Annotated in this window: 57 protein-coding genes and 1 tRNA gene (2 of these 58 running past the window's edge); 36 read left to right on the top strand and 22 right to left on the bottom strand. The window is 59.0% G+C overall.

Annotated elements, in window-relative coordinates; genetic code table 11:
• A protein-coding gene (locus Q1A75_RS15140; protein WP_299549037.1) for an HAD-IC family P-type ATPase crosses the window boundary here: on the top strand, positions 1–303 show its final stretch. The gene continues 2,415 nt to the left of window position 1, outside the view; 303 of the gene's 2,718 nt are visible here — the last part of the coding sequence; the start codon falls outside the window, past its left edge; the stop codon is at positions 301–303.
• A 44-nt stretch (positions 304–347) separates the two neighbouring features.
• Here Q1A75_RS15140 and Q1A75_RS15135 read toward each other — a convergent pair whose 3' ends face one another.
• Positions 348–635 carry a hypothetical protein gene (locus Q1A75_RS15135; RefSeq protein WP_299549035.1) on the bottom strand — a complete coding sequence of 96 codons (288 nt, stop codon included), beginning with the start codon at positions 633–635 and terminating at the stop codon, positions 348–350.
• Between the two features lie 946 nt (positions 636–1,581).
• Between Q1A75_RS15135 and Q1A75_RS15130 the strand changes: the two genes are divergently transcribed.
• The 9 genes from Q1A75_RS15130 (at position 1,582) to Q1A75_RS15090 (ending at position 9,935) form a co-directional block, all read left to right on the top strand.
• The gene (locus Q1A75_RS15130) at positions 1,582–2,325 is read left to right on the top strand and encodes a GntR family transcriptional regulator (protein ID WP_299549031.1); all 744 of its coding nucleotides are present in this window, start codon (positions 1,582–1,584) and stop codon (positions 2,323–2,325) included.
• Between the two features lie 57 nt (positions 2,326–2,382).
• Positions 2,383–3,363: a TAXI family TRAP transporter solute-binding subunit gene (locus Q1A75_RS15125; protein WP_299549042.1), complete on the top strand. Its 981-nt coding sequence runs from the start codon at positions 2,383–2,385 to the stop codon at positions 3,361–3,363.
• Between the two features lie 70 nt (positions 3,364–3,433).
• Positions 3,434–5,470 (top strand): TRAP transporter permease, encoded by a 2,037-nt coding sequence (locus Q1A75_RS15120; RefSeq protein ID WP_299549029.1) that lies wholly within the window; start codon positions 3,434–3,436, stop codon positions 5,468–5,470.
• A 29-nt stretch (positions 5,471–5,499) separates the two neighbouring features.
• Positions 5,500–6,348 (top strand): aminotransferase class IV, encoded by an 849-nt coding sequence (locus tag Q1A75_RS15115; RefSeq protein ID WP_299549027.1) that lies wholly within the window; start codon positions 5,500–5,502, stop codon positions 6,346–6,348.
• 531 nt (positions 6,349–6,879) lie between these two features.
• A complete protein-coding gene (locus tag Q1A75_RS15110; protein WP_299549024.1) occupies positions 6,880–7,668 on the top strand; it encodes an exodeoxyribonuclease III in 789 nt (262 codons plus the stop codon).
• Positions 7,669–7,712: 44 nt separating this feature from the next.
• Positions 7,713–8,141 (top strand): GNAT family N-acetyltransferase, encoded by a 429-nt coding sequence (locus Q1A75_RS15105; RefSeq protein ID WP_299549021.1) that lies wholly within the window; start codon positions 7,713–7,715, stop codon positions 8,139–8,141.
• A gap of 34 nt (positions 8,142–8,175) precedes the next feature.
• Positions 8,176–9,093, top strand: coding sequence for a co-chaperone YbbN (locus tag Q1A75_RS15100; RefSeq protein ID WP_299549017.1), 918 nt, complete (start codon positions 8,176–8,178; stop codon positions 9,091–9,093).
• Positions 9,094–9,120: 27 nt separating this feature from the next.
• Positions 9,121–9,762, top strand: a complete 642-nt coding sequence (locus Q1A75_RS15095; RefSeq protein WP_299549014.1) for an LON peptidase substrate-binding domain-containing protein — start codon at positions 9,121–9,123, stop codon at positions 9,760–9,762.
• Positions 9,759–9,935 carry a Trm112 family protein gene (locus tag Q1A75_RS15090; RefSeq protein ID WP_299549011.1) on the top strand — a complete coding sequence of 59 codons (177 nt, stop codon included), beginning with the start codon at positions 9,759–9,761 and terminating at the stop codon, positions 9,933–9,935. The genes Q1A75_RS15095 and Q1A75_RS15090 overlap by 4 nt, the downstream gene beginning before the upstream one ends.
• A 39-nt stretch (positions 9,936–9,974) precedes the next feature.
• Here the strand turns inward: Q1A75_RS15090 and Q1A75_RS15085 are convergent, their stop codons facing one another.
• The gene (locus Q1A75_RS15085) at positions 9,975–11,237 is read right to left on the bottom strand and encodes an FAD-dependent monooxygenase (protein WP_299549008.1); all 1,263 of its coding nucleotides are present in this window, start codon (positions 11,235–11,237) and stop codon (positions 9,975–9,977) included.
• A gap of 48 nt (positions 11,238–11,285) precedes the next feature.
• Here Q1A75_RS15085 and Q1A75_RS15080 point away from each other — a divergent pair, with 48 nt between their 5' ends.
• The 4 genes from Q1A75_RS15080 (at position 11,286) to Q1A75_RS15065 (ending at position 17,606) form a co-directional block, all read left to right on the top strand.
• Positions 11,286–12,614, top strand: coding sequence for an amidase family protein (locus Q1A75_RS15080; RefSeq protein WP_299549005.1), 1,329 nt, complete (start codon positions 11,286–11,288; stop codon positions 12,612–12,614).
• A 213-nt stretch (positions 12,615–12,827) separates the two neighbouring features.
• Entirely contained in the window at positions 12,828–14,006 is a 1,179-nt protein-coding gene (locus Q1A75_RS15075) for an aminotransferase class I/II-fold pyridoxal phosphate-dependent enzyme (RefSeq protein WP_299549002.1), read from the top strand.
• Between the two features lie 18 nt (positions 14,007–14,024).
• Positions 14,025–16,916 (top strand): DNA translocase FtsK, encoded by a 2,892-nt coding sequence (locus Q1A75_RS15070; RefSeq protein ID WP_299548999.1) that lies wholly within the window; start codon positions 14,025–14,027, stop codon positions 16,914–16,916.
• A 96-nt stretch (positions 16,917–17,012) separates the two neighbouring features.
• Entirely contained in the window at positions 17,013–17,606 is a 594-nt protein-coding gene (locus Q1A75_RS15065) for an outer membrane lipoprotein carrier protein LolA (RefSeq protein ID WP_299548996.1), read from the top strand.
• A gap of 9 nt (positions 17,607–17,615) precedes the next feature.
• Here the strand turns inward: Q1A75_RS15065 and Q1A75_RS15060 are convergent, their stop codons facing one another.
• Together Q1A75_RS15060 and Q1A75_RS15055 are read right to left on the bottom strand one after the other, a co-directional pair.
• Positions 17,616–18,191, bottom strand: a complete 576-nt coding sequence (locus Q1A75_RS15060) for a lytic transglycosylase (protein WP_299202786.1) — start codon at positions 18,189–18,191, stop codon at positions 17,616–17,618.
• 75 nt (positions 18,192–18,266) lie between these two features.
• Positions 18,267–19,148 (bottom strand): AEC family transporter, encoded by an 882-nt coding sequence (locus Q1A75_RS15055; protein ID WP_299548993.1) that lies wholly within the window; start codon positions 19,146–19,148, stop codon positions 18,267–18,269.
• 85 nt (positions 19,149–19,233) lie between these two features.
• Between Q1A75_RS15055 and hspQ the strand changes: the two genes are divergently transcribed.
• Positions 19,234–19,560, top strand: coding sequence for a heat shock protein HspQ (gene hspQ, locus Q1A75_RS15050; protein ID WP_299548990.1), 327 nt, complete (start codon positions 19,234–19,236; stop codon positions 19,558–19,560).
• A gap of 39 nt (positions 19,561–19,599) precedes the next feature.
• Here the strand turns inward: hspQ and Q1A75_RS15045 are convergent, their stop codons facing one another.
• The 3 genes from Q1A75_RS15045 to Q1A75_RS15035 all read right to left on the bottom strand — a co-directional run bounded on the left by Q1A75_RS15045 (position 19,600) and on the right by Q1A75_RS15035 (position 22,226).
• Positions 19,600–21,174 (bottom strand): gamma-glutamyltransferase family protein, encoded by a 1,575-nt coding sequence (locus tag Q1A75_RS15045; RefSeq protein ID WP_299548987.1) that lies wholly within the window; start codon positions 21,172–21,174, stop codon positions 19,600–19,602.
• A 234-nt stretch (positions 21,175–21,408) separates the two neighbouring features.
• Positions 21,409–21,804 carry an ATP-binding protein gene (locus Q1A75_RS15040; protein ID WP_299548984.1) on the bottom strand — a complete coding sequence of 132 codons (396 nt, stop codon included), beginning with the start codon at positions 21,802–21,804 and terminating at the stop codon, positions 21,409–21,411.
• A gap of 83 nt (positions 21,805–21,887) precedes the next feature.
• Positions 21,888–22,226, bottom strand: a complete 339-nt coding sequence (locus tag Q1A75_RS15035) for an STAS domain-containing protein (protein WP_299548981.1) — start codon at positions 22,224–22,226, stop codon at positions 21,888–21,890.
• Between the two features lie 91 nt (positions 22,227–22,317).
• Between Q1A75_RS15035 and Q1A75_RS15030 the strand changes: the two genes are divergently transcribed.
• The 9 genes from Q1A75_RS15030 to rarD all read left to right on the top strand — a co-directional run bounded on the left by Q1A75_RS15030 (position 22,318) and on the right by rarD (position 32,438).
• Complete coding sequence (locus Q1A75_RS15030) at positions 22,318–23,490, top strand: acetyl-CoA C-acyltransferase (RefSeq protein WP_299548978.1); 1,173 nt, start codon at positions 22,318–22,320, stop codon at positions 23,488–23,490.
• 72 nt (positions 23,491–23,562) lie between these two features.
• On the top strand, positions 23,563–24,015 hold the full coding sequence (locus Q1A75_RS15025; RefSeq protein ID WP_299548975.1) for a GAF domain-containing protein: 453 nt from the start codon (positions 23,563–23,565) through the stop codon (positions 24,013–24,015).
• 66 nt (positions 24,016–24,081) lie between these two features.
• Positions 24,082–24,654, top strand: a complete 573-nt coding sequence (locus Q1A75_RS15020; RefSeq protein WP_299548972.1) for a helix-turn-helix domain-containing protein — start codon at positions 24,082–24,084, stop codon at positions 24,652–24,654.
• Entirely contained in the window at positions 24,654–25,274 is a 621-nt protein-coding gene (locus tag Q1A75_RS15015; RefSeq protein WP_299548969.1) for a LysE family translocator, read from the top strand. Before Q1A75_RS15020 ends, Q1A75_RS15015 begins: the two co-directional genes overlap by 1 nt.
• A gap of 1 nt (position 25,275) precedes the next feature.
• Positions 25,276–25,659: a GFA family protein gene (locus tag Q1A75_RS15010; protein WP_299548966.1), complete on the top strand. Its 384-nt coding sequence runs from the start codon at positions 25,276–25,278 to the stop codon at positions 25,657–25,659.
• A gap of 12 nt (positions 25,660–25,671) precedes the next feature.
• Positions 25,672–28,116 carry an FAD-dependent oxidoreductase gene (locus tag Q1A75_RS15005; protein ID WP_299548963.1) on the top strand — a complete coding sequence of 815 codons (2,445 nt, stop codon included), beginning with the start codon at positions 25,672–25,674 and terminating at the stop codon, positions 28,114–28,116.
• Positions 28,117–28,146: 30 nt separating this feature from the next.
• A complete protein-coding gene (locus Q1A75_RS15000; RefSeq protein WP_299548960.1) occupies positions 28,147–29,040 on the top strand; it encodes a homocysteine S-methyltransferase family protein in 894 nt (297 codons plus the stop codon).
• A gap of 9 nt (positions 29,041–29,049) precedes the next feature.
• On the top strand, positions 29,050–31,497 hold the full coding sequence (locus tag Q1A75_RS14995) for an FAD-dependent oxidoreductase (RefSeq protein WP_299548956.1): 2,448 nt from the start codon (positions 29,050–29,052) through the stop codon (positions 31,495–31,497).
• Between the two features lie 47 nt (positions 31,498–31,544).
• Entirely contained in the window at positions 31,545–32,438 is an 894-nt protein-coding gene (gene rarD / locus Q1A75_RS14990) for an EamA family transporter RarD (RefSeq protein ID WP_299548953.1), read from the top strand.
• On the opposite strand, the gene Q1A75_RS14985 is transcribed toward rarD, so the two are convergent.
• Positions 32,435–33,232 (bottom strand): alpha/beta fold hydrolase, encoded by a 798-nt coding sequence (locus tag Q1A75_RS14985; protein ID WP_299548950.1) that lies wholly within the window; start codon positions 33,230–33,232, stop codon positions 32,435–32,437. The genes rarD and Q1A75_RS14985 overlap by 4 nt on opposite strands.
• Before the next feature lie 106 nt (positions 33,233–33,338).
• Between Q1A75_RS14985 and Q1A75_RS14980 the strand changes: the two genes are divergently transcribed.
• Positions 33,339–33,986 (top strand): RluA family pseudouridine synthase, encoded by a 648-nt coding sequence (locus tag Q1A75_RS14980; RefSeq protein WP_299548947.1) that lies wholly within the window; start codon positions 33,339–33,341, stop codon positions 33,984–33,986.
• A gap of 277 nt (positions 33,987–34,263) precedes the next feature.
• Positions 34,264–34,551, top strand: a complete 288-nt coding sequence (locus Q1A75_RS14975) for a transposase (protein ID WP_299548944.1) — start codon at positions 34,264–34,266, stop codon at positions 34,549–34,551.
• A 208-nt stretch (positions 34,552–34,759) separates the two neighbouring features.
• Here Q1A75_RS14975 and Q1A75_RS14970 read toward each other — a convergent pair whose 3' ends face one another.
• From Q1A75_RS14970 to Q1A75_RS14955, 4 genes are all read right to left on the bottom strand, one after another.
• A complete protein-coding gene (locus Q1A75_RS14970; RefSeq protein ID WP_299548941.1) occupies positions 34,760–35,506 on the bottom strand; it encodes a hypothetical protein in 747 nt (248 codons plus the stop codon).
• Between the two features lie 412 nt (positions 35,507–35,918).
• Positions 35,919–36,350, bottom strand: a complete 432-nt coding sequence (locus tag Q1A75_RS14965) for an aggregation factor core (protein WP_299548938.1) — start codon at positions 36,348–36,350, stop codon at positions 35,919–35,921.
• Between the two features lie 271 nt (positions 36,351–36,621).
• Positions 36,622–37,497, bottom strand: coding sequence for a glutathione-dependent disulfide-bond oxidoreductase (gene yghU, locus Q1A75_RS14960; protein WP_299548935.1), 876 nt, complete (start codon positions 37,495–37,497; stop codon positions 36,622–36,624).
• 95 nt (positions 37,498–37,592) lie between these two features.
• Positions 37,593–38,456, bottom strand: a complete 864-nt coding sequence (locus tag Q1A75_RS14955; RefSeq protein WP_299548932.1) for a LysR family transcriptional regulator — start codon at positions 38,454–38,456, stop codon at positions 37,593–37,595.
• A gap of 96 nt (positions 38,457–38,552) precedes the next feature.
• Here Q1A75_RS14955 and Q1A75_RS14950 point away from each other — a divergent pair, with 96 nt between their 5' ends.
• Positions 38,553–39,611 (top strand): sodium-dependent bicarbonate transport family permease, encoded by a 1,059-nt coding sequence (locus Q1A75_RS14950; RefSeq protein ID WP_299548929.1) that lies wholly within the window; start codon positions 38,553–38,555, stop codon positions 39,609–39,611.
• A 138-nt stretch (positions 39,612–39,749) separates the two neighbouring features.
• On the opposite strand, the gene Q1A75_RS14945 is transcribed toward Q1A75_RS14950, so the two are convergent.
• Positions 39,750–40,658 (bottom strand): LysR family transcriptional regulator, encoded by a 909-nt coding sequence (locus tag Q1A75_RS14945; RefSeq protein ID WP_299548927.1) that lies wholly within the window; start codon positions 40,656–40,658, stop codon positions 39,750–39,752.
• Positions 40,659–40,761: 103 nt separating this feature from the next.
• Here Q1A75_RS14945 and Q1A75_RS14940 point away from each other — a divergent pair, with 103 nt between their 5' ends.
• On the top strand, positions 40,762–41,169 hold the full coding sequence (locus Q1A75_RS14940; protein ID WP_299548925.1) for a RidA family protein: 408 nt from the start codon (positions 40,762–40,764) through the stop codon (positions 41,167–41,169).
• A 111-nt stretch (positions 41,170–41,280) separates the two neighbouring features.
• On the top strand, positions 41,281–42,111 hold the full coding sequence (locus Q1A75_RS14935) for an alpha/beta hydrolase (RefSeq protein WP_299548923.1): 831 nt from the start codon (positions 41,281–41,283) through the stop codon (positions 42,109–42,111).
• A gap of 61 nt (positions 42,112–42,172) precedes the next feature.
• On the opposite strand, the gene Q1A75_RS14930 is transcribed toward Q1A75_RS14935, so the two are convergent.
• On the bottom strand, positions 42,173–42,628 hold the full coding sequence (locus tag Q1A75_RS14930; protein ID WP_299548921.1) for an Rrf2 family transcriptional regulator: 456 nt from the start codon (positions 42,626–42,628) through the stop codon (positions 42,173–42,175).
• A 133-nt stretch (positions 42,629–42,761) separates the two neighbouring features.
• On the opposite strand from Q1A75_RS14930, the gene Q1A75_RS14925 reads away from it, so the two are divergent.
• Together Q1A75_RS14925 and Q1A75_RS14920 are read left to right on the top strand one after the other, a co-directional pair.
• Entirely contained in the window at positions 42,762–44,198 is a 1,437-nt protein-coding gene (locus Q1A75_RS14925; RefSeq protein ID WP_299548918.1) for an MFS transporter, read from the top strand.
• Positions 44,188–44,820: a class I SAM-dependent methyltransferase gene (locus tag Q1A75_RS14920; RefSeq protein WP_299548916.1), complete on the top strand. Its 633-nt coding sequence runs from the start codon at positions 44,188–44,190 to the stop codon at positions 44,818–44,820. Before Q1A75_RS14925 ends, Q1A75_RS14920 begins: the two co-directional genes overlap by 11 nt.
• 81 nt (positions 44,821–44,901) lie before the next feature.
• On the opposite strand, the gene ykgO is transcribed toward Q1A75_RS14920, so the two are convergent.
• The gene (ykgO, locus tag Q1A75_RS14915; RefSeq protein WP_005850168.1) at positions 44,902–45,027 is read right to left on the bottom strand and encodes a type B 50S ribosomal protein L36; all 126 of its coding nucleotides are present in this window, start codon (positions 45,025–45,027) and stop codon (positions 44,902–44,904) included.
• A 108-nt stretch (positions 45,028–45,135) separates the two neighbouring features.
• Positions 45,136–45,210, bottom strand: a tRNA-Val gene (locus Q1A75_RS14910).
• Positions 45,211–45,359: 149 nt separating this feature from the next.
• Between Q1A75_RS14910 and Q1A75_RS14905 the strand changes: the two genes are divergently transcribed.
• Complete coding sequence (locus Q1A75_RS14905; protein ID WP_299548913.1) at positions 45,360–46,220, top strand: N-formylglutamate amidohydrolase; 861 nt, start codon at positions 45,360–45,362, stop codon at positions 46,218–46,220.
• A 3-nt stretch (positions 46,221–46,223) separates the two neighbouring features.
• Here the strand turns inward: Q1A75_RS14905 and Q1A75_RS14900 are convergent, their stop codons facing one another.
• Positions 46,224–47,477, bottom strand: coding sequence for a DNA polymerase IV (locus Q1A75_RS14900; RefSeq protein ID WP_299548911.1), 1,254 nt, complete (start codon positions 47,475–47,477; stop codon positions 46,224–46,226).
• Positions 47,478–47,531: 54 nt separating this feature from the next.
• Here Q1A75_RS14900 and Q1A75_RS14895 point away from each other — a divergent pair, with 54 nt between their 5' ends.
• Complete coding sequence (locus Q1A75_RS14895; protein ID WP_299548909.1) at positions 47,532–47,966, top strand: NUDIX hydrolase; 435 nt, start codon at positions 47,532–47,534, stop codon at positions 47,964–47,966.
• 220 nt (positions 47,967–48,186) lie between these two features.
• Here Q1A75_RS14895 and pyrF read toward each other — a convergent pair whose 3' ends face one another.
• Both pyrF and Q1A75_RS14885 read right to left on the bottom strand, forming a co-directional pair.
• Positions 48,187–48,903 (bottom strand): orotidine-5'-phosphate decarboxylase, encoded by a 717-nt coding sequence (gene pyrF / locus Q1A75_RS14890; RefSeq protein ID WP_299548907.1) that lies wholly within the window; start codon positions 48,901–48,903, stop codon positions 48,187–48,189.
• A 196-nt stretch (positions 48,904–49,099) separates the two neighbouring features.
• Positions 49,100–49,411 (bottom strand): orotidine 5-phosphate decarboxylase, encoded by a 312-nt coding sequence (locus Q1A75_RS14885; protein ID WP_299548905.1) that lies wholly within the window; start codon positions 49,409–49,411, stop codon positions 49,100–49,102.
• A 442-nt stretch (positions 49,412–49,853) separates the two neighbouring features.
• On the opposite strand from Q1A75_RS14885, the gene clpB reads away from it, so the two are divergent.
• Complete coding sequence (gene clpB, locus Q1A75_RS14880; protein WP_299548903.1) at positions 49,854–52,469, top strand: ATP-dependent chaperone ClpB; 2,616 nt, start codon at positions 49,854–49,856, stop codon at positions 52,467–52,469.
• Positions 52,470–52,521: 52 nt separating this feature from the next.
• Here the strand turns inward: clpB and Q1A75_RS14875 are convergent, their stop codons facing one another.
• The 3 genes from Q1A75_RS14875 to Q1A75_RS14865 form a co-directional block, all read right to left on the bottom strand.
• Positions 52,522–53,121, bottom strand: a complete 600-nt coding sequence (locus tag Q1A75_RS14875) for a calcium-binding protein (protein WP_299549039.1) — start codon at positions 53,119–53,121, stop codon at positions 52,522–52,524.
• A complete protein-coding gene (locus Q1A75_RS14870) occupies positions 53,007–53,564 on the bottom strand; it encodes a hypothetical protein (protein WP_299548900.1) in 558 nt (185 codons plus the stop codon). The genes Q1A75_RS14875 and Q1A75_RS14870 overlap by 115 nt, the downstream gene beginning before the upstream one ends.
• Before the next feature lie 230 nt (positions 53,565–53,794).
• Positions 53,795–54,283, bottom strand: coding sequence for a fasciclin domain-containing protein (locus Q1A75_RS14865; RefSeq protein WP_299548897.1), 489 nt, complete (start codon positions 54,281–54,283; stop codon positions 53,795–53,797).
• Between the two features lie 245 nt (positions 54,284–54,528).
• On the opposite strand from Q1A75_RS14865, the gene Q1A75_RS14860 reads away from it, so the two are divergent.
• Both Q1A75_RS14860 and msrP read left to right on the top strand, forming a co-directional pair.
• A complete protein-coding gene (locus tag Q1A75_RS14860; RefSeq protein WP_299548894.1) occupies positions 54,529–56,022 on the top strand; it encodes an FMN-binding glutamate synthase family protein in 1,494 nt (497 codons plus the stop codon).
• Between the two features lie 72 nt (positions 56,023–56,094).
• On the top strand, positions 56,095–56,210 hold the 5' end (the start) of the coding sequence (msrP, locus tag Q1A75_RS14855; RefSeq protein ID WP_299548891.1) for a protein-methionine-sulfoxide reductase catalytic subunit MsrP. It continues 790 nt past the right edge of the window; 116 of the gene's 906 nt are visible here — the first part of the coding sequence; the start codon lies at positions 56,095–56,097; its stop codon lies beyond the right edge, outside the window.

Genomic DNA, 56,210 nt, shown 5'->3' with positions numbered 1-56,210 from the left:
GTGAACATGCTGATTATTCTCGAGATATTCCACCTCTTCTACATCCGGAACATCCATACGACATCATTGACCTGGGAGGCGGTGCGCGGAACGCCAGCGGTTTGGGCTTGCCTTCTGATTGTCGTGGTTGGCCAACTTCTGTTCACCTACACACCTTTCATGCAGGAGGTGTTCGAAACGCGGGCTATCACGCTCACAGATGGCGCCATCCTTATTGGCGTGGGTGTCGCGTTTTTTGCGATCATCGAGATGGAAAAGCAACTGCGACTTCGACTGAACATCTCAAGACAGATGAGACGATAGCAGAGATCATCACCTCGAGAGAAAGCCGTTCTGATTGTAGCGGTTCAGAACCGGGCGTCCTTGCCATACCCGGCACGACGATAATCGCACATCTGGAAGACAACACAGCGGCGTTGGCTGTCTGACATACGCGGGGTGTTGATCACTTGGTAAGCCGCATGGCCGAAAGTCAAAGGCTGCGGCTGATCACGGCTGAATGACATGCCCGCAGGGGCAATGTGAAGACGGCCCCCGGGAGTGGCAAAGCCGCCAAAGGCGCTCTCCGGCGGCAGACGGCCCCGGCGTGGATCAGAACGGTGGAAGTTGATTGTGTTGTGCTGAAACAAAAGCAAGCTTTCGCCTCTTGATCTTTGTTTTAGGCGTAGGGCCCCGCCAGCCGAAACGGACATGTCGCGCGCAGCAAAAAATGCGCTTGTACATGGCGTAGGGGTCGCGGCCGTTTTCGCTGAACTCATTGCCGAAAGCCGGAACCAGCCGAAAACCGTCGGGGGAAACCGGCGGCACAAAATCGCGCGTAGATCTATGCCACGTCCCTGAGTTTAAGAAACGCCTGCATGCGAAATTGATCCTCCATAAGCAGAGGAGCAATTTTCAGCTTAATATATGTGAAAAAAGATGTGCGCCGGTTTGGGAGCGCGATTTTTTGTGCCGACGCTTTTCGAATTTGGCCGGATTTGGCCGAGATGCGAAGCCTGCGCTTGTGGACCTTGAAGGACAAGATGCGAAGTCCGCACATGAGCCCATCCGATCGGCACTCAAGCAACGTCATGTCACGCTCACGTAATCTGCAAAAACAGCAATTCATGCGCTGGACCGAACGCCCGAACCCGGCCGTGAATGGAAGTCATGAGCACCATCGCACAACCGGACTGCATCACGACCTTTGCGGTCGCCTGCCGAACTCGAAAGGCGTGGAGTAGGTTAATATCAAGATGGTGTTTGAAGTCTTCTTCCGACAGATTCAGGAAGGATCGTTCCCGCACAATAGATCATGGTACGAATCGTGCCCGTTATAAAATCTTTGATGTGTTCAAATGCGTTTCGGACAGATTGCCGTCGCCGACATCAACATGAACGAAGCGACCCAATTGGAAGCCAGGTTTGCGTCGATCCAAGGAAAACACGGTGCCGCCGCGTCTCGTCGTGTTTTGCATGACAGCCTCTCCAATCGCACCGGAAGCGTCAACGACGATCGATGTTTGTGCTGCATCCACCTAGGTTTATCCGATAACTGATAGTTCAAGTTGACTATCATGATGTGATGCAGATGATCATAATATGATTCGAAGGGCTACAAACGCAAAGAATACCCCTGTAGTCGCTGCGTTCTCTGATCATCTGCGGCGTGACATTTGCCTGGGGTTGCTTCGTCCCGGCACCAGATTGAACATCGAGGCGCTCAAGCGGGAACACGACATCTCGCACCCGTCCGTTCGGGAAGCGCTGTCGCTTTTGGTTGGTGAGGGATATGTCATATCGGACGCCAACAGAGGATTTACCGTTGCTGAAACCTCGCTTGATGAGCAACGCGACAGCACCCGCGTGCGTGCTGAACTGGAGGCCATGGCATTTGAATGGTCAGTCCAGAATACAACGACAGATTGGCGTGCGTCTGTTGTGGCCTGTCATTATGCACTGACCCAGATTGAAACCAAAATGATCGAAGATCCCGTTGCTCATGCGCTGGAATGGGACGACCGGAATCGAGCTTTCCACTTTTCGCTGATCGCAAACTGTGGGTCTGCCAAGCTGCTGGAGATCATCGGCACACTTTACGACCACAGCAAGCGATATCGATTGGCTGCACATGCGCACCGGTCCGATGTGTCCAACCGCAAAGCATGGATTGCCGGCAGTTCACGTGAACATGGTGCGTTGAAAGATGCCGCACTTAGTGGAAACGTGGCGCTTGGACGGGATGTTCTGAACAAGCACATTACAAAAGCCATGGATGAGATGCCTGACACCCTCAGAGCGTTGCAATCTGAAAAGACCGGTAAGGTCAAAACAAAGGTCGACTGAGAACGGTCCGCCTAAACCCTTAGGGAGAAACTAATGTTTAAAACGATCAAGGCATTTATGCTGGCAGCCGTCGCGGCGACGGGGTTCGCCTCTGGCTCGGCCGCGCAGGAGCTGAACTTCTTTACGATCGGGACAGGTGGAACATCTTTCACCTATTACCCCGTCGGTGGTGTAATCGCGAACGCGATTTCCAAACCGCCGGGATCGCGGGAGTGTGGCGAAGGCGGCAGCTGTGGTGTTGAAGGATTGATTGCATCTGCTGTGTCTTCTCGCGGGTCGGTAGACAATATCAATGCGATCATGTCCGGCCTCAGAAATTCCGGCTTTGCACAATCTGATGTGGCGTATTGGGCCTATACAGGCACTGGCACCATGGAGGGCAGCGAACCTGCAAAGGATCTGCGCACAATTGCAGCGCTGTTCGAAGAGCACATTCACCTTGTGGCCCTTGAAGGCTCGGGCATCAACTCGGTTGCCGATCTGAAGGGCAAACGTGTCTCTGTCGATGAGCCAGGCTCTGGCACATATGTGGATGCAGGCCTGATCCTTGGCGCGTTTGGCATGACGTTTGCCGACATTCAGGAGGAGAATCTGAAGGGGTCCGCTGCGGCGGAAGCCTTGCGCAACGGAAAGGTCGATGCGCTGTTTATCGTGGCAGGCTACCCGACAGGTGCTTTGGTTGAGCTTGCATCAGCCGCGGATATGAAACTGGTCCCCATCGATGGTGAAGGCGTGGACAAACTCACATCCGAGTTTGGCTTCTTCTCTACATCCGCGATCCCGTCCGAGGCCTATGAGGGTGTCGGTGAAGCCGCAACAGTTGCTGTGGGCGCCCAGTGGTTCACGCATGCGCGTGAGGATGAAGAACTGATCTACAACATCACCAAGGCGCTCTGGAACGACGAGTCCCGTCGTCTGCTTGATGTGGGCCATGCCAAAGGGTCGACCATCACAGCGGAGTCCGCTTTGGCCGGTGTCGGTGTGCCGCTGCATCCGGGTGCCGAGCGGTTCTACAAAGAAGCGGGTCTGTTTAAGTAGCCCTCAACCGCAAAAGAACAGACCACTCTGGGCCGCGAAACGCGCGGCCCAGTTTTTTAAAGGGGGCATCATGTCAGATAAAGCAGAGTTGAGCGAAGACGAACTCGCGGCGATCGAGCGTAAATACGACCCGGAGCTGGCATTTCGCATACCCGGCCGATTCATGGGCATGGTCATATCCATCCCACTGGTTGCTCTGGCCCTCTACCAATATTACGCATCCGGTTTCGGTCTGATCCGCGAACTTTTGCATCGCGGCATCTTTCTGGCCTTCATGCTCGGGCTGTTGTTTCTGCTGTTTTCGTGGCGCCGCGCCGTGACGACCGATGTGGCGCCCAAAGCATGGTATCGCTTTGACGGCGTGTCCATTGTGGATATCGCCCTCGCCCTCCTCGGTGTCGCGGCGGCGATGTATCTTCCGCTGTTGCCACCGGTTGAAGTGTCACAGCGCGTCGGAAATCCGGCCCCGTCAGACATCTTCATGGGCACGGCACTGCTTCTGTTGGTGCTTGAGGCCACGCGCCGCTCGGTTGGGTGGACTTTGCCTTTTATCGCTTGCCTGTTCATCGTGTTCGCCCTGTTCGGGCCGTGGATGCCAGGGGCGTTGAAGCATGGTGGTGCAAGTTGGACTGCGCTGATCAATCATCTTTATATGACCAACCAGGGCATTTACGGCGTCGCCTTGGGAGTCATGGCAAAATATGTCTTCTTGTTCGTACTCTTTGGCGTGCTGGCCATGCGGATCGGGTTGGGGCAGCTTTTCATTGACCTGGCAATGGCAATGGCGGGGCGCTATGCGGGGGGGCCTGCAAAGGTCGCAATCTTCTCTAGTGCTTTCATGGGCACAATCTCGGGCTCGTCCATTGCCAATACGGTGACGACGGGTTCTCTGACCATCCCTGCGATGAAGCGGATCGGCTACCCGCCGCACTTCGCTGGCGCGGTTGAGGCCACCGCCTCGACTGGCGGTCAGATCACGCCACCCATTCTGGGGGCCGCGGCCTTCATCATGGTTGAATACCTGGAAATACCCCTGCGCGACGTGCTCGCCGCAGCGCTGGTTCCCGCCCTGTTGCACTATTTTGGTGTGCTGATCATGGTGCATCTGGAGGCCAAGAAGCTTGGCCTGCGTGGCTTGGCCGCCGCCGAACTTCCGCAAGTCATACAAGTCTTGCGCTCCCACTGGGCGTCTCTGATCCCGCTCATTATCCTCGTCTATTTGATCTTGTCCGGTCGGACACCCGATTACGCCGCCGTTTGGGGTATCACCGCCTGCGTGGTGGTCGGGGTGCTCAATCCAAACAGGGATTGTCGCATGGGCGTGCGTGACCTTTGGAATGCGATGTCCGACGGCTCCAAGAGCACTCTGGCTGTCGGGGCCGCTGCCGCGACTGTCGGCATTGTGGTTGGCGTCGTCACCCTGACAGGTGTCGGCTTCCGCTTGGGCTTTGTCGTGGTGCAGACCGCCAATGACATCGGTTCGTTCGTTGGGGGATTGTGGCCCTTCAGCTATTTTGAAGTCGCTCAATGGGCGCTGTTCTTTTCGCTGATCTTGATCGCAATTGCCTGCATCCTGATGGGGGCAGGAATCCCCACAACGGCAACCTACATTATCCTTGTAGCCGTTGCGGCACCTGCACTCGCCCAGCTTCAGGTACAGCCGTTGGTCTCGCACTTCTTTGTGTTCTACTACGGCGTCTTGGCGGATATCACACCGCCTGTCGCCCTCGCAGCCTATGCGGCGGCCGGTATCGCTGGATCGAACCCGTTCAAGACCGGCAACACCGCATTCCGACTGGGGATCGCCAAGGCGCTGGTCCCGTTTGTCTTTGTCTACTCCCCCTCACTCTTGCTGGTCGCGGACGGCTTCACATGGGCCGCATTCGTCGTCACATTTGCGGGGGCCATGATCGGGATCGGCCTGTTGGGCGCCGCCTTCTCCGGCTACATGCTGACACATATGCGCAAGTTGGAACGATGGTATGTCGGCTTGATCTCTCTGATGTTCATCGCGCCGGGACTGATCACCATGGCAATGGGCTTGGCTCTGGTTGCTCCGGTCGTTCTGTTGCAATTGCGCAAGCGGGAGCAGGCACTTCCCACATAAGCCGTATCGTGTACCTGAACGGACGCTATATGCCGGAAGCGAAGGCGCAAATCTTGATCTTTGATGGCGCCATGCAGTTTGGCGACGCAATCTACGAGGTGACCGCTGTTGCTGATGGCAGAATGCTGAACTTCAGTCCACATATGCGTCGGCTTGAACGGTCTGGCACGGCCATCGATCCTGAAGGATTGCCAAGTTTCGCCGATTTGGAACACATCCATGCCCAGCTCATCCGTCGCAAGCAACTGCGAGATGGGCTTGTCTATTTGCAAGTCTCGCGCGGAAGCAACGGAGACCGGGACTACTATTTCCGCAAGGAAACCGCATTGACAGTCATTCTGTTTACGCAATCCAAACCGGGTTTCCTGGACATGGGAGACGCCCATCCAGGCTTGCATGTGCAGCTTGTGCCCGATCACCGCTGGGCGCGCTGCGACATCAAGTCGACCCAACTGTTATGGCCGGTACTCGCCAAACAACGGGCATCAAATGCGGGCTTCGATGATGCGTGGTTCGTACAAGACGGTGTTGTTACGGAAGGCACGACCAACAATGCAGGCATCGTATTGGACGGGAAGGTTGTTACCCATCCCACAGGTGACAACATTTTGGCCGGCACTGCGCGCGCATCACTGGTTTCTGTGGCGACAGCCCTGGGTATGGACGCGGAAGAGCGCCCCTTTACTGTCGAAGAGATCAATGACGCGGAGGAGGCTTTTATTACCTCGTCCATGAATATTTTGGTGCCGGTCACCCGGATTGACGCGAAACGTGTCGGCAATGGAACGGTCGGACCAAGTATCCTTGCGCTTCAAGCTGAGATGCTCAGTCAGATGAAAGCTGGATGCGAAGTAGATGCGGCTAATTCCGTACCATGAGTATTTGTCCGGTTCTCGAATGTTTGGCGGTGGGCATAGGCCAATTGAACTTCCCACTTACCTCAGACGCACCTTAGGCCCAAATACTCGAACAGCAGTAGGATGTCGCGCTCCTGACCTACGAAGACCCTCCCGTTTTCTGTTACATCGAATGGTGGTTTTGATGAGTCGCAGTGCGGAAACGCGCTTGATCATCGAACGGTGGGTAGGGGACCGTTAACCAAACTTTGCAAAGTCCGCTTTCTGCGCATTTCAGGCCTCAGACAGTGTTCTTGTTAAAGATGTTTTCCTGCATCAACCGCCAAACCGCCCTCCTTCGAGGGTCAGTCTGTCTCCGCACCGGTTAAAATCCCCGTAATCCACCGTCCGCACGCCTAACCTACTGTCATGTCCTGACAATCGCAAAAGCATTGATGTTCGGTCACCAGACCGAAGGGCTTGTCCCCGCGGGGACAAAACGCATTTTCCGGGTGGAGACTGCGGTTTTGGGCGTCTAGTCTGGCCTCCAAACCCGGATTTCTGGAGCCGCCCATGCCCTTCACCCTCGCCACCTGGAACATCAATTCCGTCCGTCTGCGCGAACCCATCGTGCTCAAGCTGCTCAAGGAAGAAGGCCCCGATGTGCTTTGCCTGCAAGAGTGCAAAAGTCCGGTCGACAAGATCCCCCGCGAAGGGTTCGAGGCGCTGGGCTACACCCACATGGTTGCGCGTGGGGACAAGGGCTACAACGGTGTCGCCATCCTGTCGAAAATTCCTATGGTCGAATCCAGCGCGCAGGATTTCGCAGGCCTCGGCCACGCCCGCCACATTGCGGGACAGCTCGAAAATGGCGTGACCGTCCACAACTTCTATGTCCCTGCAGGGGGCGACGTGCCGGACCGCGAGAAGAACGAAAAATTCGGTCAGAAACTCGACTATCTCACCGATATGCGCGACTGGTTCCACGGCGACAAACCGCAGAAATCCATCCTCGTCGGCGATCTCAACATCGCCCCGCGCGAGGATGATGTGTGGTCCCACAAGCAACTTCTGAAGGTTGTCAGCCACACACCCATCGAGGTCGAACACCTGGCCGAAACCCAGGATGCGGGCGGCTGGGTTGACGTCACACGGGCCGATATCCCCGAGGGCCAGCTTTATTCCTGGTGGTCCTATCGGGCCAAGGATTGGGACGCCGCCGACAAGGGGCGCCGTTTGGATCACGTCTGGGCCACCCCCGACATCTCGAACGCCGCGCATTCCAGCCGCATCATGCGCGATGCCCGCGGTTGGGAAAAGCCCAGCGACCACGCCCCGGTCTTTGCGAGCTTCGACCTTTGATCAGGCCCGCACGTCTTGATGAACTGGATGCGCTCACGGCCTTGATGCACCGCTCCAAGGCCCATTGGGGCTATGACGAGGACTTCATGAAGGCCGCCCGCGCCGTTCTGGATTTGACTCCGCGAGATATTGAGAGCGGCGAACTGCGTGTGTTTGACAACAACGGTCCGCAGGGTCTGTGCGAGCTGGTGGTCCGTGAGAACCGCGCGGACCTCGATAAGCTGTTTGTTGCTCCGGAAGCGATGGGACAGGGTGTCGGGCGTGCTCTTGTATCTTGGGCCATTGACCAGGCACGCGCACAAGGTGTCACACAGATGCAGATCGAAGCGGACCCGGATGCTGTGCCGTTCTACGAACGTATGGGCGCGCGCGTCATTGGCGGCGTTCCGTCTGAGGCCATCGCCGGTCGAACCCTGCCGCTGATGCAGATTGACCTTAGTGGCTTGGCACCGGACGTCTGCGGGTCCATATAAAGCGCGACCCGCCGCGCCAAGAAGGAATGACACGATGATGGATTTGGGATTGTCCGCAGGCTCCGATGATGCCGACCTGATCAAGGACGGCTCGGAAGCAAGCTTTATGCAGGACGTGGTCGAAGCCAGCCAGACCGTGCCGGTGATCGTGGACTTCTGGGCGCCCTGGTGCGGACCGTGCAAGACGCTTGGGCCCTTGCTGGAGGATGCGGTCAAGGCGGCCAAAGGTGCCGTCAAGATGGTCAAGATCAACGTCGACGAGGCGCAGATGATCGCGGGCCAACTGCGCATCCAGTCAATCCCGACCGTCTACGCATTCTGGCAGGGCCAGCCAGTGGATGGGTTTCAGGGCGCCGTACCAGGTTCCGAAATCACTGAATTTGTCGATCGTGTGATCAAGGCGGGAGGCGGTGAAGCGCCATCGGACAGCCTGAACGACGCCGTGGACGCGGCCGAAGAAATGCTGACCGAAGGGGCCGCCGTGGATGCGGCACAGACCTTTGCCGCGATCCTGGGCGAAGACCCCAACCATGCAGGTGCATATGGCGGTCTGGTCCGGGCGCATATCGCCATGGAGGATTTGGATCAGGCCGAGGCGATCCTGAACGGGGCACCTGCCGAGATCTCTGACAGTGCCGAAGTGGAGGCGGCCCATGCCCAATTGCAACTGGCCCGTCAGGCCGAAGATGCAGGCCCCGTTGCAGAACTGCGCGCAGCGGTTGAGGCGGATGAGGGTAACTTACAGGCCCGGTTCGACCTGGCGCAGGCCTTGCACGCCAGTGGTGACGCAGAGGCGGCGGTCAACGAACTACTCGAGATTTTCCGAAGGGACCGCGAGTGGAACGATGGTGCGGCCAAGGACCAGCTCTTTACCATCTTCGATGCACTCAAGCCCAATGACCCGATTGTTTTGAATGGACGGCGGCGTCTGAGTTCGATGATATTTGCCTGATCCGATTCTCGGGCTAGCTGACATTTCATGATCAAAGTGGCTGACCTCCCCGGTGTGATCCCGGTCTTTCCATTGCCGGGCGCGCTGCTCTTGCCGCGCTCTCGTTTGCCGCTGCACATCTTTGAGCCGCGCTATTTGCAAATGCTTGATGATGCTCTGAAAACACCACACCGTTTGATCGGTATGGTGCAACCAAACGAGGTCGAAGGGCGCAAGGGCAACGGGCTGCAAACCATTGGCTGCGCTGGCCGCGTCACCCAGTTTTCCGAGACCGAGGACAACCGCTACCTGATCACGCTCAGTGGCATCTCGCGCTTTCGCGTTCAGGCTGAGGTGGATGGCTTTACCCCGTATCGTCGATGCGAAGTATCCTGGTCCGGGTTCGACCGTGATCAGGGCCGCACCGAAGAAGATCCCAGTTTTGACCGGCCCGTGTTTCTCGACCTTTTGGGGCGGTACTTTGCGGCGCAGTCTCTGTCTGCGGACTGGGAAACCCTGAAGGATGCTGACGACGAATTGCTGATCAATTCGCTGTCGATGATGCTGGATTTTGACCCCGAGGACAAACAGGCCTTGCTTGAGGCTCCATCGCTCAGTACCCGTCGCGAAACTTTGATCACGTTGATCGAGTTTGCGCTGCGTGGTGGTGAAGGGGAGATGATGCAATGAGTACCGAGATTGATCGCCGCGTGCTGGAAGCGCTGATATGCCCGTTGACCCATATGACGCTGCGCTACGATGCCGAAAAACAGGAACTGATCTCGGAAGCAGCGCAGTTGGCCTATCCGATCCGCAACGGCATTCCAGTCATGCTCGAAGACGAGGCGCGCAAGCTGGATTGATGCGCCGTGCGCTTGGCGGAGGGCACCTCCAACTTGCCGTCAGAGCGGTCGACCTTGCATCAGGCGCGGCAGATCGCCGGTCAGTCCGGCAGCTTCCCGGATGAAGCTGCGGCGGAGGCCGGGCAGTGCGTTGACCACACCCATTCCTAGGTCGCGCATACTCCGTACGAGTGTATTGTCGTTTGAAAACAAACGGTTGAATCCATCTGTTGCGATGGCCAACGCCGTGTTGTCAAAGCGCCGCCATTCTTCATACCGGCGCAGAACAGCGATGCTGCCGGGGTCTTCGCCCCGGCGGGTGGCGTCGGTGATCACCTCGGCGAGGGCTGCAATATCGCGCATGCCCGCATTGAGCCCTTGCCCGGCAATCGGGTGCACGCCGTGCGCTGCGTCACCGATCAAGGCCAGACGGTTGCCTGCCAGTCTATGTGCCAGCGACAGGGACAATGGGTAGGTATAGCGCTGGCCCACAAGGCTGATGTCACCCAGAAAATCGCCAAAGCGCGGGCGCAGCATGGTTAGGTAATCTGCATCCGGAAGAGCGTTGAACGTCGCCGCATTCTCGGCTGTTTCACTCCAGACGATGGAGCTGACATTGCCGGTCAGGGGCAGAATAGCGAGCGGACCCGGCGGCATGAAAAATTGGTGCGCAATGCCTTGATGCGGTTTTTCGTGGGCGATGGCACACACCAGCGCCGTTTGGCCGTAGCCCCAGCCTGTCTGCTTGATCCCCGCCCGTTCGGCAGTGCCGCTGCTGCGCCCATCGGCGCCGATCAAAATCTGACCTGTCAGTACCCGACCCGATGCCAGCGTCACAGCTGCCTCGCCTGGGTCGACATGTTGCGCCGTGACCGTTTCGCCAGACATATGCGTGATGCCGTCCGTCGCCGCCATGGCATCAAGAAGGGCGCGTCGAATGTGCCTATCCTGCACCATGTAGCCCATTGGGCCTTCCTCGATCTCGGTGTGATCGAAATGCATAAAAAAGGGCGATGGCCCTTCACCTGCGCGGCCATCCGTGACCTTGATTTCAAGAATAGGCTGGCTGTTGTCGGCGATATCATCCCAGATGCCGACACCATCGAGTAGCCGCTGCGAGGTCAGTGCCACCGCGTAGCTGCGTCCATCAAAGGCCGCATTCTTGCGGACCTTTTCCGCCAGCGCGTCAATCACGATCACGCGCTGTCCGGTGTGTGCGAGGGCGAGGGCGAGAATAGGGCCGGACAGGCCGCCGCCGACGATCAGGATATCGCTGTCATGCGTCATGTCGCGCAATATGGACGGGTGCTTGGGATTGTCCATGCGTTGTCACGTCGCTACCGTCCCCGCAAACCGGACGGAGGGTAGGACATGCAGGCGTGGTTGGACAAGAGTGCAGCGGATCTGGGCCGCGCCATCGGTGCGGGCGAGGTGGATCCCGTCAATTTGACCCAAGCCTTTCTTGAGCGGATCAAGGCACATGCGTTGTCAGACCGCATTTTCGCCCGACTGCCCGAAGACCGTGCGATGGCCGAGGCGCAGGCCGCGTCTGTCCGCGCCAAGGCTGGTGCGCGTTTGTCCTTACTGGACGGTGTGCCGATCAGTTGGAAAGACTTGTTTGACACCGCAGGTGACGGGACCGAGGCCGGGTCGAAGCTGTTGGCGGGCCGTGTGCCGGACCGAGATGCCGTTGTTTTGCAGAATGCGACGGCGATGGGGTTGGTGTGTCTGGGCAAGACGCATCTGAGCGAGTTGGCCTTTTCCGGTCTTGGTTACAATCCCTCCACCGCGACGCCCCCATGTGTGAACGATGCCGATGCTGTGCCGGGTGGCTCGTCCTCGGGCGCTGCGGCGTCGGTTGCATTTGGTCTGGCGCCTGCGGCTATTGGATCTGACACGGGTGGGTCGGTGCGTATTCCTGCTGCTTGGAATGATCTGGTGGGGCTGAAGACGACACATGGGCGGTTGTCCTTGGAAGGCTGTGTGCCCCTTTCGCTGAAGTTTGACACGGTGGGACCATTGACCCGGACGGTTGAGGATGCAGCGCTGTTGATGGCGGCACTGGAGGGTTTTGGTTCGGTGGATTTGCGCGGTGCATCGTTGCAGGGGCGCCGGTTTGCGATGCTGAAAACCATTGTTTTGGATGACATTCGGGATGCACCCAAGGCTGCGTTTGAGGGTGCTGTCGAGAAGTTGCGTGCGGCTGGGGCAGAGGTTGAGCCGCTGGAAGTGCCGGAGTTGGAAGAGGCCATGGCGCAGGCTGGGCCTTTGATGCCCGGCGAGGTGTACGGGTTATGGCGCGATGTGATCGAGGCACAGCCGGAGGCGATGTATTCCGAGATTCTGGAGCGGTTCCGTTTGGGCAAGGAATTCAGCGCGCCGGATTACAACGCGGCTTGGGCCAAACTGGATGCGGTTCGGCAGGCTTGGGATGTGGCCGTGGCGTCTTATGACGCCGTGTTGGCCCCAACGGCGCCGATCCTGCCGCCGAATCTGGAACGGCTGAACAGCGACAGTGACTACTACAAGACCGAGAACCTGCTGGCCCTGCGCAACACGCGGGTGGGCAACTTGATGGGCATTTGTGCCCTGACCTTGCCGACGGGTGTGCCGAGCTGTGGCCTGATGATGATGGGTGTGCAGGACGGCGAAGAGGCGTTGTTGCGGTTGGGGGTTGCGGCAGAGGCGGCTTTGGGCTGATCCAAAGGCCGCCTTGCGGCGACACCATATTTTGTTGGGGGTTTCACCCCCGGCCTTCTGCCTCCCCCATGGTATTTTCGGTCAGAAGAAGGGGCTGATTGGCGGATTTGCCACAAGGTGACGATTTGGCGTGGTTTTTCTGGACGAGGGAGTCACCCTTGGGGTACATTCAGGCAAACGGGGCGAAAATGATCCCGAACCTGAGGCAGTTTGATGAAGTTTCCCGAGCGGTTTTCGAACCTTCCGGCTTATGCGTTCCCGCGTTTGCGCGCCCTTTTGGATCATCACGATCCGGGCGGCGATGTCGTGCATATGACCATTGGGGAGCCAAAACATGCCTTTCCTGCTTGGGTCACGGATGTGATTGCCGAGCATGCGGCAGGGTTCAACAACTACCCCCCGAACGAAGGTTTGCCCGAGCTGCGGCAGTCGTTTTGTGATTGGCTGGGCCGCCGCTACGGCGTGTCGATGGATGCCGATGCGAATGTGATGCCGCTGAATGGGACGCGCGAGGGTCTTTACAATGCGGGGATGGCGCTTTGCCCCGAGGTGAAGAATGGGCAACAGCCTATCGTGCTGATGCCGAACCCGTTTTATCAGGTCTATATGCTCGCCGCGATTTCGGCGGGGGCGGAACCGATGTTGGTGCCTGCCACGGCAGAGACGGGGCATTTGCCGGACTATGCGGCGGTTGATCCGGAGATTCTGAACCGCACCGTTGCGTGTTACATGTGTTCGCCTGCGAACCCGCAGGGCGCTGTGGCGGGCAAGGATTACTGGCGGGACTTGATCGCGCTGGCCGAGAAGTACGATTTTCAGGTCTTTGCCGACGAGTGCTATTCCGAGATTTATCGTGATGTGCCGCCCGTGGGTGTTTTGGAGTGCATTGGTGATGCGGACCCCGAGCGGGTCGTGGCCTTTCATTCGCTGTCCAAGCGGTCGAACCTGCCTGGGTTGCGGTCCGGGTTCATCGTTGGTGGGCCTGCGACCATTCGCGAGGCCAAGCAGTTGCGCACCTATGCAGGCGCACCGTTGCCTTCGCCCCTTCAACACGCGGCGGCGGCGGTTTGGGCGGATGAAGAGCATGTCATCGAGAACCGGGCGCAGTATCATGAGAAGTACGACATGGCCGATCGTATCCTAGGCAATGTGCCGGGATATATGTCGCCCGAAGCCGGGTTTTTTCTGTGGCTGCCTGTTGGTGACGGTGAGGCGGCGGCGTTGAAGCTGTGGACAGAAACCGGCGTGCGTGTACTGCCGGGCGCGTATCTGGCGCGTGAGATCGACGGGTTCAATCCCGGACATGAGTTTATCAGGGCTGCACTTGTGGCCCCAAGGGCAGAGACGGAGCGGGGCCTGACGGCCATTCGCGACGTTCTTTATGCCACATAAGAAAAGACGAGGCGAAGCATGGCATATCAGACACGGCGGGATCCGCTTTTTGACCACGGAATGCAGGCGGCGTTGGAAAAACGCGGGCGCGAGTTGGTGGGTATTGGCCTGCTGATCGCGGGCCTGATGGCTGCGGCCATGATGCTGAGCTACACGCCGGATGATCCGAACTGGATGGCTTCGACCGATGCGCCGGTGCAGAACTGGCTGGGTCGCACGGGCGCCTCTATCGCTGCGCCGCTGTTCATGATCGGCGGCTGGGGCGTGTTTGGCATTGCCATCGTTCTGATGGCGTGGGGTGTGCGGTTTGGGCTGCATCTGGGGACCGAACGGGCGCTGGGTCGTCTGATCTTTGCCCCCATCGCGATTGCTTTCGGGTCGATCTATGCCGCTACCCTGCAACCGGGTGACGTGTGGCAGGCGACCCACGGCTTCGGTCTGGGCGGTCTGTTCGGGGATACTGTCATGGCCTTTATCCTGACGGTTTTGCCTGTTGGATCGAGCTTTACTGTCAAGTTGATGTCGTTGCTGATGGGCATTGGTATCGTGGTCTTTGGCGCTTTTGTCCTAGGCTTTACCCGGGTCGAGATTGCGCGTCTGGCCCGCTTCCTGCTGGTCGGGTTGGTCGTGGTCTATGCCATGTTAATGACCGTTTTGGGTCGTGGTGCCAGCGGCGCGGTGCAGGCGGCACGTACCATGCAGGAGCGTCAGGCAGAACGTCGTGCGGCGCGTGAGGCCGAGGCGGCAGAGGCCGAAGCCTATGCTGCTGCGGTTCCGCCGATGCCTGCCTATGATGAGCCTCTTGTCGAAGAGCCAGCCAGACCCAGCCTGTTGTCGCGGATGCCTGCGCTGATCAAACGCCCCGATCAGATGCCGGATGAGATGCCCGAGCAGGAACTGATCGAGACCTACAGCGACGTGGATGTGGGCGAAGGCCCCGGCGACGAACGGATCAAGACCAAGATTGCCGACGTGATCAAGGCGCGTGTGCGGTCGAACCCGGCCGTGCAGGCCGAAAGCGTCGCACCGTTGACAAAGGGCCGTGGGCGCGGACCGGATCCGCTGGTGTTGAACACCGCGTCACAACCGATCTTGCCGCCGGAACCGCCATTGACCGCTGCCGCGTCGCTTGGTCGTGCGGAACCACCACTGACGGCTACACCCGGTGCGTATGTGCCTGAGCCGGTCCAAGACTATGCATCTGATCCCATGCAGGAGTACGCGCCGGAGCCGGAACAACTGGACGCACCCATTCCGGAACCAGTTGAAGCTGCCCCGGTCATTCCTGTGGCCGCGCCGCGCACAGTGGTTCATCAGCCGGCCCGCAAGCCGGTGCAACCCAGCACACGCGCGCAGTTGGAGGCACAGCCCAAGCTGAGCTTTGAGGACACCCATCCCGGTTTTGAACTGCCGCCCCTGAACCTGCTGGAAAGCCCCAGCGTGGTACAGCGCCATCACCTGAGTGACGAGGCGTTGGAAGAAAACGCGCGGATGCTTGAGAACGTGCTGGATGATTACGGCGTAAAGGGCGAGATCGTTTCGGTTCGTCCCGGTCCCGTTGTCACCATGTACGAGTTGGAGCCTGCGCCCGGTTTGAAAGCCAGCCGTGTGATTGGTCTGGCCGATGATATTGCCCGGTCCATGGCCGCCCTGTCGGCCCGTGTGTCGACTGTGCCAGGTCGGTCGGTGATTGGCATCGAACTGCCGAACGAGAACCGCGAAAAGGTTGTGCTGCGCGAAATCCTTGCCAGCCGCGACTTTGGCGATGGCAACCAGAAGCTGCCGCTTGCGTTGGGCAAGGATATTGGTGGTGATCCGGTCGTGGCGAACCTGGCCAAGATGCCTCACCTTTTGATTGCTGGTACGACGGGTTCGGGTAAGTCGGTGGCGATCAACACGATGATCCTGTCGCTGCTGTATAAGCTGACGCCCGAGGAATGCCGGTTGATCATGATCGACCCGAAGATGCTGGAACTGAGCGTTTATGACGGCATTCCGCACCTTCTGTCCCCTGTTGTGACCGATCCGAAAAAGGCGGTTGTGGCCCTGAAATGGGTCGTGGGCGAGATGGAGGAACGCTATCGCAAGATGTCCAAGATGGGCGTGCGCAACATCGACGGCTACAATGGCCGGGTGAAAGAAGCGCTGGCGAAGGACGAGATGTTCAGCCGCACCGTTCAGACGGGCTTTGATGACGAGACGGGCGAACCCGTATTCGAGACCGAGGAATTCGCACCCGAAGCGATGCCCTACATCGTTGTCATCGTGGACGAGATGGCCGACCTGATGATGGTTGCGGGCAAAGAGATCGAGGCGTGCATCCAGCGTCTGGCGCAGATGGCGCGGGCCTCCGGCATCCACCTGATCATGGCGACGCAGCGGCCTTCGGTCGATGTGATCACCGGGACAATCAAGGCGAACTTCCCGACGCGGATTTCGTTCCAAGTGACCTCGAAAATCGACTCGCGCACCATTTTGGGCGAGATGGGGGCCGAGCAGCTCTTGGGCATGGGTGACATGCTGTACATGGCCGGTGGCGCCAAGATCACGCGTTGTCACGGCCCGTTTGTGAGCGACGAAGAGGTCGAAGAGATCGTTAACCACCTCAAAGCCTTTGGCGCGCCGGACTATGTGTCAGGCGTTGTGGAAGGACCGCCCGAGGACAAGGAAAGCAACATTGACGCTGTTCTGGGGCTGGGTGGCAACACGGATGGCGAGGATGCGCTGTACGATCAGGCTGTCGCCATCGTGATCAAGGATCGGAAGTGTTCAACCTCGTACATCCAGCGGAAGCTGGCCATCGGCTACAACAAGGCGGCACGCCTGGTTGAGCAGATGGAGGACGAAGGTGTCGTGAGTTCCGCGAACCACGTGGGCAAGCGCGAAATTCTGGTCCCCGAACAAGGGTAAGCGGGGACCTGCCGTACCGTACGGCCTGTTGATATCGTATAACAGGCCGTCCCGGCCTATATCATCGCCAAGACAAAGATGTGAAAGGTGGGCGGTATGACCCTATGGACCCGGATTGCAGCGATTTCTGTCGCGGTTGTAACAGCGCAAGCCGCGTGGGCGGACAAGCTGCCGTTGAACGCGATTTCCAGCTATTTGAACGATTTGCGGACAGCGCAGGGGACGTTCACGCAGGTCAATGATGATGGGACTGTCGACACCGGCAATATCTATATCAAGCGGCCGGGCAAGATGCGATTTGAGTACAACGCGCCCAATGAAACGCTGATGATTGCGAGTGCGAACGCGGTTTACATCGTCGATTCCAAATCAAATCAACCGCCCGAAACCTATCCGCTGCGCCGCACGCCGTTGTCATTGATCCTCGCGCGGAATGTGAATCTCGGTCAGGCCAATATGGTGGTCGGCCATGACTTTGACGGCACGGCGACCGTTGTCACGGCGCAGGATCCCGAGCATCCGGAATACGGGAACATCGAAATGAAATTCACCGGCAACCCGGTGCAATTGCGCCAATGGGTCGTGAATGACAGTGGTGGTGGTCAGACGACCGTTGTCCTGGGTGAGCTGCAAACAGGCGGCTCTCTCTCGAACCGCCTGTTTGATGCGCCGCGCCGGACGTCAGACTAGACCGGGGCTTTAGCAGGACCGCAGCTGCACCGCGTACTGATCGGACCGGGCATCAACCTCGCCCGCGACGCGCATCAGCCATGCCTTGTTGCGGTAGGTTCCGCGCGTATAGCCCGTGCGCCCTTCGTGATAGGCAAGGTACTGGTTGCGCGTGTCGCTGAGGGGAATGCCCAGCCGTGCGTTTGTTTCCGCCATATACCAACCCATGAAGTCTGTCGCGTCGCGGATGCGATCGCGGCGGGCCACGCGCTTACCGGTGGATGTGCGGTATTCATCCCACGTCCCATCAAGGGCCTGGCTGTAGCCGAAGGCGCTGGAGATGCGGCCCGTGGGGATCACCCCGGCTGCATAGCGGTACGGGGGCCGCGCGTCCGATATGAATTTGCTTTCCTGGTAGATCGTCGCCATCTGCACGTGCACCGGCACGCCGTATTTGCGTTCAACCGCCTTGAAGGCGCGAAGGTATTCAGGGCGCTCACGGACAATGGAACAGGCGTTGTCCAGCTGGTTGGGGGCCGTACCCGACCCGCCACCACAGCTGGCAGCCAAAAGAACCAAAGCCATTGCGCGAAAGAGTCTGCTCATCTGCCTCACTCGCTTTTATGTTTATCTTTTTTTGCGAGTTTACAGGAAAATGTGCGGCGTGGAAATCACGTTTTGTCAAAGAACAAACGCAAGGATCAAGGGAAGTGCCGCGACTGACATGAGAGTTGACGCAACAACAAGGCCTGCGACCCTATCCGACTGTGCGCCATACTTTTCAGCAAGCAGATAAGATGTCACCGCCACGGGTGTGGCGACTTGCAGGACCAGTACACCAAAGGCAACGGGATCGAGGGCAAAGAACCGGCCAACGATCCAGGCGATGCCCGTGCACAGCGTCAGTTTGATGCCTGACAGGGTAACGGCTTGCAACATTCCCTTGGCCGATAACCGCGCCACTGCGACGCCCAGTGTGATCAGCATCATCGGGATTGCCATCTGTCCGATCAGATCAAGCGCATTGGTCAGGAAGATTGGCGTCTGCCAGCCCTGCCACTGAAATAGCGCGCCCAGAACAGTGCTCCAGACCAGGGGTTCGCGCAGTACCTTGCCGAATGCTCCGGTCCCCGCCACGAGCCATATGCCATAGGTGTAAGACCAGAGCGCCATGATGGCGAACACGATGATGGCATAGCTGAGCCCGACATCCCCGAAGGCAAAGAGGGCGAGGGGCAGGCCCAGATTGCCGGTGTTTCCAAAGATCAGGGGGGCGGCGTATGTGCGTGTGTTCAGGTGTGCGATCCGAACCACTGCCAACATGACAAGGGTGACCGCCCCGTAGGTCACAACCGATGCCACAGACAGCTTGCCCAAAGCAACGGGATCAATCTCTGTTTGCATGAGCGAAACGAAGATCAGGCAGGGCAATGAGAGGGTCATGGCCAGCTGGGTGACGAACTGAATACGGTATTCGAGCCCGATCTTCACCCAGGTGAATCCAATGCCCGCGAGCAGAAAGACGGGGGCCACGATTTGCAGGACTGTTAAGGTAATGTTCACAGACTGTTTCCAGCGAAATTGTGCTCAATTATTGGACAAGTGTCCCTTGCACCGTGTAGTCACGTGCCTTAGGGGGCGCAATGTCATGCTAAGAACACGCGCAAAATATCATCTGGGCCAAGTTGTCCGCCACAAGAAACACCCGTTTCGCGGTGTTATCTTTGATGTCGACCCCGAGTTTTCGAACACGGATGAATGGTACGAGGCGATCCCCGAGGACAGCCGCCCCAAGAAAGCGCAGCCGTTCTACCATCTACTGGCCGAGAATGACCAAAGCTACTACGTGGCCTATGTGTCCGAACAGAACCTGGTCGCGGATTATTCCGGTCAGCCGGTTGATCACCCCGACATTCCCGACCTGTTCGGTCCGTTTGAGGACGGGTCATACCCGCTGCACTTCCAGCTGAATTGACGTGCGGGGCGGAGGACACCTCCGCCTTACGATATGCGCCTAGTAGCCCAATGCACACCCGTCTTTGCGCGGATCACTTGCCCCTTCGAGCACGCCGTCATCCCGCATCAGGATTGCCTGCGCGCCGCCAATGGCGGTGTCGGGGATGCTGACCTTGTGCCCGAGATCGCCGAGGTCCGACCGCACCTGATCTGAATAGCCCCGCTCGACCTTCATGTTGCCCGCGTCTGAAAAGGCGCGCGGCGAGTCGATCGCCGCCTGAGGGTCGAGGCCGAAATCCGTAAGGTTCGAGACAAAGCGCGCATGCCCGTTGGGTTGGTACGCGCCGCCCATGACCCCGAAGGGCATGATCGGTTTACCGTCCTTGGCCAGCATCCCGGGGATGATCGTGTGCATGGGACGTTTGCCGCCCTTGAGTTCGTTTGGATGCCCCTCCTCCAGCGTGAAGCCGGCCCCGCGGTTCTGGAACAGGATGCCGAACTTGTCGGTCGCGATGCCTGATCCGAAGCCGTGGAAGATCGAGTAGATCAGCGATACCGCCATGCCATCGCGATCCACTACGGTGATATAGATCGTGTCCTTGTGCACCTGTTCGCTGAGGGTTGTGGCGTTTGGCATCGCCTTGCTGGGGTCGATCATGGCGGCCAGTTGTGCCGCTGTTTCTGGCGCCATCATGTGATCGATGCGCGTAGCATAGTCGGCATCGGCGATGAACCGGTTGCGGGCGTCGTAGGCCAGCTTGGCGGCTTCGGCCTCGATATGCGCGCGTTGGGTGCCCCATGGATCCATATCCGCGATGTCGAAATGCGTGAGGATGTTGAGCATCAGGTTCGCGGTCGCTCCTTGCCCGTTTGCCGGATGCTCGATCAGATCCACACCTTGGTAGCTGCTGCTTAGCGGGGTAGTGTCGGTGCATCCGGTCGATGCAAAATCCTCGGCTGTGTGCATGCCGCCCATCGCGTTCAGGGTTGACAGCATGTCTTCGGCCACCTCACCGCTGTAGAAGGCGTCACGCCCGTCTTTGGCGATGCGGCGCAGGACCTCCGCCTGCTGCGGGGCTGCAAATACCTGGCCAGTTTTTGGGGCAGTGCCGTTCACCAGATATGTGTTGCGGGCTGATCCCTGTAGGACCGTTTGGTCATTGGCCCAATCATAAGCGACGCGGGGCGCCACGGGGACACCGGTTTCGGCGTAGTGGATGGCAGGGGCAAGGAGGTGGTCCAGGCCCAAGTGGCCAACGCGGTCGGACAAGGTACAAAAGGCATCGATGGCGCCGGGCACTGTGACCGCATGTGCACTGTAGGTCGGAACCGTGGTTTCACCCGCGGCACGCAGGTCTGCGGCGTCCAATGCCATCGGCGCGCGCCCCGATCCGTTGAGTGAATGCATCTTTCCGTCAGTATCGGACCACAGGACAAAGCAGTCTCCGCCGATGCCGGTCATCTGGGGTTCGCAAATGCCGAGAAGAACCGCGCCGGCAATGGCTGCATCCATGGCGTTGCCGCCTGCTTTCAGGATTTCGACCGCTGTTTGCGTCGCAAGCGGGTGCGATGTGGCGCACATGCCGGATGAAGCCAGAACAGGTGAGCGGCCGGGCAGGTGAAAGTCGCGCATGAAAATCCCCATAGTCTGATTGCACTGGGCAACCTAACTGCCGCAGGTGTCTTGTCCACAGTAGATTGGGGGAGAAGATCCTCGGTGACGCGCACTGGGTGGGGGCAATTACACGCGACACCGAGGGAAGCTATTTGCAGCTACGTCAGACGGTATGTCAGTGGATTCGGGCAGGAATGTGTTGCACCGGGGGCCGTTTTGCGAAATCAGTCTTTGGGACGTTTTCCCGACGCGCTATGCCACCGCAACAGCAAGCCGCAGTTGCAATAGATTTTCCTTGTCTTGCCGCTGATAGATCACATCCTTGGCCAGATCCTTAATCAGGAACCAGCCAAACCCGCCTTCGGGCATGTCGCAGAAGTCAACTTCGATGTCCGCGGCAATACCGACGGGTGTCCGACCATCCGGCATCGCGCGCCCCGAATCAACAACTGTAAGATGAAGGCCGTCCGGTGCGTGTGAACAGGTGATATCAATCGGGCCGGATTCTTCTTCCGTGGGATAGGCGTGTTCCACGATGTTGTTGAGCGCCTCAGCCATGACCAACTCGACCGTTCCCGCCTCTTCCACATCCAGTGACAGGGGTTTCAGCCCGTCAAGCAACTGACCAAGCGCCGTTCTGACGGCCATTTGTCCACTCACCACCGAAATGTGAAATGCAGGCAAGAATGTTGTGCGGGTCATCGAACGGACTTCCATCTGGGTCGACAAAGTTAGGTCTTCAGCTCGGCAATCGCCCCGTCAAGTGTAGGGAAGACGGGGAAAACACTGTCCATGCGGGTTAGGCGGAACACTTTTTCCACGGTCGGCGTTAGGCCTGCGAGCGCGAGCTTGCGGGACTGGCCCATCTGCTTCATCGCTGCGACGATTGCACCTAATCCGCTCGAATCGATGAACTGTACTTCGCTCAGATCCAGCACGACGGTGTCGTCGCCGTTGTCCGTTGCGCTGCGCATCGCTTCCTTGAATTCGATGGCCACCGCCGCGTCGATGCGGCTGTCATGTACGGACACCACTTGTAGGCTGTTCTCTGATCGGCTGCGAAGATCCATGCGCGCCCTCTTGCAATTCTCTGGTTACATTGTCTGTCTAGGCCGCAATCCTTACTATTCGGTTGCTACCTTCTAACGGGAGATCAAGAGCATGAAATCAGTTGTGATCGCCGGCGCATCGCGCACCCCCATGGGGGGGTTTCAGGGCGCATTGTCTGACATGTCCGCCGCGGCACTGGGCGGTATCGCGATCAAGTCCGCGATGGACGGTGCCGGGGTGTTGACCGTGGACGAGGTGCTGATGGGCTGCGTCCTGCCCGCCGGTCAAGGGCAGGCCCCTGCGCGTCAGGCTGGCTTTGCAGCCGGATTGGCAGAGGACGTACCCGCGACCACTCTGAACAAGATGTGCGGCTCGGGAATGAAGGCGGCTATGATGGCCTTTGACCAGATCGCGCTGGGCCACGCTGATACCATGGTGGCCGGTGGCATGGAGAGCATGACAAACGCACCCTACATGCTGCCCAAGATGCGAGGTGGCGCGCGTTTGGGCCATGGGCAAGTGATTGATCACATGTTTCTGGATGGTCTCGAAGATGCCTATGACAAGGGTCGTTTGATGGGCACTTTTGCCGAAGACTGTGCCGAGACCTACCAGTTCACGCGCGAGGTACAGGATGAATTTGCACTCGCATCCCTGAGCCGCGCACAAACCGCCATTCAAACCGGAGCGTTCGAAGGCGAGGTAACCCCGGTAGAGATCACAACGCGCAGGGGGTCGGTCACTATAGAGACAGACGAGCAGCCGGGCAGCGCAAGACCGGACAAGATACCGCATTTGAAACCAGCCTTTCGTGATGGGGGCACTGTGACTGCGGCCAACGCGTCCTCGATTTCGGATGGGGCCGCCGCGTTGGTGCTTGCATCCGCAAACGCAGCCGAGGCGCATGGCATGACCGTGCGCGCGCGCATCCTTGGCCATGCCAGCCACGCGCAGGCTCCGGGTCTGTTCACTACTGCACCCGTGCCCGCGACCCAGAAGCTGTTGGACCGCATTGGATGGACAAAGGATAATGTGGATTTATGGGAGGTGAACGAGGCCTTTGCCGTGGTTCCCCTCGCTTTCATGCGTGAAATGGGCCTCAACCATGATGTGGTGAATGTAAACGGCGGCGCGTGCGCGCTGGGTCACCCGATCGGTGCATCCGGAGCTCGCATCATCGTGACGCTTTTGAATGCGCTGGAAAAACGGAACCTCAAACGCGGCGTTGCGGCCATCTGCATCGGCGGTGGCGAAGGAACTGCGATCGCCATAGAACGCGTCTGAGTTTCTTCTGACTAAAAATACGACGGGGTCTGGGGCAGCGCCCCAGCCCTTCCCGGCCAAGGGAGACTACCGGTGCCAGATTACGACCTGCTTGCCAAAACGATCCAAAGCCTGACCGAAGACGAGGACGATCCGATCGCTTTGATGGCGACGGTTGCGTGCGAAGTGCATCACAGTGACGATCGGTTCGACTGGACCGGGTTCTATCGTGTGACGGGCCCAGAGATGTTGAAGATCGGCCCCTACCAGGGTGGGCATGGCTGCCTGCAAATTCCCTTTTCGCGCGGCGTGTGCGGTGCGGCGGCGCGGACAGGCGAGGTGCAACTGGTAGCGGATGTGGATGCCTTCCCGGGCCACATAGCCTGTGCCAGTTCCACCCGCTCCGAGCTCGTGCTGCCGGTCAAGGCGGCCACTGGAGACCTGATCGCCGTTTTCGACATCGACAGTGATCAATCGGATGCCTTCACACAGGGCGATGCCGATGCATTGGCCGTGATTCTTGGGAATGTTTTTGCACGCACGTGAAAATCTATCTTGATTTTTCATTTTGACTTCCCTTACGTGAAATTCTGAAAGGGAATTTCACGGCTCATGCTGCAATCAGACCCAACCATTGCCCATAGCCTTGGCGCGGACCTGCGTGCCTTGCGCAAGGCGCGTGGGCTGACACTGCAGGATTTGGCTGATGCATTGGGTCGATCCGTGGGATGGGTCAGCCAGGTCGAGCGTGATCTGTCCGAGCCGTCGATCACCGATTTGCGCCACATCGCGGCCGAGTTGGACATTGCCGTATCAACCCTGTTTCGCCGGGGCGCGGCCCCTGCCAACGAAGAGGGCTATGTCGTCCGCAGCGGTGCACGGCGGCCCATCGGATCACGTACGGCGGGATTAGTCGAAGAGTTGCTGTCGCCCGACCTGACAGATGATTTCGAGATGGTGCATTCGACCTTTGAGCCGCACAGCGAGATTACCCAAGCCGTCACCCGCCCGACACAAGAGGTGGGATATCTGATCTCTGGCCGTCTGGACCTTGAAATTGCCGGCCAGACCTATGCCATCGCACCGGGCGACAGCTTCCGGATCCGTGGCGAGCCCTTTCGTTGGAAAAACCCCTATGACGCGCCTGCAGTCGCGATCTGGGTTATCGCGCCGCCGGTGTACTGATGTCGTTCGAAGCCTGGGCCATATTCGCGATGTTTTGGGTGGTGTTTGTCACCACCCCCGGCCCAAACGCTGTCAATTGCATCAACAACGGCATGACCCTGGGTTTTCGTCGGTCGGTCCCCAGCATTCTTGCGATCCTGACGCAGGCGCTGCTGTTTCTCATCTTGTCGGCGGCGGGCATTACCGCGCTCATCGCCGCGTCTCCAACTGCGTTTTTCGTGGCGAAGCTCATCGGAGCAGGCTTCCTGATTTATCTCGGCGTTCGTGGTTGGCTTGCGGCCCGGAACGCACCCAAACTAGCCGTCCAATCGGGCAAATCCGTTTATGCCCGGGCTTTCGCAATTGCGACGATCAACCCCAAGAGCGTGGCTGGCTATCTCGCTGCCTTTTCACAGTTTGTGCAGCCTGACGTGCCTGTCTGGGATCAGATGTGGCAGATCATTCCAACGGCTTTGACGATCACCGCGCTCAGCTATTCAGGCTTCACCGCACTGGGCGCGAGTATTGGTCGCGCCGCCATCGGCGCGGTTTTCAACGTTTGGTTCCGGCGCGTCATGGCAACATGTTTCATTGTCTATGGTTTGCTTCTGGGCGCGTCAGCAACACCGGGGAGGTCCTGATATGATGACTGGAAGCTGCTTGTGTGGCGGTGTCGCCTATAGCCTTTCGGGAGAGCTGCGCAACTCCGTTGCTTGTCATTGCCTCCAGTGCCGTAAGACGAGCGGACACTATGTCTCCGCAACGCAAGTGGCGCCCGGCCAGCTTGTGATCACGCGCAATGCCACATTGGTCTGGTACCAGTCTTCGCCCAAGGCCCAACGTGGCTTTTGCAGCCACTGCGGTTCGTCCCTGTTCTGGCGACATGAGGACGATGGCGGTGCCGTGTCTGTCATGTCGGGGACATTGGACGGGCCGACCGGGATCACCACGGAAAAACACATCTTTGTCGCCGACAAGGGCGACTATTACGACATTGCGGATGGACGTCCGCAACACGACCAATAGGGAGCTATTCAAATGGCAGATTTTCCAACAACGGCCCGCGTGGTCATCATAGGGGGTGGTGTCGTCGGCACCTCGACCCTGTACCATCTTGCCAAGGCGGGTTGGACCGATTGTGTTCTGCTTGAGAAGAACGAGCTGACTGCGGGGTCTACGTGGCACGCGGCGGGCAACTGCCCGAACTTCTCGTCCTCCTGGGCCGTGATGAACATGCAGCGCTACGGGCTGGAGATCTATCGGACCCTGGCTGACGACGTCGACTACCCGATGAATTACCACGTCACCGGCGCGATCCGCCTCGCCCACTCGAAAGAGCGGATGCAGGAGTTTGAGCGGGTCGCAGGTATGGGCCGCTACCAGGGCCTTGAGATGCAGATGTGCACTCCTGACGAGTTGAAAGAGTTCAACCCGTTCATGGAGACGCACGATCTGGCTGGCGGTCTTTGGGATCCGCTGGATGGTGACATTGATCCTGCCCAGTTGACACAGGCCTTGGCCAAGGGTGCGCGTGATGCCGGTGGGCGCATCGAGCGCTTCTGCCCCGTCATTGGCCTCGACCGCGATGGCGACGAGTGGATCGTGAAAACCGAGAAGGGCGAAATTCGCGCTGAATACGTCGCCAACTGTGCCGGCTACTACGCGCAGCGCGTGGGTGAGATGTTCAAGCCCTTTGGTGGCCGGACTGTGCCCATGGTTGTCATGTCTCACCAGTATTTCCTGACCGAAGAGATCCCCGAACTGGCCGAGTGGACCAAGGAAAAGGGTCATAAAATGCCGATGATCCGCGACGTGGACATCAGCTACTACCTGCGTCAGGATAAGAACGGCCTGAACCTTGGGCCTTACGAGCGGAACTGTAAGGCGCATTGGGTGACGCCTGACGATCCGATGCCAGAGGACTTCAGCTTCCAGCTTTATCCGGACGATCTGGAGCGTCTTGAGTTCTACATCGAGGACGCGATGGAACGTGTGCCTGCACTGGGCACTGCTGGCGTTGGCCGTAACATCAACGGTCCGATCCCATACGCACCTGACGGGCTGCCGATGATCGGCCCGATGCCCGGCGTGAAGAACGCGTTTGAGGCGCATTCCTTTACCTTTGGTATCGCCCAGGGTGGTGGTGCAGGCAAGACGCTGGCCGAGTGGATCATGCATGGCGAGACCGAGTGGGACATGTGGGCGGTTGACCCGCGCCGCTACACCGACCACGCCGATCACGACTATTGCCTGTCGAAAGCGCTGGAAACATACGGCCACGAATACGCGATGCACTTCCCGCATCACGAATGGCCCGCTGGGCGGAACAAGAAGCTGTCTCCGAACCACGATCGCCTTGTAGCCGATGGCGGCCAGATGGGTGCCTACAACGGTTGGGAGCGCGCAAACTGGTTTGCCAAGGATGGCGACGACACCTCCGAAGAGGCGACACAGACATGGGATCGCAACGGCCCATGGGAAGCCCGGATCAAGGAAGAAGTCGAAGCCGTGCGCGATGGCGTGGGTGTCATCGATATGTGCGGCTTCTCGCGTTACGCGCTTAAGGGTGCGGGTGCGGCAGAGTTCTTGCGGACACAGATCACCGGCGCACTGCCCAAAGCGGGCCGGATGAACCTGTCCTACTTTGCCGACAGCCGTGGCCGTATCCTGACCGAAGTATCGATGATCCGGCATGGTGAGGATGACTTCACTATCATGACCGCTGCTGTTGCGCAGTGGCACGATTTTGAACTGCTTGCCAGCTGTGCGCCCGAAGGTGTTGAGCTGACGGACCTGTCCAAAGAGGTCACCACCATGCTGGTCACGGGCCCCAAATCGCGGGACCTGTTTGCCGATATCTCGGACGCGGACCTGTCCTTGGGCTGGTTGACGCACCAATCAGCCACGGTGGCTGGCGTGCCTGTTGTCATGGCCCGCGTGTCCTTTGTAGGTGAGCTGGGCTGGGAAGTGCACGCGCCAACCGATCAGGCAGCCAAGGTCTATGAGGCGATCCGTGACGCGGGTGCCACACCGTTTGGCATGTACGCGCTGAACTCCATGCGTTTGGAAAAAAGCTATCGGACGTGGAAGGGCGATCTGTCGACCGACTACACCATGTTTGAAGGTGGTCTCGACCGTTTCGTGCGTCTCGACAAGCCACAGGATTTCCCTGGCAAGGCCGCGCTGCAGGCAGAGAAACAGCAAGGGTCGAAGAAGCGTTTCGTCACCATGCTGGTCGAGGCGGGCGATCAGGACTCGCCCTACATGTCCACCGTCTGGAATGGCGACGATGTTGTTGGTGAAACCACATCCGGCGCGTGGGGCTATCGGATCAATGCATCTATCGCCCTGGGCGTGGTGCGCAACGATCTTGCCGCCCCGGGCACCGAGCTGGAGGTCGAAATGTACGGCAAACGCTACAAGGCGGTCGTGCAGGCGGACCAGCCGTTGTGGGACCCTGAAAACGAACGGCTGCGGGCGTGATCGATTTTGGATTTTTTTCGGAGCTGACGGATGGCTGAGATCACACTGTTGGATGGTGGGATGGGGCAGGAACTTGTGCATCGCGCAGGGGACAAGCCCACGCCGCTTTGGTCGACGCAGATTATGCTGGATCATCCAGGCTTGGTCACGCAGGTGCACGCGGATTTTTTTGCCGCGGGCGCCACGATAGCGACCACCAACAGCTACGCCATCCATCACGACCGTCTGACAGATACTCCGGTGGAGGGCGCGTTTACTGCCCTGCACCAAAGTGCTTTGTTTGAGGCACGAGCTGCACGACGCGCCCACGGATCGGGCCGTATCGCCGGGGCCATTGGTCCATTGCGTGCGAGCTACCGGCCCGACCTGCATCCGGATCCGGATGTTGCCGTACCACTTTTTGCAGAAGTGGCGAACCTGCTGGCCCCTTCCAGTGACCTGCTGATTTGCGAAACTGTAGCGTCGCTTGCCCATGCGCAAGATGTGCTCGCAGGGACCGTGCCAACAGGCAAACCCGTTTGGCTGGCCCTCACCGTTGAGGATCGGGACGGCAGCAAGCTGCGCTCGGGCGAAGACGTTGCAGATGTAATACCCATCGCACGCGACCGCGCCAGTGCAGTGCTGATCAATTGTTCCGCGCCCGAGGCCATTCCCGCAGCACTGGCCGGGCTCAAGGGTCTGGATGTGCCTATCGGTGCCTATGCCAACGGGTTCGAGCAAATCACCTCCGATTTTCTTGAAGACAAACCCACGGTCGACAGCCTGTCGGCCCGGCGCGACTTCACTCCCGCTCTCTATGCTGACCACGTGATGTCGTGGATCGATGCAGGCGCCACCATCGTGGGCGGCTGTTGCGAGGTTGGCCCCGCCCATATCGCTGAAATCGCCCGACGCCTGAAAGCCGCCGGGCATGTAATCGTCTGAGGATGTACTATGCCTGATCTTCCCTCCAACGCCCGCGTTGTCATCATTGGTGGTGGCGTCATTGGCTGTTCGGTTGCCTATCACCTGACCAAGCTTGGGTGGAAAGACGTGGTGCTGCTTGAGCGCAAGCAGCTGACATCGGGCACGACATGGCATGCCGCTGGCCTGATTGCGCAGCTGCGCGCGACGGCCAACATGACCAAGCTGGCCCGCTATTCGCAGGAACTCTATGGAGAGTTGGAAGCTGAAACCGGTGTTGCCACAGGCTTCAAACGCGTGGGGTCGATCACGGCGGCCTTGACCGACGAGCGCCTTGAAGAACTGCGCCGTCAAGCGGGCATGGCGCGATCCTTTGGTGTGGATGTCGAGGAAATCTCGCCGACTGAAGTGAAAGCGCGCTATGAGCATATGAACATCGACGGTGTGACCGGCGGCGTGTACCTGCCCCTCGACGGTCAGGGCGACCCAGCCAATATCGCGCTGGCACTTGCCAAGGGCGCGCGTCAGAACGGTGCCAAGGTGCAGGAGCGTGTGGCGGTTACCAACATCGTGCGTGAGGGCCGCCGGGTCACAGGCGTGGATTGGAAAGGTGAGGATGGCAGTGAAGGCCGCATCGATTGCGACATGATCGTGAACTGTGCGGGTATGTGGGGGCACGAGGTTGGCCGCATGGCGGGAGTGAACGTGCCGCTGCAAGCCTGCGAGCACTTCTACATCGTCACCGAGTCCATCAAAGATTTGAAGCAACTGCCTGTGCTGCGCATCCCTGACGAGTGTGCTTATTACAAGGAAGACGCGGGTAAGATTCTGTTGGGTGCCTTTGAACCCAACGCCAAGCCTTGGGCGGTCGATGGCATCCCGAAGGATTTTGAATTCGACCAGCTGCCCGAAGACTTCGATCACTTCGAGCCAATCCTTGAGGCGGCGGTGAACCGTCTGCCGATGCTGGCCGAGGCGGGTATTCACACGTTCTTTAACGGACCTGAATCGTTCACGCCTGACGATGCCTACCACCTGGGTCTTGCGCCCGAGATGGACAACGTCTGGGTCGCTTGCGGTTTTAACTCCATCGGTATCCAGTCCGCCGGTGGCGCTGGCATGGCGTTGGCGCAGTGGATGGAAGATGGCGACAAGCCGTTTGATCTGGGTGACGTGGACATCAGTCGGATGCAGCCGTTCCAAGGCAACAAAACCTACCTGGCCGAACGCTCGACCGAGACGCTTGGCTTGCTTTATGCCGATCACTTCCCTTTCCGCCAAAAGGCCACCGCGCGCGGCGTGCGCCGGTCGCCCTTCCATGGGCACCTAATAGAGTGTGGCGCGGTGATGGGCGAATTGGCTGGTTGGGAGCGTGCCAACTGGATCGCCCGAGCCGGTCAAACGCCGGAGTACGAGTACAGCTGGAGCCGCCAGAACTTCTTTGACAACGTGCGCGAAGAGCACATGGCGATCCGTCAGAACGTGGGCATGTATGACATGTCGTCGTTCGGTAAGATCCGTGTCGCAGGGCGCGATGCTGAGGCGTTCATGAACTACGTGGGCGGCGGCAACTACTCGGTGCCGAATGGTAAGATCGTCTACACCCAGTTCCTGAACAATCGCGGCGGGATCGAGGCGGATGTGACCGTCACGCGCTTGACCGAGACCGCCTATCTGGTGGTGACACCGGCAGCGACGCGTTTGGCGGATCAGACTTGGATGGAACGCCACGTGGGCGATTTCAACGTGGTGATCACCGATGTCACCCCGGGCGAAGGCGTGCTGGCCGTGATGGGCCCGCGTTCGCGCGAGTTGCTGAACGCGGTGTCGCCTGCGGATTTGTCGAATGAGACGAACCCCTTTGGCACGGCACAGCAGATTGAGATCGGCATGGGCCTCGCCCGTATTCACCGCGTAACCTACGTGGGTGAGCTGGGCTGGGAGGTTTATGTGTCATCCGACATGGCGGGCCACGTGTTCGAGACGCTGTATGATGCGGGGCAGGACATGGGGCTGAAACTGTGCGGCATGCACATGATGGATACCTGCAGGATCGAAAAGGGCTTCCGCCACTTTGGCCACGACATCACCTGCGAGGATCACGTGATGGAGGCGGGGCTCGGCTTTGCCGTGAAGAAGGACAAGCCGTCCTTCATTGGGCGCGACGCGGTGCTGCGCAAGCAGGACGAAGGGCTGTCCAACCGGATGCTTCAATTCAAGCTGACAGACCCGGAACCGCTGCTTTATCACAATGAGCCGATTGTGCGGGATGGTGAGATCGTGGGCTACCTGACTTCGGGCGCTTATGGGCACCATCTGGGCGGGGCCATAGGCCTTGGATACGTGCCGTGCAAGGGCGAAGCTGCGGCGGATGTTCTGGCCTCGACCTACGAGATCGACGTGGCCGGTACACGCGTACGGGCAGAGGCATCGTTGAAGCCGATGTATGACCCGAAGTCCGAGCGCGTGAAGGCGTGACGCGGTCGTAAACCAATGCTACGGGTGGCCCTGAAAGGACCACCCCCATGACACAACCGAACGGTGATACGCCCCAAGGGCTTGGCTTTGCCATTTCCGCCTATTTCCTGTGGGGGTTTCTGCCGCTCTACATGAAAATGGTCAGCCATATCAGCGCTGCGGAAGTGGTGGCGCACCGTGTCATTTGGTCGGTTCCCATCGCGGCAGTGGTTCTGATTTTACTGAAGCGAACGGGTGATCTGTTGGCAGCGGTACGCAATCCGCGGATGTTGGCCATGGGCTGTGTGACGGCCGCCTTGGTGTCAATCAACTGGGGTATCTATGTGTGGGCCATTGCCTCGGATCAGACGGTGGATGCCGCACTGGGTTACTACATAAACCCCTTGTTCTCAGTCGCTTTGGGCGCGTTGGTTTTGCGCGAGCGCGTGACGCGGTTGCAGTTGATTGCCATTGGGCTGGCGTCCATCGCCGTGATTGTCTTGATCTGGCAGGCGGGCAGCGTGCCTTGGGTGGCAGTCGGGCTGATCCTGTCCTGGGGACTGTATGCTCTGGCTAAGAAACAGCTGCCTATCGGCCCAAATCAGGGTTTTTTACTGGAAGTGTTGATCCTGCTGATCCCGGCGCTGGGGTATGCGGTATGGTTAAGTGCGAGCGGACAAGGGCATTTCCTGACAACAGATTTCAGTGATACCTTGTTGCTGCTGGGATGTGGTGCTGTGACGGCTGCACCGCTGCTGCTTTATGCAAACGGGGCCAAGGGACTGCGCCTGACCACCATCGCCATTCTTGGCTATGTTGCGCCGACCCTGATCTTTCTGATTGCCGTGTTTGTGTTCAAGGAACCGCTAGACCAAGGACGGCTTATGGCGTTCCCGATGATCTGGGCGGCATTGGTGATCTATTCGACCTCAATGATCCGTCAGATGCGGGCGGCGACCTAGGACCCTTCGAACCAATCGCGGGCAAGGGTTGTCCAGCCGCGTGGCATTCCATGGCCGCCATCATGTTCGCAGAATTTTATCGCACCGTCGGAGCAGCTCGCGTTCCAATCGCGACAGCGAAAACGGTCGCTGATGTCGATTGTGTCTGGGTGTGTGCGGCACTGGTTGCTGGCGCGCGCCAGTGCGAGACTGTCCCACAGGCTGCCCTGATGCCAATCCCGAATGGCACGTCCCTCGAAGGGGACCTGGTTGTCGGCAAATCCATGGATTTGCAGGAACCGAACAGGCGTGGTCGGGCAGTTCGTTGTATCGTTGGGTTCCCGCAAGGCTCCAGAGATGGACGTGAAGCCAGAAAACTGTTCCGCGGCTTTGCAGGCGATGAGCCAAGCCATTGATCCACCTGCGGAAAACCCGGCGACATAGATACGGTCGGCGTCGATGGACGCCTTGGTCTTGGCATCTTCAATCACGTCGAGGGTAAAGGCGATATCATCGCGCGTGTTGCCATCCCGCCCCGGCCAGAAGCGCGTTTGCCGCCCCGGTATTTGCTGGCCGTTGGGGGCGATAACGACATAGCCCGCGTCTGCAAAATCCGACTTTATCCCACCGCGAAAGATCATTTGCCCGGTTGCGTTGTGTCCATGAAAGAACACAAGAACTGGTGCCGGATCGGTGCCGTTACCCCCATTGATCATGTGGTAACTGCCGCCGTCAATTTCGCAGGCAGTGTCGGGGCCACACTGGGCCGTGGCTAAGGTCGGAAGGGCGAGCAAGAAGGCGATCAAATATTTCATGCGGTGCAAAGTGCATCTGGATGCGACAAAGCAAAGAGCCAATCGCACCCCTCCCCGAAACGTGATGGGGGTTGTCATCGGTCTGCGCATTTGAGAGGCGAGGCATATGGATGACGTCTATGCCCCGCCCAACGATCCTTTGGAGATTTTGCACGACGATGCAGAAATGCTTGTGGTGTCGAAACCTTCCGGCCTGCTCAGCGTGCCAGGCAAGGGAGAGCACCTGTCGGATTGCTTGATCGCACGGGTGCAGGCGGTGTGGCCGCAGGCACTCTTGGTGCATCGGCTGGACCGGGACACGAGCGGCGTCATGGTGTTTGGCTTGACACCGCATGCGCAGCGTTACCTGTCGAAGCAGTTCGAGCTTCGGGCCGCGAAAAAGACCTATGTCGCAAGGGTTTGGGGGCGCATGACGCCCAAGACCGGGCGAGTCGATCTTCCGTTGATCGTGGACTGGCCAAACCGGCCCAAGCAACATGTGGACCGTGAAAACGGCAAGCCCGCCGTGACGGATTGGCGCGTGCTGCGCGACACCGAAACCGAAAGCCGGGTGCGGTTGATGCCGCAGACCGGGCGGAGCCATCAGTTGCGGGTGCATATGTTGGCATTGGGCCATCCGATCCTAGGTGATCCGTTCTATGCGGAGGGGCCTGCGCGCAATTTTAAGCGGTCGATGCTGCATTCGGAGGAGTTGCGGATCAAGCATCCGGACTCGGGCAAGATGCTACGATTTCGGGCGCCGGCACCTTTTTGAGCGCAACGTTCTGTAGGGATGCTGAGCCAGCTTTGGCATGTAAGGTCACATGCACCGCGTTAAGGCGTTGAAAACAGGGGTGATGGACCCGGTCACGCCCTGTGCATCCCCTACGAAAAATTCGTATTCGTATGGGGTGAATTGAACACGTTAACGCGGCGTTCGGGGGTATTTCTTAATGAAAGTTAATATCAGTCACGCTTGGCCCTTCGCTTCTCGCACCTGTCTTGCCCCCTAAAACTGTGCCAAAGTTGGCTTAGTTTTGGGGACAGGATTTATGGCGCGGAAACGGTATTCGGATGAAGGTATTCTGCGACTTTTGCGTGAGGTCGAGCTGAGCCTGTCGCCTTGTCCGGATGTTGCATCGGCCTACAGAACTGCTGGCGCAAGCGACGCGACCTATTACACATGGCACAAACAGTTTGGTGGTATGGGGCGATCGGAGATGGCCAACCTGAAGGCGCTGCAGAAAGAGAATGACCGGCTCAAGAAGATCGTAGCGGAGCTTGAGCTGGACAAGCTGATCCCGAAGAAGAGCCTGGATTGTTTAAAGCCGAGGGTCTGACGATAGACTAGCTTCGTCAGGCCATGGTGCACATCCGACAAAGGCTCGCGACCTCTGAACGCCGGACATGTCGGGCGATGGGACTGGCACGGAGTAAGCTGCACTATTAAGTTGCCACCAAGGAAGATGAAGCTTTGCGGCTGGCGATGATCCGGCTGGGCAAACAGTATAGGTGATAACTACCGTAAGGTCGCCGAGTTGCTACGTATCAAAGGTCGGGATCAAGCCGATCCAGATCTATCCAGGGTCGCCTGGGGAGAACGGTCACAACGAGCGCGAAGCCGATCGTGTCGTTGCCTGAACTGCCCTCAATCGTATCCGTCCCCGGAAATGGGAAAGAAGTTGTGCGACTGCCGGTGAGCAGAATGTCATCGCCAGCGCCGCCCTGAACCGAGTCGTTGGCACTCCCGCCAAAGATTGTGTCATTGAAAGCCGATCCAATGACGCCTTCGACGCTGTCAAGTTGGTCAGTGCCTTGGCCATCGCCAATCGCGTGTCCTATACGGCTGATGGCCAGATCGACAGTCACTCCAGAGGTCGCATTCGCATAGCTGACAATGTCAGTGCCGCCTTCGCCGTCGACGGTGTCGTTGCCGCCACCGCCTTCAAATGTGTTGGATTCGTCGTTGCCCGCAAAAGTGTCATTGGCGTTTGTGCTGATGATATTCTCAACCAGGAAATGCAGTTCCCTACTGCCACCCGATGATACGGTCCCAGCCAGGCTGCCATTGTTCAGTTGCACATTCAACGCAAGGAAATTGTCCGAGTAGTCCGCCGTATCGTTGCCCGCGCCACCGTGAAAGACATCGATGCACGCGTCATCGATCAGCAGGTCATCCTGTGTGCTTCCGATGATCGCGTCATTCCCGCCCGTCAGGGTAGAGACGTCGCTGTTGACAATATCGCTGGTCACCCGAAAACCGGACTGCACGCACGCCACCTGTGAATGTGTCATCGCAACCCGCCTCATGGAATTGCTTGCAAGTATCAACCGAGTAAAGAGCGTCAGGCTTTAAGCCGGTTTCTTCGTTGAATTCGCGTAAGACAAGTTGCCAAGCCGTCCCACTGTCTGCAATGCTTCACGCAATCTAACATCATTCGCCAATCAAAATCTGTGTTCTTCGCAGAAGCAAAATTTCCTATCGAGCCTCGGTCTTTCGGATAGCAAGGAGCGAAGCTAGGAAGGCCTGATTGGAATTGCGATCGTATTCCACAACTCGCATTCGATCATTTACCGCCTTGTTTAAGTGATCTCAGGCGAATGCCAAAAGGGGTCTCTTTGTGCCGCTGACTTGCCATCTGAACCTATGAAGCGACGTCCGCTTTGTGCCGATGCGTCACCGTACGGGGTGCAGGATACCTCCGCCCTACGACATGCAGTTCTGCAATTTGACTGTGGCCGCTCCGGAAGCGTCAAAGACCGCCGCTTGCCCGTCAGCACGCAGCATGGCCCCAGCCATCTCCGATCCATCCACCGTGATCTGGCGGGCGCTGGTTGTGTCGTCGATATCTGCGGTGAAGGTCCAGTTTGCTCCCGGTGTCACCTCATCCAGCGACAGGGACAGAACGGTATCTCCATCCGTGACCTGTGATGCGCGCGCCGTACCGGATACCCATTCCAACGGCTGGAACACTTCAACCCCGGCCCCTGCGCTCGTGGTGTCAAAGATCAGCCCGGCAGGCGCCGTGCCAAGGTCGATCTGCACGTCCAGCCGGTCCAACGCGCAGGTGCCGTCATAACTCAGTGTAAAGCGATCTTTTGGTGCGCCATCGCGGAAGCTGACTGTCAGATCAGCCATGGTGGCGGAGGGGAGGGCGGTCAAAAAAGCAAGGGCAGCAAGGCGCATGGGGCAGGTCTCCGGATCAGGTTCGATCCCGGTGAGTTAGCCTGACCTGCGCTCCAGGCAAGCGACCGCGCCCCGTCGGGCACGAGTGTGCGTTCAAAGTGGTTAAAATGCGCTACCGCACCGTGCGGTACGATAGCGTCTTGTTTCTGCGCGCGTTTCAGACATCGCCCAACATCCGGTGTCTTCAGCGCACGCCTTGTCCCCGCGGGGACAAGCCCCGGGTTCAATCGTCTTTCGGTCCGATTTTGTCCTGCGTCTGGGTGTCAAAATCCGCCGCATTATGGCGTTCATGCAGCTGCAGCTCCGGCTCCCCAAAGGCCCGATTGACCATCCGTCCGCGCAGGGTCGCGGGCCGTTCGTCGATCTTCTTGGCCCAGGCCAGAACGTTGCCATAGCTCTCGACATCCAGGAACTCCGCCGCGGAATAGAGACGCCCCAGACACAGCTGCCCGTACCAGGGCCAGATCGCCATGTCGGCAATCGTGTATTCGTCCCCAGCGATGAACGGCTTGTTCGCCAGCTCGCGATCCAGAACGTCCAGCTGCCGTTTGCTCTCCATCGCGTAGCGGTTGATGGGGTACTCGTATTTCTCGGGCGCGTAGGCATAGAAGTGACCGAACCCACCCCCGAGGAACGGGGCAGAGCCCATTTGCCACATCAACCAGTTGAGCGTTTCTGTGCGAGCGGGGCCGGAGGCGGGGAGGAACTTGCCGAATTTTTCGGCGAGGTGGATCAGGATCGACCCGCTTTCAAACACGCGCAGTTCACTGTCGCCCGAGCGGTCGATCAGGGCGGGGATCTTGGAGTTGGGGTTCGCGTCCACGAAGCCCGATCCGAACTGGTCGCCGTCGCCGATGTTGATCAGCCACGCATCGTACTCAGCTTCACTGATGCCAGCGGCCAGCAGCTCTTCGAACAGCATGGTGACCTTGACCCCGTTGGGCGTCGCCAAGGAGTACAGTTGGAACGGGTGCTTGCCGACGGGGAGGTCCTTGTCCTGTGTGGGGCCTGCGATGGGACGGTTGATGGATGCAAACTGGCCGCCGCTTTCGGCGTCCCATGTCCATTTGGCAGGGGGCGTGTATGTCGGATCGCTCATTTGGGAAGAGCCTTTCTGTTGGTTCATTGCCGCAACCTATGGCGTTGCGCTGTGGTCGCAAGGGGTGGGCCTGTGCCGTGCCGCACAGGGTTGCCTCAGTCCGGCAGCAAAACCCCCAGCATCGGATGCGGAAAGCTGCGGCGGGTGGTGACAGCATAGAAGGTGTCGGTGATGCCAGTGTCGAAAGGTGCTGTAATCAATTGCCCTGAGGCAATTTCGTCGGCCAACACGATCTCGGGGGCGAGGGCAAGACCGACTCCAGCGCGGGCCAGCAGGCGAACCATGGCCATGTCATCCACGTCGGCGATGATGCGGGGCTGCACCCCGAGCCGTGCGGTCAGACGGTTGAATCCGGTGCGGATCGCGCTTTCTGTCGGGACGATAACCGGTTCCGATTTAAGGAGTGTTCTTAGCGACTTATGCCCCATGCGGCCAGGAGCACCGTGTAAGCTGACAGCATGTCCTGCCAACCGGTGGGCGATGAAGTCTGACCCCGCGGCACTGGTGGGTGCATCGGTTGTCAGCACGACATCCAGTGCAAGCTCGGCCAAGGATCGCAACAGGGGTGCATTCTGGCCGGATTTCAACACGATGTCCTGATCCTGGTGATCAAGGATCGGGCGCAGGACCTGTAGCTGGAAGTTGCGTGACAGGGTGGAGAGCGCGCCAACGCGCAGCGGCGGCGCATGATCCGCGCTGCGGTTCAGCGTTTCCATCAATTCTTGACCGGTGCCAAAGATGCGGTCGGCGTGGTCAAGGGCGATGCGCCCCACCTCGGTCAGTATCAACTGCCGCCCAACGCGATCAAACAGGTCATGGCCCAGCCGCGCCTCTAACGCCTTGATCTGTGTGGATAACGCCGACTGAGATAGGTTCAGTTTGTCTGCAGCACGGGTCAGGTTCCCCTCGTGCGCGACAGCGCGGAAGTAGCGCAGGTGATGGTAGTTCAATGTATCCATACATTGATAATATAGAACGATTATAGAAAATAGTTATATTTTTTATCTGGCTTCGACTGACTTACCTCCTGCCAAACAACCGAATAGAGGCCCGTCATGGACATCATCACCGACATCGTTTCGACCATCCTGACCCAGATGCAAAAGCCGACCCTCGCCTTTCTGATCGGGGGCATGATGTTGGCGGCTTTGGGCAGCAAATTCGAAGTGCCGGAGCCGATCTACAAGTTCATCGTGATCCTGCTGCTGCTCAAGGTCGGTATTGACGCTGGCATTTCGGTGCGCGAGGCCAACTTTGTCGAGCTGGCTGTGCCAGCGGTGCTGGCGGCGGCCATAGGCATGGCGATCGTCATCTTAGGCCGCGCGACGCTGGCCCGGTGGCGGGGCGTGTCGCAATTGGATGCGACGGCGACCGTCGGTCTGTTCGGAGCGGTGTCCGCCTCTACCCTGGCGGCGGGGATGGCAGTTCTGGATGACGAGGGCATCGCATACGAGGGGTTCATCGGCGCACTCTATCCTTTCATGGATGTGGCGGCACTGGTGACGGCTATCGTCCTTGCCCGGCTAGCGGCAGCGCGAAAGGCGGCAACAGCACAGGGCGATGGCACCATGACACTGGGCGGTGTCGGCGGCACCGGAATCCCGGCGGTCGAACAGGATCTGATCAAGGGAATATTGGTCGATACGATGCGCAGCCCGGCCATTTCAGCCCTGATCCTTGGGCTTGCGTTCGGCCTGTTTGCAAGGCCCGAGAGCGTCTATGCCAGCTTTTATGAGCCGCTGTTCCATGGGTTGCTGTCTGTCCTGATGCTTATCATGGGGATCGAAGCGTGGTCGCGGTTGTCGGAACTTAAGGGCGTCGCACATGCCTATCTGTTCTATGGACTGTCCGCGCCGCTGGTGCATGGCACGCTGGGGTTTGGCGCGGGTCTGATTGCCCACCATCTGACCGGATTTTCGGCGGGCGGCGTGGTGCTGTTGTCGATCATGGCCGCATCGAGTTCCGATATCTCGGGCCCGCCTACGATGCGCGGGGCACTGCCGGAGGCGAACCCATCTGCTTATGTCGGCGCGTCCACCGGTCTTGGTACACCGGTGGCGATCCTGAGCATTCCGTTGTTCATGACGCTGGCAGACCACTTCATCGGATTCTGAGCAAGACATCGTCTGTTGAGCTTCAGGTGACATTAATCTGCGCACTTAGAATCGACCCGGATCAGATGTTTTGCATGTGCGGTCTACGACCGGGATCCTATGTGGCGACGAATGTCTGCAAATGAGGTCGTAAAACGTTTAGCTTGAACCGGATTTCCTGATGTCTTCGCTCAGCATGTCGATGAAGTGGCGGACGCGGGGCTCCAGCAGGCGCTTGTGGGGGTACAGCGCGATTATAGGTATCAAGCCGACGGTTGTTTTCGGTAGCACGCGCTCAAGCCGACCCTCCGCAATGTCTGTTCCGACCAGCAGCCTTGGCAACTGCGCAACACCAAGCCCTTTCAGCGCCATTTCGCGAAGGGCTTCTGCGTTGTCGAGACGAAGACGCACATGACCCTGGGCGCTGATCCAGGTGCCATCCTCGTCCTGGAGGCGCCAGCCCTGCCGTTCACCCCGGCTGGCAAACTGCAACAAGTCGTGGCGGGTGAGTTCCTCGATATTCAAGGGCCGCTCGCGCGTCTTGAAGTGTGATGGGGCTGCACAAAGGATGGCCTCGTCCCTTAACAATGTTCGCGTGATGAAGCTTTGGTCGGGCGCGCGCATCCCGATGCGGATCGCAAGGTCGAAGCCCTTTTCGACGATGTTGTCGACCCGGTCGGATAACGACAGCTCTATCTGCGTCTCTGACCAGGTTTCCAGATATCGACGCACTGTCGGCAGCAGCAATCTGCGGCCTAAAGCGTCGGGGGCCGTGATACGCAACATCCCACGTGGGACGCCACGGTTGCTTGCGATACTGTCATCAGCGGCTTCTATCGCTTCACGAATGGCAAGACCGCGCTCGTATAGGCGCCGACCTTCCTCTGTCAGGTCAAGCGCCCGGGTCGTGCGGTTCAAGAGCCGCGCGCCGTATCCGTCCTCGAGCCGTGCCACCGCCTTTCCGGCGGTAGAGCGCGACAACCAGAACGTTTTGCCCGCGGCGACGAAACTTCCTGTTTCGACGACCGAGAGAAAGACGAGGATATCGTTCGTCTTCGATCCGATCATGATGCGCTAATTGTAGCACAATAATCGTGACTGAAGCGAACACTGCTCGTCTTCCTCTTCATTTATGTCTCCTTCGTACGACAACCGCTGAAAGGATGAACACATGTCGGCTTTTATCGATCGTTTGAACCCACTGGCCTTGCCGGATTCCAGGCGGGCTGGGTATTCTCAGATTTCCATCGCATATCCTGGTCCCTTGGCCTTTGTTTCCGGCCAGGTCGCCTGGCACCCCGACGGTGCAGCTGCGACTGCATCGTTGGCCGAGCAGACGTCCATCGTGGTCGACAATCTGCGTGTCGCTCTGGATGCGCTTCAGGTTTCTCCTGACAACATCGTTCAGTTGCGCATCTACATGACCGATCTGCAGCCTGAGCGGCAAGAGATCGCGATGAAAGAGATCATCCGCTTTCTCGATGGCGCCCAACCAAGCCTGACGGGCATTGGCGTTGCCGCGTTGGCAGGTCCGGGCCTTGAGATCGAGGTCGAAATGGTCGTGCAAGTCGCCGCCTGACAGGAACCGTCATGACAACATTCACTCGACACCGAGCCGACGAGAGGCGCCGCCTTTCTGCCGCGCCTCTCGTTCGCGCAAACACAACCAGAAATGAAAGGAGTTCAAGAAATGTCAACTTTCACCGCAACTGATGGGACCGAGATCTTCTACAAAGACTGGGGTCCCAAAAACGCCCAACCTATCATGTTCCACCATGGCTGGCCGCTGAGCAGTGACGATTGGGACAACCTGATGTTGTTCTTTTCCTCGAAAGGTTACCGTGTCATTGCGCATGATCGCCGTGGGCACGGGCGCTCAAGCCAGACAGATCTGGGCCACGACATGAATACCTACGCGGCTGACGTGATTGAATTGGTCAAAGAACTGGACCTGAAAGATGCGGTCCATGTCGGCCATTCCACCGGCGGTGGAGAGGTTGCAAGATATGTGGCGCTTGCCGAACCCGGACGCGTGGCCAAGGCCGCGTTGCTTGGGGCAATCCCGCCCCTGATGTTGCAGACCGATGCCAACCCTAATGGTGTTCCGATGGAGGTGTTCGATGGTTTTCGGTCCGCGCTAATCGCAAACCGTGCGCAGTTCTACCTTGATGTGCCATCCGGCCCTTTCTTTGGGTTCAACCGCGAAGGTGCTGAGGTCAGCCAAGGTCAGATCCAGAACTGGTGGCGTCAGGGAATGATGGGAAGCGCGTCGGCGCATTATCAATGCATCAAGGTCTTTTCCGAGACCGATCAAACCGATGACCTCAAAGCGATCAAAGTACCAGTTCTGGTTATGCATGGCGAAGACGACCAGGTGGTGCCGATTGCAAACTCTGCAGAGAAGGCTGTGAAGTTGCTCGCGAATGGCACTTTGAAGACCTACGAAGGCCTCTCACACGGCTTCTTTGCCACGCATCCCAAGCAGGTGAATGCCGATCTGCTGGCGTTCATCGATGCATGATCAGAGTGAACGGCGGGGGCTGACGCGCGCCCGTCTGCCTGAACGTGCTCTGGGTGTACCGTCAGTCAGAACTTGCCGATGCCTTTCTCTGAAAGGCGGCAATCTCGTCGCGCGACTGGTCAATGAGATCTGCAACGCTCTGGCTGGTCAGGGAGTCGAGGAACCGCTCCCGTGCGGCATCAAGAGCAGCCCGCGTCGCGGCATTGGCTGATCGTTCCAACAGGCATGTCGGTGTGTCGTCGGATGCACCGATTGCAAAGAGCTTGGGCTCGCCCAAAGCCGCGTAGACATCCGCAAGCGATATGTCGGTAAGCGGCCTCTCAAGATACCAGCCACCGCCATGCCCTTTCGTTGATCCCAGAATGCCTGCGTCTCGTAGTCCGCCCATCGTTCGGCGGACCAGGGAGGGGTTCGTACCCAGCATCTGGCCGATCACCTGGGAGGTCATTGGGTCTTCGCACTCTCCCAAATGCATCAATACGTGCAGAATTCTGGATAGTCTGCTGTCGGTTCTCATCGCGTCCTCCAATGGGCAACATCATAGATCAGGTGAGGTCACGTGACAAATGAAAGCACATGATGTTGACGCGGTATTTCATGTTACTTATAAAGTTTCGTGAATCACCTTCGCCACTGCTGGAGTCGACTCAATGACGCTCACCCACAACCCTCCCACCGCTGCTGCAAGCTTTCGCCAATACTGGCTTAACGCCGCGTTTCTGTTCACCGCGGCTTTCATCAACATGCTGGATACGACCATCATCAACCTCGCGCTTCCGGCGATCCAAACAGAGTTCTCGGCGTCGAACAGCAACCTGCAATGGACGCTGGTGATTTATATCGTGACCTTTGCGGCAGGGTTGTTGCCATTTGGACGGTTTGGCGACGTCTTTGGCAGGCGCCGCCTTTTCCTTGGCGGGCTTTTGGGTTTCACCGTCGCATCTTCTGCCTGCGGCTTTGCTCTGACCATCGAAACCCTGATCCTCGGGCGTTTCTGTCAGGGTCTTGCGGCCGCAATGATGATGCCGCAGGTGCTCGCGATCCTCCACGAGAGCGTTCCCGAGGATGAAAAGGCGAAGGCCATCAGCCTCTTTGGAATGGTTACGGCCCTCGGGGCCATGGCCGGTCCTTTGGCGGGTGGTCTCCTGATCTCTGCCGATCTTTGGGGGCTGGGTTGGCGGATGATCTTTCTGGTCAACTTGCCGTTCGGCGTGGTTGCGTTTGTGGGCGCATATCTTGTTCTTCCCGCTGGTCCCACGCGCAAGAGACAAGCCGTTGATTGGAGTGGCGCGGCCTTGTTTGCGGTTGCGGCAGTTGCGCTGCTTTATCCTGTCATCGAAGGGCGCACATTGGGTTGGCCCAAATGGCTTGCGGCCCCGGTCGGCCTGTCCTTTTTGACGGCAGCAGCATTCTGGCGGCACCAGCACCACCTCGCAGCCCAAGAGAAGCCCCAGATCCTGCCAGCGAGCCTTCTGGGTAACCCGCGTTTTCTGACCCGCGTCGGGATCGTTACGACCATGTTCATCGGCATTGCCGGGCCGATTGTCGCTCTAGCCATGGTCCTGCAATTGGGTTTGGGTCTGACCCCGGCAGGGGCTGGTATCGCTCTTGCGGCGCATCCCGTCAGCATCATGATTTCATCGCTTGCATCCAGCCGCATGGGAACCCGTTACCTGATCTTGCGCGCCCTCTTCGGACTGGTGTTGCTCCTCCTTGGCATGAGCGCATTGCAGGTCACCATCACTGCAACAGCCTCCGTTCCAATGCTCTGGGTCCCGCTTGCCGTTATTGGCACTGGGGTCGGTACGGCGACGGTGGCACTTTATCAACTGGTGCTGAAAGAGGTGCCGGCGGCCGACGCCGGTGCGGGCTCCGGTGCCCTGCAAGCCTTCCAGCAGATTGGCATCGCCCTTGGTATCGCGGTGGTGGGGCAAGTGTATTTCCCTGCGCTTGAGGATGCATCCGATCCGTCCATCTATATCGATGCCATGAAACGGGCGCTTTGGCTGCCTATCACGATCCACGCCGCCTTATGCCTCATTGTCCTGAGAACGCAGCAAAGGGAGGGCGAACACGATGCGTCCTGATCGACATACCGGATCAGCCGAAGACTTTTGGGAGGGCATTTATGGCAACGCGTCTTCGCGGACATCGGGACTTCCTTCGACGATCCTGAAGCGGTTTGCAACGGGTCGCGCGCCGGGTCACGCGCTTGATCTGGGGTGCGCGAAGGGGGATGATGTTGTCTGGTTGGCCAAACAAGGCTGGCGGGTCCTTGGCGTCGACATCTCGGCCGTTGCGCTGGGCATTGCGGCAAAAAATGCCGCACGAAACGATGTGGCAGATCATATCGTGTTCGAGCGGCATGATCTGTCCAAAAGCTTTCCAGACGGAAAATTCGACCTTGTCTCGGCCATGTTTTTGCAGACACCGTTCGACTTTCCATGCGCCCTGGTTTTGCGGGCAGCCGCCTCTGCCGTGCGCCCATCTGGCCTTCTGCTTGTTGCGACACATCAGACCCATGCGCCTTGGTCGTGGAGCGCCCCGAACGAGCGGGAGATTTCGGCACAAGACAGGTTCTTGGAACTCGACCTTGAGGTGTCGCACTGGCGTCAGGTTTTTGTCGGGCCGATCCATCGGAAAGCCAAAGGCCCAGGTGGTCAGCAAGCTGACGTGACCGACGCTGTTCTTGCGCTCGAACGGGTTTGAGCTGCGCGGCGGCCCAGATGTCACAAAAGAAAAAGGCCGCTCCTAAGCGGAGCGGCCTTTTGCATGTCTGTCGCTTAGGGCCTAGCCTTGGCGTGCTTTGAACCGGCGCTGCGTCTTGTTGATGACGTACACACGGCCCTTGCGACGCACGACGCGGCAATCACGATGCCGGTTTTTCAGCGAGCGGAGCGAGTTGCGAACCTTCATGGCGCTTCTTCCCTTAATTTCATGGCGCGAAGCAGCGCCGGGTTGCGTTTTGGCACAGACGTGCCGGTGTTTTAGTGCCGTGCGGGTTGCCCCGGTTGGCGGAATAGGTGGTGGGCGATACAAGGATCGAACTTGTGACCCCTTCGATGTCAACGAAGTGCTCTACCGCTGAGCTAATCGCCCACTTTGACCGTCCCGGATGGCCTGCCCACAAAGAAAGCGGACGCGGAAATCCGCGCCGGGTGAGGGGCGTATAAAAGGAGTCGAAGAGAGGATCAAGGGCTTTTGGCTTTCCCATTTCTCGGTCTATGTTGGAATCCAGAGGAGAGGCCATGCCAAAGGTTGCATACGAAGTTCTGCACCCGGAACGCCGCACATCGTGCGTGGTGTTTGCATCGCCCCATTCCGGGCGCGATTACCCGTGGAGCTTCCTGCGCCGGACGGTATTGGACGAGCGCACCATACGGTCTTCCGAGGACGCATTTGTTGACAAGTTGTTCGACGCGGCGCCGCAGCACGGTGCGCCTTTGCTTAAGGCAGGTGCGCCGCGCGCCTTTGTGGACCTGAACCGCAGTGCGGACGAGTTGGACCCTGCCTTGATCGAAGGGGTGCGCCGTCAGGGCCACAATCCGCGCATTGCCAGTGGTCTGGGGGTTATCCCCCGCGTGGTAGCCAATGGCCGCGTTATCTATCGCGGCAAGTTGCCCATGCGTGAGGCCGAGCGCCGTATCGACCTGTATTGGCGCCCCTATCACCAAATGCTGCAAAAGCTGCTGGATGGCGCGCATCAGCATCATGGCCTGACTGTGTTGATCGATTGCCATTCGATGCCACACGAAGCGATGGATGGCATTGCCCAAGGTGCGCGAAAGCGCCCCGACGTCGTGTTGGGGGATCGCTTTGGCGCTGCCGCCGGGAGCGAGATCATGGATGTTATCGAGGCGGCCTTTGCCTCGGCCGGGTTCACCGTTGCCCGCAACGCGCCCTTCGCCGGGGCCTATGTCACCCAGGCTTATGGCCGTCCGTCTCGGAATCAGCATGCGGTCCAGGTCGAGATTGACCGATCCTTGTACATGAACGAAAGCCTGATTGAGCCCAACGCTGATTTTGAGTGTGTGCGAGACCGCTTGCGTTCTGTCGTGGCAGAGGTGTCTGCCGTCGGTCAAAACCGCTTGCCACTTGCCGCTGAGTAGCCTTCAGCGGAGCGCACGCCCTTTAACAATTGCATCCGGTCCGAACCGGTCGCGAATTGCATCGGTGGCCCGTTCGGCTTCCCCACGCTTGCGTGCGTCGGGGTCCAGCAGGTCGCCCGATGCCTGCACGCTGTCGGCATCCAAGAGGTCAGAAATACCGCAGCCCAACAGTCGATAGGGCCCTTCATCCCCAACCTGATCGAACAGTCCGCGCGCCGTGCGGTAGATCGTGTCGGCCAGCTGTGCCGGATCGCGCAGCGATACCCGCCGTGTGAGCGAGGAGTGGTCGTGCCGTTTGAGTTTTAGGGTCACCACCCGGCCTGCAAGGCCGCGCGCCTTTGCGCGACCCGAGACCTTTTCAGCCATGCGCCAAAGATGACCATCGAGGATGTCGGGATTGTTGGTGTCTTCGCTGAATGTGGTTTCGTTGCTGATCGATTTCATCGGTGCGTTGCGCGTGACGCGCCGGGCGTCTTTCCCGCGCGCGAGGTTCCAGAGCCGATCACCCATGGACCCGAACCGTGCCACCAGATCTGTCTGTTCCCAACGCAAAAGGTCAGCGAAGGTGCGGATGCCTGCCTTGTCGAGCGAGGCCTGTGCTGCCGGGCCTATGCCCCAGATCAGTCGTACGGGCTTGTCCCGCAGAAAGTCGGCAGTCTCTACGGCGCCGATAATCGAGAAACCGTGCGGCTTTTCGAGGTCTGACGCGACCTTGGCGAGGAACTTGTTGTGCGACAGGCCGATGGAGCCGGTGAGGCCCAGTTCATCCCGCATGCGTTTGATCAGTCGGGCCAGCATAACCGCTGGCGGCGCGCCATGCAGACGGGCCGTGCCTGTGAGGTCAAGGAACGCTTCGTCCAGCGACAGGGGTTCGATGGCTGGGGTCATCTCTTCCATCATGTCGCGGATCGCGCGGGAGGCTTCGGCATAGGCCTCCATCCGCGGTTTGATCACGATGGCGTCAGGGCAGAGTTTGAGCGCCTGGAACATGGGCATGGCGGATCGCACACCGCGGATGCGGGCCACATAGCAGGCCGTCGAAACCACCCCCCGTCGTCCACCGCCGATGATCACCGGCTTGCCGTCAAGGCTGGGATCGTCCCGTTTTTCAACTGATGCGTAGAAGGCGTCGCAATCCATGTGCGCGATTGTCAGGTCAAAGAGTTCGGGATGGCTGACCACGCGCGGCGCACCGCAGGACGGGCAGCGGATTCCCGCATCGAACGTGGTGAGACAGTCGCGGCAAAGGCTGGGCATGGTATTGCTTTGTGGCTAGTTGTTTCAGTGTAGCAAGTCAGTGAGGAAATGAACATGGCCGGACGGTTGATCGGGGCGAAACTGGCTCTGTTTGTGGGTGATCGTCTGGCAACGCTCTTGCGCGATGATAAGCCCGGCCTGCTGTGGCCCAGTCACTGGGATTTGCCGGGAGGTGGCTGGGAAGCGGGCGAGACACCCTTGCAATGCGCCTTGCGGGAAACTCAAGAGGAGTTGAACTTGACGATTGATCCTGACCGCGTGCGCTGGGGCCGCGATTATGGGTCCACCAGCGGAGAGATTTCGTGGTTTTTCGCTGCGCATGTGCCTGCGGGCATGGTCAGCAAGATCTCTCTTGGGGATGAGGGGCAGGCGTGGGATTTGATGGACGTGCAGACGTTCCTGGACCACGAATGGGTCGTGCCGCAATTCGAGCCGCGCCTGCGTGATTACCTGGCGGGTGTCATGTCTGCGACGATTGAAAGGCCCTGACATAAAGCCCCCCGCGCTGAGCGGGGGGAGGTGACGAACCTCAGGAAGAGCCGGTCCGTCAGGGAGTATCACCTAAGGTCACATACCACCTGTGCGGGAGTTTTTCGAGTCGGGAATTCCTGACTCATCCAATATACTGTGGCCCGTTGCCTAAATGGCACAAACTGTTGATCCGGAGCCCCATTGGCTCTGGTGCGGAGTTAAGAAAAGCTGCGTGAACTCAGTGGTTTGGCGAAGATGCCTGCGAACTAAGCATTTCTGACAAAATTGCCTCGGCTGCGGCTTTTGGGCTGGGTGCTTTCCAGATCGGGCGGCCCACGACGATATGATCGACACCGTCAGCGACTGCATTTGCCGGTGTTGCGACTCGCTTCTGGTCACCCAGATCGGCCCCTGCCGGACGGACACCAGGGGTGACGATCAGCCGACCATCGGCTTCGGGCAGGGCGCGTATCGCGCGTGCCTCGTGCGGCGACGCGATCACACCGTCGGCCCCGGCGGCAAAAGCGCGGCCTGCCCGTTCTGTAACCAAGTCAGAGATGTCACCAGCCTGGATCAGGCATTCGTCAAGGTCGGCGCGATCAAGGGATGTCAGCACTGTTACCGCAAGTATCTTAAGATTGCTACCTGCCGCCCCTTCCTTGGCTGCGCGTACCACGTGGGGATCGCCATGCACCGTCAGGAAGTCCAGATCGAATTGCGACAGGCCCCGCACCGCCGCTTCGATCGTGGCGCCAATGTCGAACAGTTTCATGTCCAGGAAGATACGCTTACCGCGTTCCTGTTTCAGCTCGTTTGCGAGGGCAAGGCCGCCGCCTGTCAGCATCCCAAGCCCGATCTTGTAGAAGCTGACGCTGTCCCCAAGCCGGTCGGCCAGTTCCAGCCCGGCCACTGCGTTTGGCACATCCATTGCCACGATCAATCTGTCGTCTGTCATGTCTGGTCCCCTGCATCTGGCGTTTGCGCGGTCTTAGGGCAGGTTGAAGATGAAAAAAAGCCCGGATGCGTAAAGCACCCGGGCCAGTTTCAGAGACTTAGCAGGCAGGCACCTGTCTCTGTATGGTCCCGGTGCGGTGGGATTTGCGCGGGGACAGAAGATGCGCAAAGCCCGTGTGGCCCCGGGACGAGGGAAGTCAGGCCGCGCGTGGACGCAGCGCAGCGAATGTGTCGATTGTCATGCGGCGCAGACCCGCAAGTCGATGAGGATGGCGGGGCGCAATGGAGGCGGGCATATGCAAGCCGCTCGACCGACCATTGCTGTGGCGGCGCATCGCCTGGGTCGCAAGGCCCTTGGCTGCGTCCTCGAACTCCATGGTGATGGGCGCCGAGATGGCGCAGGCATAGCTGCGTTCCCTGACCGTGTCGTGCACGGTCACAAGGGCTTCGAAAGACTGCGTGGCGGCGTTGTAGATTACATCGCTCAGTTGCAACGGAACAGTCTGCATTTGGGTCACCTACATGTTGTGGTTCTGCTCGTGTACAATTCAACATGGGTCAGGTTTCCTGGGATTTCAGGGGGGAAATTTTCACGCCGCTTCACAGAGCTGTGCCCGGCAGCTTGGAAATAAGGGGCTGATTTTAGGCAAGATTCTGAATTTGCTAACTTTTTCGCAACGGATACGTATGGAGAATGGTGTTTCAGCTAAGCCTTTGAATCGGCGGGGTTTTGCCAAAAGGCGTGAGTTGCGCGTTCGAATGTGAAGGATTGATGTGATGTTGCATGGTAAATCGGGGCCGCAGACCGCTTTGAAAAATTCGCGCCAAAGTCCGACTGTGGCACTTGTGCAACGTTTGTCCCTTCCCCATCTTGCATGCATAGGCCTGCTGGGCCGCGTGCCTCCGGGAGGGCGCGGCTTGAAATGGGCGCTGACAAAGGAGAAATGACCCATGGACTTGTCCAAGTTCACGGAACGGTCGCGCGGCTTTGTGCAAGCGGCGCAGACGATCGCCACACGCGACAGCCACCAACGGCTTGCCCCCGAGCATATCTTGAAAGCACTGATGGATGACGAGCAGGGCCTTGCATCCAATCTGATCACCCGTGCGGGCGGCGACCCTGCACGCGTGCTGATCCATGTAGATCAGACGCTGGCGAAGATGCCCAAGGTCACTGGTGATGCGGCCCAGGTGTATCTGGACAACGCGACGGCCAAGGTGTTGGCCGAGGCGGAAGCGCTGGCCAAGAAGGCAGGGGACAGCTTTGTGCCGGTTGAGCGCGTTCTGATGGCCCTCGGTATGGTCAAATCCGGTGCGAAGGACGCGCTGGAGGCGGGTAAGGTGAACCCGCAGGCTCTGAATTCCGCCGTCAATGACATTCGCAAGGGACGTACGGCTGATACCGCGAGTGCCGAGGAAGGGTATGACGCGTTGAAGAAATACGCGATGGACCTGACCGAACGGGCCGAGGCGGGCAAGATTGATCCCATCATCGGCCGCGACGAGGAAATCCGCCGCGCGATGCAGGTGTTGTCCCGTCGCACCAAGAACAACCCGGTTCTGATTGGCGAGCCCGGCGTGGGTAAGACGGCCATCGCCGAGGGATTGGCCCTGCGCATCGTGAACGGCGACGTGCCGGAAAGCTTGGGCAACAAGCGTTTGCTGGCCCTCGACATGGGTGCCTTGATTGCCGGTGCAAAGTATCGGGGTGAGTTCGAAGAGCGGCTGAAGGCAGTTCTGACCGAGGTGACCGAGGCCGCGGGCGAGATCATTCTGTTCATCGACGAGATGCACACACTGGTTGGTGCGGGCAAGACGGATGGCGCTATGGATGCGGCCAACCTGATCAAACCGGCACTGGCGCGGGGCGAGCTGCACTGTGTTGGGGCGACCACTTTGGACGAGTACCGCAAGTACGTGGAAAAGGACGCGGCATTGGCCCGTCGCTTCCAGCCGGTGATGATTGTAGAGCCAACGGTCGAGGATACGATCAGCATTCTGCGGGGCATCAAGGAAAAATACGAGCTGCACCACGGTGTGCGTATTTCCGATAGCGCGCTGGTGACGGCCGCAACCCTTTCGCATCGCTACATCACCGACCGATTCCTGCCTGACAAGGCCATCGACCTTGTAGACGAGGCCGCGTCCCGCTTGCGGATGGAGGTGGATTCCAAGCCCGAGGAGCTGGATGCCCTGGACCGTCAGATCCTGCAAATGCAGATCGAGGTGGAGGCGCTGCATCTTGAGGACGATCAAGCGTCGAAAGATCGGTTGGAGACGTTGGAAAAAGATTTGGCAGATTTGCAGGACCGCAGTGCCGAGATGACGGCGCAGTGGCAGGGTGAGCGGGACAAGCTGGCCTCGGCCCGTGACATCAAGGAAGAGCTGGACCATGCGCGGGCCGCGTTGGATATCGCCAAGCGAGAGGGCAATCTCGCGAAGGCGGGTGAGCTGTCCTACGGTGTGATCCCTGATCTGGAACGGAAGCTGGGCGAAGCCGAGGGCGCCGAGACCGATGCGATGGTGGCTGAAGCCGTGCGCCCTGAGCAGATCGCGAGCGTGGTCGAGCGCTGGACGGGTATTCCGACGTCCAAGATGCTGGAAGGCGAGCGTGAAAAGCTGCTGCGTATGGAGGACCAGCTGCACAATCGGGTTATCGGTCAGGACCGCGCCGTGCGCGCGGTGGCCAACGCCGTACGCCGGGCACGGACCGGTCTGAATGACGAGAACCGGCCGCTGGGCTCGTTCCTATTCCTTGGGCCGACCGGTGTCGGCAAGACAGAACTGACCAAGGCGGTGGCCGAGTTCCTGTTTGACGATGACAGTGCGATGGTGCGCATCGACATGTCCGAGTTCATGGAGAAACACGCGGTCGCTCGGCTGATCGGCGCCCCTCCGGGCTATGTCGGCTATGATGAAGGCGGCGTGCTGACTGAGTCCGTGCGGCGGCGGCCTTATCAGGTCGTGCTGTTTGATGAGGTCGAGAAGGCGCACCCGGATGTGTTCAATGTGCTCTTGCAAGTACTTGACGATGGTGTGCTGACGGATGGTCAGGGTCGGACGGTCGACTTCAAGCAGACGCTGATTATCCTGACGTCTAACTTGGGGGCGCAGGCGTTGAGCCAGTTGCCCGAAGGTGCGGATGCCAGCGATGCGCGGCGGGATGTGATGGACGCGGTGCGGGCGCATTTCCGGCCCGAATTCCTGAACCGTCTGGACGAGACGATCATTTTTGATCGGCTGGCGCGCGACGATATGGATGGAATCGTGGATATCCAGATGGCACGGCTTCTCAAACGGCTGGCGGCGCGGAAGATCGAGCTGTCGTTGGATGAAGGGGCCCGAAAATGGCTGGCGGATGAGGGGTATGACCCCGTTTTTGGGGCGCGGCCCTTGAAACGGGTGATCCAATCGGCGCTTCAGAACCCTTTGGCGGAGATGCTGCTGGCGGGCGACATCAAGGATGGCGAGGCCGTCGAGGTGTCAGCTGGCAGCGAAGGGTTGATCATCGGAGATCGCATAAGTGCCTCGAACCGACCACGCCCGGATGATGCCGTGGTGCACTAACGCAAAAGGCCCGCATCTTTGCGGGCCTTTTCCTTTTCATCTCTATCTGAGATCAGAAGATGAAATCCGTCGCATCAATGTCAGCGACATCCATGTTCTGAAGTGTGACTTGATCGGGGCCACCGTGGCTGATCACGACATCTGTGCCGTTCTGTGAGATCGACAGATCCGCGAGCGATGCGATTGATGCGTCTCCGCTGAAGTCCATCAGGTCCACGCCATCTTCAAAGTCGGTGATGGTGTCCCTGTTCGACCCGTTGCCAAAGACGAACACGTCTGCGCCAGCACCTCCGGTCAGGATGTCCTTTCCGGTGCCGCCGTCGAGCACATTGTTGTCGTCACCGCCATATAGTTTGTCATTGCCTGACCCGCCGTTCAGTGTGTCGTTGCCTGCGTCGCCGTGCAGGCGGTCATTGCGCGCGCCACCGTTCAGTTGGTCGTCACCCTGACCCGCTTTCAACAGGTCGTTGCCGTCACCGCCGGACAGGGTGTCGTTGCCTGTACCTGCGGTCAGCTTGTCCTTGCCCGCACCGCCGTTCAAAATGTCATCACCCCCGTAGCCATCAAGGTGGTCGTTGCCATCGCCACCGGCGATGATGTCAACGTCTTCAGACCCGTTGAGCTTGTCATCGTCGGCGGTGCCGTCGACGATATTTTATTTTCGAGAACGGCCTCTTCCAGCGTGATGCTGTACGTTTCGGTGTCATTGGTTTGCAGCGCGAACGCAAAGCTGGTGATGCCAGGCGCCGGGGTGAAGGAAAAGCTGAAGGTGCTGCCGTCGACCTCGGGCGCAGTACTTGACGCAAAATGGCGATTAAAACCGGTTGTTTCCAGCGGAGCACCGTCAACGAAGTTGAAACCATGCGAATGGAAGTCAGAGTGGTTTACCAGGATAAGAGAAAGGCTCCCGGTGGGATCAGCAACAGTGACCGAAATCGTGTAGGTTTCGCCCGGCGTCAGCCCGGTCAAGTTGATGGCATCTTGCGTGTCCGTCGGAGACAACGCGCCATTGAAGACATCGCCCACGGCGATATTGTAGCTGCCGCTCGCATGCGCATTCAAAACGGAGTCAAATGTTTCGTTGATGGTTGGCATTATAGTACCCTTATGAAAATTGTTTTTATTAAGGGCACCCGTGTCATCTACTCGGCCAACCCCTGAACAACGGGCTAGCGGCGAACTGCGGCGTCATATCGACGGGATTCCGGAAAATTCCAGTAAAGTTGTTTGCTTCGCGCCGCATTTGAACCGGATTCAGGCAAAGCTTTGGCGCGAGAAAGAACAGGGGCCAGCGGGCCCCTGTCGACTGCTCGGATTTGCAGAAATTAGCTGCTTGTTTCGGGCAGGATCACCTTGTCGATCACGTGGATTACGCCGTTCGAGGTTTCGATGTCGGCGCTGACGACATTGGCCTCGTCGACCTTTACGCCGTCGTCGAGGTCGATGGTGACGGCGTCACCCTGGACGGTGGTGGCTTCCATGTCGTCCTGCAGATCGGTCGACATCACTTTGCCCGGGACAACGTGGTAGGTCAGGATGGCGGTCAACTGGTCCTTGTTCTCGGGCAGCAGCAGGCTTTCGACTGTGCCTTCGGGCAGGGCGGCGAACGCTTCGTCCGTGGGTGCGAAGACCGTGAAGGGACCCTCGCCTTTCAGCGTGTCGACCAGGCCGGCGGCCTGGACTGCGGCCACGAGTGTTTCGAAGGAGCCTGCACTGACGGCTGTGTCAACGATGTCTTTTTTGGCTGTACCGGCGAACGCGGCAGTTGCAACGGCGGCGATTGCGACGGAGGCGAGAAGTGTCTTGCGGAACATATGAGTGTCTCCCTTAATAGGTTGCGATACCCGTCATGCGGCATCGAAAGGGAAACGTGTGATATCGGTGTATGGATCACGTGGAAATTTTTCCCACACTATCTTGAAACGCGCCATTGAGCCCCTAAGCTGGGCCGTCTTCACATTTCCACTCACGACTTTGTTAAGCATGGCAGAAACCCGCCTGTGCTTGCTTCCTTGCTCCGGGCTTTGCACAGTGTGCGGAACTTTAGAGGGATGGTGTCGTGGGATTTGCAATGTCTGTGCTCGAGGTTCTGGTCCTCGGCTTCTTTTTCATTATTGGTTTGGCGGTTGCCGTGGCTTTGGTCATGTTCGTCATCGACCGGGCCCAGACCCACGATGCGATCCGGCGGAATTATCCGGTCATCGGGCGGTTCCGGCATTTGTTCTCGACCTTGGGCGAGTTCTTTCGCCAATACTTCTTTGCCATGGACCGCGAGGAGCTGCCGTTCAACCGGGCGCAGCGTGAGTGGATCAAGCGGGCGGGCGAGGGGGTCAGTAACACGGTGGCCTTTGGATCGACCCGCAACCTGAATGTTGTCGGTACGCCGATCTTTGTGAATGCGGCCTTCCCGCCGCTGGAGGATCAGTTTGCGCGCACTGCCCCCATGGTGATTGGTGAGGGCGCGCGCACACCTTATACGGCTCGGTCGTTCTTCAACATTTCCGGCATGAGTTATGGCGCCATTTCCAAACCGGCCGTGCGTGCCCTGAGCCGGGGTGCGAAAGAGGCAGGTGTGTGGATGAACACGGGCGAGGGCGGGATCAGCAAGTATCACCTTGAGGGTGGTTGCGACATTGTCTTTCAGATCGGCACGGCCAAGTTCGGTGTCCGCGATGAAGAGGGCAACCTGAGTGACGACAAGCTGCGCGAAGTGGCGGCCCACAAGCAGGTGCGGATGTTCGAGATCAAGCTGGCGCAGGGGGCTAAGCCGGGCAAGGGGGGGATCCTGCCCGGAGCCAAGGTGACGGAGGAGATTGCTGGCATCCGCGGCCTGCGTGCTGGTCAGGATGGGATTTCGCCGAACCGCCATGCCGAGGTGAATGACTGGAACGACCTGTTGGACCTTGTGTGCCACATTCGCGGTGTGACCGGGAAGCCGGTGGGGATCAAAACCGTTGTGGGGGCAGAGCACCCGGTGGCCGAGCTGTTTGCCGTGATCAACACGCGGGGGGCGGCCTGTGCGCCCGACTTTATTACAATAGACGGTGGTGAGGGCGGAACGGGGGCGGCGCCGATGCCTCTGATCGATCTGGTGGGCATGTCGATCCGCGAGGCGCTGGTTGCCGTTGTCGATTTGCGGGACGAGGCGGGCCTGAAGGATCGCATTCGCATCGTCGCCTCGGGCAAGCTGGTGAACCCGGGCGATATTGCCTGGGCGCTGGCGGCGGGCGCTGATTTCATCACCACCGCGCGCGGCTTCATGTTCAGCCTGGGCTGCATTCAGGCGCTGAAGTGTAACAAGAATACATGTCCCACCGGCATCACCACGCATGACAAGCGTTTCCAGAAGGGGCTTGTTGTGGAAGACAAGGAAAAGCGGGTGATGCGCTATGCCCGTGAAATCATCCACGAGGTCGAGACCATTGCGCACTCTGTTGGCGTGGCAGAGCCACGGATGATGCGCCGCCGCCATGTGCGCATCGTGCAGGATGATGGCCGGTCGCGGCCGCTGAACGAAATCACTCCGAGTTACAACCCGGTGACAAGGGCGTGAGCGAATATCATTTTGGTAGCCGGTCAGACCCATCTATGTGCCATGGTGCTTGAAATCGTAGGAGACACCTGAATGGCCCATCGTTGGAAAAACACCCTCACGCGCGCCGACGCGACGCCGTTGGCGGCGTATGTGAACCGTCGGCAGATCATGGCGGGGGCAATGGGTCTGGGACTGATCGGTGCGGC

It is taken from the genome of uncultured Tateyamaria sp. (genome assembly GCF_947504105.1).
GTDB lineage: Bacteria > Pseudomonadota > Alphaproteobacteria > Rhodobacterales > Rhodobacteraceae > Tateyamaria.
This window is presented reverse-complemented; position numbering and strand designations above follow the sequence as displayed.

Coding starts and splice junctions, on each gene's coding strand:
- Q1A75_RS15130 (WP_299549031.1), top strand. CDS start 1,582: ATGATTCGAAGGGCTACAAACGCAAAGAATACCCCTGTAGTCGCTGCG.
- Q1A75_RS15125 (WP_299549042.1), top strand. CDS start 2,383: ATGCTGGCAGCCGTCGCGGCGACGGGGTTCGCCTCTGGCTCGGCCGCG.
- Q1A75_RS15120 (WP_299549029.1), top strand. CDS start 3,434: ATGTCAGATAAAGCAGAGTTGAGCGAAGACGAACTCGCGGCGATCGAG.
- Q1A75_RS15115 (WP_299549027.1), top strand. CDS start 5,500: ATGCCGGAAGCGAAGGCGCAAATCTTGATCTTTGATGGCGCCATGCAG.
- Q1A75_RS15110 (WP_299549024.1), top strand. CDS start 6,880: ATGCCCTTCACCCTCGCCACCTGGAACATCAATTCCGTCCGTCTGCGC.
- Q1A75_RS15105 (WP_299549021.1), top strand. CDS start 7,713: ATGCACCGCTCCAAGGCCCATTGGGGCTATGACGAGGACTTCATGAAG.
- Q1A75_RS15100 (WP_299549017.1), top strand. CDS start 8,176: ATGATGGATTTGGGATTGTCCGCAGGCTCCGATGATGCCGACCTGATC.
- Q1A75_RS15095 (WP_299549014.1), top strand. CDS start 9,121: ATGATCAAAGTGGCTGACCTCCCCGGTGTGATCCCGGTCTTTCCATTG.
- Q1A75_RS15090 (WP_299549011.1), top strand. CDS start 9,759: ATGAGTACCGAGATTGATCGCCGCGTGCTGGAAGCGCTGATATGCCCG.
- Q1A75_RS15085 (WP_299549008.1), bottom strand. CDS start 11,237: ATGGACAATCCCAAGCACCCGTCCATATTGCGCGACATGACGCATGAC.
- Q1A75_RS15080 (WP_299549005.1), top strand. CDS start 11,286: ATGCAGGCGTGGTTGGACAAGAGTGCAGCGGATCTGGGCCGCGCCATC.
- Q1A75_RS15075 (WP_299549002.1), top strand. CDS start 12,828: ATGAAGTTTCCCGAGCGGTTTTCGAACCTTCCGGCTTATGCGTTCCCG.
- Q1A75_RS15070 (WP_299548999.1), top strand. CDS start 14,025: ATGGCATATCAGACACGGCGGGATCCGCTTTTTGACCACGGAATGCAG.
- Q1A75_RS15065 (WP_299548996.1), top strand. CDS start 17,013: ATGACCCTATGGACCCGGATTGCAGCGATTTCTGTCGCGGTTGTAACA.
- Q1A75_RS15060 (WP_299202786.1), bottom strand. CDS start 18,191: ATGAGCAGACTCTTTCGCGCAATGGCTTTGGTTCTTTTGGCTGCCAGC.
- hspQ (WP_299548990.1), top strand. CDS start 19,234: ATGCTAAGAACACGCGCAAAATATCATCTGGGCCAAGTTGTCCGCCAC.
- Q1A75_RS15045 (WP_299548987.1), bottom strand. CDS start 21,174: ATGCGCGACTTTCACCTGCCCGGCCGCTCACCTGTTCTGGCTTCATCC.
- Q1A75_RS15040 (WP_299548984.1), bottom strand. CDS start 21,804: ATGGCCGTCAGAACGGCGCTTGGTCAGTTGCTTGACGGGCTGAAACCC.
- Q1A75_RS15035 (WP_299548981.1), bottom strand. CDS start 22,226: ATGGATCTTCGCAGCCGATCAGAGAACAGCCTACAAGTGGTGTCCGTA.
- Q1A75_RS15030 (WP_299548978.1), top strand. CDS start 22,318: ATGAAATCAGTTGTGATCGCCGGCGCATCGCGCACCCCCATGGGGGGG.
- Q1A75_RS15020 (WP_299548972.1), top strand. CDS start 24,082: ATGCTGCAATCAGACCCAACCATTGCCCATAGCCTTGGCGCGGACCTG.
- Q1A75_RS15015 (WP_299548969.1), top strand. CDS start 24,654: ATGTCGTTCGAAGCCTGGGCCATATTCGCGATGTTTTGGGTGGTGTTT.
- Q1A75_RS15010 (WP_299548966.1), top strand. CDS start 25,276: ATGATGACTGGAAGCTGCTTGTGTGGCGGTGTCGCCTATAGCCTTTCG.
- Q1A75_RS15005 (WP_299548963.1), top strand. CDS start 25,672: ATGGCAGATTTTCCAACAACGGCCCGCGTGGTCATCATAGGGGGTGGT.
- Q1A75_RS15000 (WP_299548960.1), top strand. CDS start 28,147: ATGGCTGAGATCACACTGTTGGATGGTGGGATGGGGCAGGAACTTGTG.
- Q1A75_RS14995 (WP_299548956.1), top strand. CDS start 29,050: ATGCCTGATCTTCCCTCCAACGCCCGCGTTGTCATCATTGGTGGTGGC.
- rarD (WP_299548953.1), top strand. CDS start 31,545: ATGACACAACCGAACGGTGATACGCCCCAAGGGCTTGGCTTTGCCATT.
- Q1A75_RS14985 (WP_299548950.1), bottom strand. CDS start 33,232: ATGAAATATTTGATCGCCTTCTTGCTCGCCCTTCCGACCTTAGCCACG.
- Q1A75_RS14980 (WP_299548947.1), top strand. CDS start 33,339: ATGGATGACGTCTATGCCCCGCCCAACGATCCTTTGGAGATTTTGCAC.
- Q1A75_RS14975 (WP_299548944.1), top strand. CDS start 34,264: ATGGCGCGGAAACGGTATTCGGATGAAGGTATTCTGCGACTTTTGCGT.
- Q1A75_RS14970 (WP_299548941.1), bottom strand. CDS start 35,506: ATGACACATTCACAGGTGGCGTGCGTGCAGTCCGGTTTTCGGGTGACC.
- Q1A75_RS14965 (WP_299548938.1), bottom strand. CDS start 36,350: ATGGCTGATCTGACAGTCAGCTTCCGCGATGGCGCACCAAAAGATCGC.
- yghU (WP_299548935.1), bottom strand. CDS start 37,497: ATGAGCGATCCGACATACACGCCCCCTGCCAAATGGACATGGGACGCC.
- Q1A75_RS14955 (WP_299548932.1), bottom strand. CDS start 38,456: ATGGATACATTGAACTACCATCACCTGCGCTACTTCCGCGCTGTCGCG.
- Q1A75_RS14950 (WP_299548929.1), top strand. CDS start 38,553: ATGGACATCATCACCGACATCGTTTCGACCATCCTGACCCAGATGCAA.
- Q1A75_RS14945 (WP_299548927.1), bottom strand. CDS start 40,658: ATGATCGGATCGAAGACGAACGATATCCTCGTCTTTCTCTCGGTCGTC.
- Q1A75_RS14940 (WP_299548925.1), top strand. CDS start 40,762: ATGTCGGCTTTTATCGATCGTTTGAACCCACTGGCCTTGCCGGATTCC.
- Q1A75_RS14935 (WP_299548923.1), top strand. CDS start 41,281: ATGTCAACTTTCACCGCAACTGATGGGACCGAGATCTTCTACAAAGAC.
- Q1A75_RS14930 (WP_299548921.1), bottom strand. CDS start 42,628: ATGAGAACCGACAGCAGACTATCCAGAATTCTGCACGTATTGATGCAT.
- Q1A75_RS14925 (WP_299548918.1), top strand. CDS start 42,762: ATGACGCTCACCCACAACCCTCCCACCGCTGCTGCAAGCTTTCGCCAA.
- Q1A75_RS14920 (WP_299548916.1), top strand. CDS start 44,188: ATGCGTCCTGATCGACATACCGGATCAGCCGAAGACTTTTGGGAGGGC.
- ykgO (WP_005850168.1), bottom strand. CDS start 45,027: ATGAAGGTTCGCAACTCGCTCCGCTCGCTGAAAAACCGGCATCGTGAT.
- Q1A75_RS14905 (WP_299548913.1), top strand. CDS start 45,360: ATGCCAAAGGTTGCATACGAAGTTCTGCACCCGGAACGCCGCACATCG.
- Q1A75_RS14900 (WP_299548911.1), bottom strand. CDS start 47,477: ATGCCCAGCCTTTGCCGCGACTGTCTCACCACGTTCGATGCGGGAATC.
- Q1A75_RS14895 (WP_299548909.1), top strand. CDS start 47,532: ATGGCCGGACGGTTGATCGGGGCGAAACTGGCTCTGTTTGTGGGTGAT.
- pyrF (WP_299548907.1), bottom strand. CDS start 48,903: ATGACAGACGACAGATTGATCGTGGCAATGGATGTGCCAAACGCAGTG.
- Q1A75_RS14885 (WP_299548905.1), bottom strand. CDS start 49,411: ATGCAGACTGTTCCGTTGCAACTGAGCGATGTAATCTACAACGCCGCC.
- clpB (WP_299548903.1), top strand. CDS start 49,854: ATGGACTTGTCCAAGTTCACGGAACGGTCGCGCGGCTTTGTGCAAGCG.
- Q1A75_RS14870 (WP_299548900.1), bottom strand. CDS start 53,564: ATGCCAACCATCAACGAAACATTTGACTCCGTTTTGAATGCGCATGCG.
- Q1A75_RS14865 (WP_299548897.1), bottom strand. CDS start 54,283: ATGTTCCGCAAGACACTTCTCGCCTCCGTCGCAATCGCCGCCGTTGCA.